The organism is Knoellia sp. p5-6-4, from assembly GCF_029222705.1.
In the GTDB taxonomy this organism is placed as follows: Bacteria; Actinomycetota; Actinomycetes; order Actinomycetales; family Dermatophilaceae; genus Pedococcus_A.
Map to the genome: position 1 here is coordinate 846,845 of NZ_JARGZF010000001.1, position 56,118 is coordinate 902,962.

The 56,118-nt window shown below is 69.3% G+C and carries 53 protein-coding genes (2 of these 53 only partly in view); 26 read left to right on the top strand and 27 right to left on the bottom strand.

The window, feature by feature from the left end; translation table 11 throughout:
• The 5 genes in view from P2F65_RS04045 to P2F65_RS04065 are tightly spaced (at most 3 nt apart) and all read left to right on the top strand, a layout consistent with a single transcriptional unit that may run on beyond the window.
• Nucleotides 1–1,632, top strand: partial view of a nucleoside-diphosphate sugar epimerase/dehydratase gene (locus P2F65_RS04045; protein WP_275804412.1) — the 3' portion only. 138 nt of this gene lie to the left of the window's left edge; 1,632 of the gene's 1,770 nt are visible here — the last part of the coding sequence; the start codon falls outside the window, past its left edge; the stop codon is at nt 1,630–1,632.
• Nucleotides 1,632–2,771 carry an aminotransferase class I/II-fold pyridoxal phosphate-dependent enzyme gene (locus P2F65_RS04050; RefSeq protein WP_275804414.1) on the top strand — a complete coding sequence of 380 codons (1,140 nt, stop codon included), beginning with the start codon at nt 1,632–1,634 and terminating at the stop codon, nt 2,769–2,771. Before P2F65_RS04045 ends, P2F65_RS04050 begins: the two co-directional genes overlap by 1 nt.
• Nucleotides 2,772–2,774: 3 nt before the next feature.
• Nucleotides 2,775–3,398 (top strand): sugar transferase, encoded by a 624-nt coding sequence (locus P2F65_RS04055; RefSeq protein ID WP_275804416.1) that lies wholly within the window; start codon nt 2,775–2,777, stop codon nt 3,396–3,398.
• The gene (locus P2F65_RS04060) at nt 3,395–4,033 is read left to right on the top strand and encodes an acetyltransferase (RefSeq protein WP_275804418.1); all 639 of its coding nucleotides are present in this window, start codon (nt 3,395–3,397) and stop codon (nt 4,031–4,033) included. Before P2F65_RS04055 ends, P2F65_RS04060 begins: the two co-directional genes overlap by 4 nt.
• A complete protein-coding gene (locus P2F65_RS04065; protein ID WP_275804420.1) occupies nt 4,030–5,223 on the top strand; it encodes a glycosyltransferase in 1,194 nt (397 codons plus the stop codon). The genes P2F65_RS04060 and P2F65_RS04065 overlap by 4 nt, the downstream gene beginning before the upstream one ends.
• Before the next feature lie 460 nt (nt 5,224–5,683).
• Here P2F65_RS04065 and P2F65_RS04070 read toward each other — a convergent pair whose 3' ends face one another.
• Entirely contained in the window at nt 5,684–5,845 is a 162-nt protein-coding gene (locus tag P2F65_RS04070) for a hypothetical protein (RefSeq protein ID WP_275804422.1), read from the bottom strand.
• 1,845 nt (nt 5,846–7,690) lie between these two features.
• Here P2F65_RS04070 and P2F65_RS04075 point away from each other — a divergent pair.
• Both P2F65_RS04075 and P2F65_RS04080 read left to right on the top strand, forming a co-directional pair.
• On the top strand, nt 7,691–8,821 hold the full coding sequence (locus P2F65_RS04075; protein ID WP_275804424.1) for an EpsG family protein: 1,131 nt from the start codon (nt 7,691–7,693) through the stop codon (nt 8,819–8,821).
• A gap of 10 nt (nt 8,822–8,831) precedes the next feature.
• Nucleotides 8,832–10,100 (top strand): polysaccharide pyruvyl transferase family protein, encoded by a 1,269-nt coding sequence (locus P2F65_RS04080; protein ID WP_275804426.1) that lies wholly within the window; start codon nt 8,832–8,834, stop codon nt 10,098–10,100.
• A 33-nt stretch (nt 10,101–10,133) separates the two neighbouring features.
• On the opposite strand, the gene P2F65_RS04085 is transcribed toward P2F65_RS04080, so the two are convergent.
• Nucleotides 10,134–11,288, bottom strand: coding sequence for an NADP-dependent malic enzyme (locus P2F65_RS04085; RefSeq protein WP_275804427.1), 1,155 nt, complete (start codon nt 11,286–11,288; stop codon nt 10,134–10,136).
• 305 nt (nt 11,289–11,593) lie between these two features.
• Between P2F65_RS04085 and P2F65_RS04090 the strand changes: the two genes are divergently transcribed.
• From P2F65_RS04090 to sodN, 5 genes are all read left to right on the top strand, one after another.
• Nucleotides 11,594–12,499: an ABC transporter substrate-binding protein gene (locus tag P2F65_RS04090; RefSeq protein ID WP_275804429.1), complete on the top strand. Its 906-nt coding sequence runs from the start codon at nt 11,594–11,596 to the stop codon at nt 12,497–12,499.
• Entirely contained in the window at nt 12,499–13,458 is a 960-nt protein-coding gene (locus tag P2F65_RS04095; protein WP_275804431.1) for an amino acid ABC transporter permease, read from the top strand. Before P2F65_RS04090 ends, P2F65_RS04095 begins: the two co-directional genes overlap by 1 nt.
• A gap of 59 nt (nt 13,459–13,517) precedes the next feature.
• Entirely contained in the window at nt 13,518–14,288 is a 771-nt protein-coding gene (locus P2F65_RS04100; RefSeq protein ID WP_275807273.1) for an amino acid ABC transporter ATP-binding protein, read from the top strand.
• A 110-nt stretch (nt 14,289–14,398) separates the two neighbouring features.
• The gene (locus tag P2F65_RS04105; RefSeq protein WP_275804432.1) at nt 14,399–14,830 is read left to right on the top strand and encodes a S26 family signal peptidase; all 432 of its coding nucleotides are present in this window, start codon (nt 14,399–14,401) and stop codon (nt 14,828–14,830) included.
• A gap of 45 nt (nt 14,831–14,875) precedes the next feature.
• Entirely contained in the window at nt 14,876–15,274 is a 399-nt protein-coding gene (gene sodN / locus P2F65_RS04110) for a superoxide dismutase, Ni (RefSeq protein ID WP_275804434.1), read from the top strand.
• 82 nt (nt 15,275–15,356) lie between these two features.
• On the opposite strand, the gene P2F65_RS04115 is transcribed toward sodN, so the two are convergent.
• Nucleotides 15,357–15,749, bottom strand: a complete 393-nt coding sequence (locus P2F65_RS04115) for a hypothetical protein (RefSeq protein ID WP_275804436.1) — start codon at nt 15,747–15,749, stop codon at nt 15,357–15,359.
• Between the two features lie 250 nt (nt 15,750–15,999).
• Between P2F65_RS04115 and P2F65_RS04120 the strand changes: the two genes are divergently transcribed.
• Nucleotides 16,000–16,311: a DUF3311 domain-containing protein gene (locus P2F65_RS04120; RefSeq protein ID WP_275804437.1), complete on the top strand. Its 312-nt coding sequence runs from the start codon at nt 16,000–16,002 to the stop codon at nt 16,309–16,311.
• Nucleotides 16,308–17,978 (top strand): sodium:solute symporter, encoded by a 1,671-nt coding sequence (locus P2F65_RS04125; protein ID WP_275804439.1) that lies wholly within the window; start codon nt 16,308–16,310, stop codon nt 17,976–17,978. The genes P2F65_RS04120 and P2F65_RS04125 overlap by 4 nt, the downstream gene beginning before the upstream one ends.
• Nucleotides 17,979–18,074: 96 nt before the next feature.
• Here P2F65_RS04125 and P2F65_RS04130 read toward each other — a convergent pair whose 3' ends face one another.
• The 6 genes from P2F65_RS04130 to P2F65_RS04155 all read right to left on the bottom strand — a co-directional run bounded on the left by P2F65_RS04130 (nt 18,075) and on the right by P2F65_RS04155 (nt 25,912).
• The gene (locus P2F65_RS04130) at nt 18,075–18,656 is read right to left on the bottom strand and encodes a hypothetical protein (protein ID WP_275804441.1); all 582 of its coding nucleotides are present in this window, start codon (nt 18,654–18,656) and stop codon (nt 18,075–18,077) included.
• Between the two features lie 138 nt (nt 18,657–18,794).
• Nucleotides 18,795–21,065, bottom strand: coding sequence for a chromosome segregation ATPase (locus P2F65_RS04135; RefSeq protein WP_275804443.1), 2,271 nt, complete (start codon nt 21,063–21,065; stop codon nt 18,795–18,797).
• Nucleotides 21,066–21,268: 203 nt separating this feature from the next.
• The gene (locus tag P2F65_RS04140) at nt 21,269–22,594 is read right to left on the bottom strand and encodes an HD domain-containing phosphohydrolase (RefSeq protein ID WP_275804445.1); all 1,326 of its coding nucleotides are present in this window, start codon (nt 22,592–22,594) and stop codon (nt 21,269–21,271) included.
• A complete protein-coding gene (locus P2F65_RS04145; protein WP_275804447.1) occupies nt 22,591–24,039 on the bottom strand; it encodes an HD-GYP domain-containing protein in 1,449 nt (482 codons plus the stop codon). The genes P2F65_RS04140 and P2F65_RS04145 overlap by 4 nt, the downstream gene beginning before the upstream one ends.
• Nucleotides 24,040–25,028: 989 nt before the next feature.
• Nucleotides 25,029–25,292, bottom strand: a complete 264-nt coding sequence (gene rsrA, locus P2F65_RS04150) for a mycothiol system anti-sigma-R factor (RefSeq protein ID WP_275804449.1) — start codon at nt 25,290–25,292, stop codon at nt 25,029–25,031.
• Nucleotides 25,289–25,912: a sigma-70 family RNA polymerase sigma factor gene (locus P2F65_RS04155; RefSeq protein ID WP_275804451.1), complete on the bottom strand. Its 624-nt coding sequence runs from the start codon at nt 25,910–25,912 to the stop codon at nt 25,289–25,291. Before P2F65_RS04155 ends, rsrA begins: the two co-directional genes overlap by 4 nt.
• A gap of 174 nt (nt 25,913–26,086) precedes the next feature.
• Between P2F65_RS04155 and P2F65_RS04160 the strand changes: the two genes are divergently transcribed.
• Nucleotides 26,087–26,635 carry a ferritin gene (locus tag P2F65_RS04160; protein ID WP_275804453.1) on the top strand — a complete coding sequence of 183 codons (549 nt, stop codon included), beginning with the start codon at nt 26,087–26,089 and terminating at the stop codon, nt 26,633–26,635.
• A gap of 35 nt (nt 26,636–26,670) precedes the next feature.
• Here the strand turns inward: P2F65_RS04160 and P2F65_RS04165 are convergent, their stop codons facing one another.
• Both P2F65_RS04165 and P2F65_RS04170 read right to left on the bottom strand, forming a co-directional pair.
• A complete protein-coding gene (locus P2F65_RS04165) occupies nt 26,671–27,309 on the bottom strand; it encodes an alpha/beta family hydrolase (RefSeq protein WP_275804455.1) in 639 nt (212 codons plus the stop codon).
• Nucleotides 27,306–28,211 (bottom strand): SOS response-associated peptidase, encoded by a 906-nt coding sequence (locus tag P2F65_RS04170; protein ID WP_275804457.1) that lies wholly within the window; start codon nt 28,209–28,211, stop codon nt 27,306–27,308. Before P2F65_RS04170 ends, P2F65_RS04165 begins: the two co-directional genes overlap by 4 nt.
• 76 nt (nt 28,212–28,287) lie before the next feature.
• On the opposite strand from P2F65_RS04170, the gene P2F65_RS04175 reads away from it, so the two are divergent.
• From P2F65_RS04175 to P2F65_RS04195, 5 genes are all read left to right on the top strand, one after another.
• Nucleotides 28,288–28,830: a DoxX family protein gene (locus P2F65_RS04175; protein ID WP_275804459.1), complete on the top strand. Its 543-nt coding sequence runs from the start codon at nt 28,288–28,290 to the stop codon at nt 28,828–28,830.
• A complete protein-coding gene (gene aroA, locus P2F65_RS04180) occupies nt 28,817–30,145 on the top strand; it encodes a 3-phosphoshikimate 1-carboxyvinyltransferase (protein WP_275804461.1) in 1,329 nt (442 codons plus the stop codon). The genes P2F65_RS04175 and aroA overlap by 14 nt, the downstream gene beginning before the upstream one ends.
• A 30-nt stretch (nt 30,146–30,175) precedes the next feature.
• Nucleotides 30,176–31,231: a ribosome small subunit-dependent GTPase A gene (gene rsgA, locus P2F65_RS04185; protein ID WP_275804463.1), complete on the top strand. Its 1,056-nt coding sequence runs from the start codon at nt 30,176–30,178 to the stop codon at nt 31,229–31,231.
• An 83-nt stretch (nt 31,232–31,314) separates the two neighbouring features.
• The gene (gene lhgO, locus P2F65_RS04190) at nt 31,315–32,514 is read left to right on the top strand and encodes an L-2-hydroxyglutarate oxidase (protein WP_275804465.1); all 1,200 of its coding nucleotides are present in this window, start codon (nt 31,315–31,317) and stop codon (nt 32,512–32,514) included.
• Nucleotides 32,511–33,542, top strand: a complete 1,032-nt coding sequence (locus P2F65_RS04195) for a metallophosphoesterase (RefSeq protein WP_275804466.1) — start codon at nt 32,511–32,513, stop codon at nt 33,540–33,542. Before lhgO ends, P2F65_RS04195 begins: the two co-directional genes overlap by 4 nt.
• On the opposite strand, the gene P2F65_RS04200 is transcribed toward P2F65_RS04195, so the two are convergent.
• On the bottom strand, nt 33,470–34,093 hold the full coding sequence (locus tag P2F65_RS04200) for a hypothetical protein (RefSeq protein ID WP_275804468.1): 624 nt from the start codon (nt 34,091–34,093) through the stop codon (nt 33,470–33,472). The two genes, P2F65_RS04195 and P2F65_RS04200, sit on opposite strands and share 73 nt — an antisense overlap.
• 155 nt (nt 34,094–34,248) lie before the next feature.
• Here P2F65_RS04200 and P2F65_RS04205 point away from each other — a divergent pair, with 155 nt between their 5' ends.
• Nucleotides 34,249–34,803: a sigma-70 family RNA polymerase sigma factor gene (locus P2F65_RS04205; protein WP_275804470.1), complete on the top strand. Its 555-nt coding sequence runs from the start codon at nt 34,249–34,251 to the stop codon at nt 34,801–34,803.
• Nucleotides 34,800–35,414, top strand: coding sequence for a hypothetical protein (locus P2F65_RS04210; RefSeq protein ID WP_275804472.1), 615 nt, complete (start codon nt 34,800–34,802; stop codon nt 35,412–35,414). Before P2F65_RS04205 ends, P2F65_RS04210 begins: the two co-directional genes overlap by 4 nt.
• Nucleotides 35,415–35,518: 104 nt before the next feature.
• On the opposite strand, the gene P2F65_RS04215 is transcribed toward P2F65_RS04210, so the two are convergent.
• The 6 genes from P2F65_RS04215 to P2F65_RS04240 form a co-directional block, all read right to left on the bottom strand.
• A complete protein-coding gene (locus P2F65_RS04215; RefSeq protein WP_275804474.1) occupies nt 35,519–36,586 on the bottom strand; it encodes a dipeptide ABC transporter ATP-binding protein in 1,068 nt (355 codons plus the stop codon).
• On the bottom strand, nt 36,579–37,643 hold the full coding sequence (locus P2F65_RS04220) for an ABC transporter ATP-binding protein (RefSeq protein ID WP_275804476.1): 1,065 nt from the start codon (nt 37,641–37,643) through the stop codon (nt 36,579–36,581). The genes P2F65_RS04215 and P2F65_RS04220 overlap by 8 nt, the downstream gene beginning before the upstream one ends.
• 26 nt (nt 37,644–37,669) lie before the next feature.
• Nucleotides 37,670–38,599 carry an ABC transporter permease gene (locus P2F65_RS04225; RefSeq protein ID WP_275804478.1) on the bottom strand — a complete coding sequence of 310 codons (930 nt, stop codon included), beginning with the start codon at nt 38,597–38,599 and terminating at the stop codon, nt 37,670–37,672.
• Nucleotides 38,592–39,518, bottom strand: a complete 927-nt coding sequence (locus P2F65_RS04230; RefSeq protein ID WP_275804480.1) for an ABC transporter permease — start codon at nt 39,516–39,518, stop codon at nt 38,592–38,594. Before P2F65_RS04230 ends, P2F65_RS04225 begins: the two co-directional genes overlap by 8 nt.
• Nucleotides 39,519–39,838: 320 nt before the next feature.
• Nucleotides 39,839–41,488, bottom strand: coding sequence for an ABC transporter substrate-binding protein (locus tag P2F65_RS04235; protein WP_275804482.1), 1,650 nt, complete (start codon nt 41,486–41,488; stop codon nt 39,839–39,841).
• Between the two features lie 234 nt (nt 41,489–41,722).
• Entirely contained in the window at nt 41,723–42,178 is a 456-nt protein-coding gene (locus P2F65_RS04240; protein ID WP_275804484.1) for a DUF2231 domain-containing protein, read from the bottom strand.
• Nucleotides 42,179–42,346: 168 nt separating this feature from the next.
• Here P2F65_RS04240 and hisN point away from each other — a divergent pair, with 168 nt between their 5' ends.
• Nucleotides 42,347–43,132, top strand: coding sequence for a histidinol-phosphatase (hisN, locus tag P2F65_RS04245; protein WP_275804486.1), 786 nt, complete (start codon nt 42,347–42,349; stop codon nt 43,130–43,132).
• A gap of 41 nt (nt 43,133–43,173) precedes the next feature.
• Here hisN and P2F65_RS04250 read toward each other — a convergent pair whose 3' ends face one another.
• The 5 genes from P2F65_RS04250 to P2F65_RS04270 form a co-directional block, all read right to left on the bottom strand.
• Nucleotides 43,174–44,523, bottom strand: a complete 1,350-nt coding sequence (locus tag P2F65_RS04250; protein ID WP_275804488.1) for a pitrilysin family protein — start codon at nt 44,521–44,523, stop codon at nt 43,174–43,176.
• Complete coding sequence (locus P2F65_RS04255) at nt 44,520–45,803, bottom strand: pitrilysin family protein (RefSeq protein ID WP_275804490.1); 1,284 nt, start codon at nt 45,801–45,803, stop codon at nt 44,520–44,522. Before P2F65_RS04255 ends, P2F65_RS04250 begins: the two co-directional genes overlap by 4 nt.
• Nucleotides 45,804–45,961: 158 nt before the next feature.
• Nucleotides 45,962–47,383: an NAD(P)/FAD-dependent oxidoreductase gene (locus P2F65_RS04260; protein WP_275804491.1), complete on the bottom strand. Its 1,422-nt coding sequence runs from the start codon at nt 47,381–47,383 to the stop codon at nt 45,962–45,964.
• A 192-nt stretch (nt 47,384–47,575) separates the two neighbouring features.
• Nucleotides 47,576–48,919 (bottom strand): lytic transglycosylase domain-containing protein, encoded by a 1,344-nt coding sequence (locus P2F65_RS04265; RefSeq protein ID WP_275804493.1) that lies wholly within the window; start codon nt 48,917–48,919, stop codon nt 47,576–47,578.
• 268 nt (nt 48,920–49,187) lie between these two features.
• A complete protein-coding gene (locus tag P2F65_RS04270; protein ID WP_275804495.1) occupies nt 49,188–49,877 on the bottom strand; it encodes a response regulator transcription factor in 690 nt (229 codons plus the stop codon).
• Between the two features lie 113 nt (nt 49,878–49,990).
• Here P2F65_RS04270 and P2F65_RS04275 point away from each other — a divergent pair, with 113 nt between their 5' ends.
• The gene (locus P2F65_RS04275; protein WP_275804497.1) at nt 49,991–50,407 is read left to right on the top strand and encodes a pyridoxamine 5'-phosphate oxidase family protein; all 417 of its coding nucleotides are present in this window, start codon (nt 49,991–49,993) and stop codon (nt 50,405–50,407) included.
• Between the two features lie 86 nt (nt 50,408–50,493).
• On the top strand, nt 50,494–52,209 hold the full coding sequence (locus P2F65_RS04280; RefSeq protein ID WP_275804499.1) for a GAF domain-containing sensor histidine kinase: 1,716 nt from the start codon (nt 50,494–50,496) through the stop codon (nt 52,207–52,209).
• Nucleotides 52,210–52,263: 54 nt separating this feature from the next.
• Here P2F65_RS04280 and P2F65_RS04285 read toward each other — a convergent pair whose 3' ends face one another.
• Both P2F65_RS04285 and P2F65_RS04290 read right to left on the bottom strand, forming a co-directional pair.
• Nucleotides 52,264–52,683, bottom strand: a complete 420-nt coding sequence (locus tag P2F65_RS04285) for an HIT family protein (protein WP_275804501.1) — start codon at nt 52,681–52,683, stop codon at nt 52,264–52,266.
• 49 nt (nt 52,684–52,732) lie between these two features.
• A complete protein-coding gene (locus tag P2F65_RS04290; RefSeq protein ID WP_275804503.1) occupies nt 52,733–53,062 on the bottom strand; it encodes a hypothetical protein in 330 nt (109 codons plus the stop codon).
• Between the two features lie 271 nt (nt 53,063–53,333).
• Here P2F65_RS04290 and P2F65_RS04295 point away from each other — a divergent pair, with 271 nt between their 5' ends.
• Nucleotides 53,334–54,710 carry an MBL fold metallo-hydrolase gene (locus tag P2F65_RS04295; RefSeq protein WP_275804505.1) on the top strand — a complete coding sequence of 459 codons (1,377 nt, stop codon included), beginning with the start codon at nt 53,334–53,336 and terminating at the stop codon, nt 54,708–54,710.
• Here P2F65_RS04295 and P2F65_RS04300 read toward each other — a convergent pair.
• A complete protein-coding gene (locus tag P2F65_RS04300; protein WP_275804507.1) occupies nt 54,707–55,711 on the bottom strand; it encodes a zinc-dependent alcohol dehydrogenase family protein in 1,005 nt (334 codons plus the stop codon). The two genes, P2F65_RS04295 and P2F65_RS04300, sit on opposite strands and share 4 nt — an antisense overlap.
• Nucleotides 55,712–55,748: 37 nt before the next feature.
• Nucleotides 55,749–56,118, bottom strand: partial view of an Hsp20/alpha crystallin family protein gene (locus P2F65_RS04305; RefSeq protein WP_275804509.1) — the 3' portion only. Its footprint extends 83 nt past the window's final position; 370 of the gene's 453 nt are visible here — the last part of the coding sequence; its start codon lies beyond the right edge, outside the window; its stop codon occupies nt 55,749–55,751.

Consider the following 56,118-nt stretch of genomic DNA (forward strand, 5'->3'; position numbering starts at 1 on the left):
CTTGTCGGCCCGTACGCCGTCGGCCACGAGCGCGGCTCCTTCGAGGAGACCCGCGACGTCGCCCGCACCGTCGCCATCACCGGCCTGGTGCTGGTCGCCGTGGTTTTCGAGCCGCACTACTTCAACGTCGCGCGCAGCATCCCCTTCACGGCCACCGTGCTGGCCATGGTCGGCATGTTCGCCGTCCGGTTCCTCATCCGCTCCTTCCGCGCGCACCGGGAGGAGGCCCGTGGTGAGGAGAAGAAGGTCATCGTCTTCGGCGCCGGCGAGGCCGGCAGCCGGCTAACCCGGAGCCTCATCCGCGACGTCGACAGCGGCTACCACCCCGTCGCCCTGCTCGACGACAGCAAGACCAAGGGGCGCTACCGCGTCGAGGGCGTCAAGGTGCGCGGCACCCGCCACGACATGGCCCGGGTCGCCGAGAAGTACGGCGCCCAGACCCTCGTCATCGCCCTGCCCTTCGCCGAGGCCGGCACCATTCGCGAGATCACCGAGCTGGCTAACGACGCCGGGCTTGACGTCATGGTGCTGCCGAAGATCGGCGAGATCATCGGCGGCCGGCCCACGGCTGGCGACCTGCGCAACGTCAACGTCGCCGACCTGCTCGGGCGTCGCCCCGTCGAGCTCGACATGGCCGCCATCGCCGACCAGATCGCCGGCAAGAAGGTGCTGGTCACCGGGGCCGGCGGCTCGATCGGCTCCGAGCTGTGCCGCCAGATCGCCCGCTTCGGCCCCGACAAGCTCTACCTGCTCGACCGCGACGAGTCGGGCCTGCAGGCCACCCAGATGAGCCTCGACGGCCACGGCCTGCTCGACAGCGACCAGATCATCCTGGCCAACATCCGCGACGTCGAGACGATGGAGCACGTGTTCTCGACGACCAAGCCCGACATCGTCTTCCACGCGGCGGCACTCAAGCACCTCCCCTTGCTCGAGGCCTACCCGTTGGAGGCCTGGAAGACCAACGTGCTCGGCACGCTCAACGTGCTCACCGCTGCGGCGAACGTGGGCGTGGGCACCTTCGTCAACATCTCGACCGACAAGGCCGCCAACCCCACCTGCGTGTTGGGTTACAGCAAGCGCATCGCCGAGCGGCTCACCGCCGACTTCGCCGACCGCTTCCCGGGCCGATACGTCTCGGTGCGCTTCGGCAACGTGCTCGGCTCGCGAGGCTCGGTGGTGCACGCGTTCACCGCCCAGATCGAGCGCGGCGGTCCCATCACGGTCACCCACCCCGATGTCGAGCGCTACTTCATGCTCATCCCCGAGGCCTGCCAGCTCGTGCTCCAGGCGGCCACCATCGGCTCCGACGGTGAGGTCATGGTGCTCGAGATGGGCGAGCAGGTGAAGATCGTCGATGTCGCGCACACGCTGATCCGCATGTCGGGCCGCAAGGACATCGAGATCATCTACACCGGCCTGCGTCCCGGCGAGAAACTCGGCGAGGAGCTCTTCTCTCCCCACGAGGAGCGCAAGCAGACCTCCCACGAGCTCGTGCACAGCGTCGACGTGCCCAGCATCGACTCCGACTGGGTGCGCCACGAGTCCATCCGAACGCACGGCGGCGCGGCCAACTGGATGCGCAACGAGGCCACCACCGATCTACTCGAGGACGCGAGGACCAGCGCGTAGTGTCACGGATCTTCCTTTCCAAAGCCGACATCACCGAGGTCGAGGAACGCTTCGTCCTCGACGCCATGCGCTCCGGCTGGGTGGCGCCGCTCGGCCCCCACGTGGACGCGTTCGAGGCGGAGATCGCAGAGCGAATCGGCGTCGCCGGCGCTTTGGCCCTTTCCTCCGGCACTGCCGCCCTCCACTTGGCTCTTCTGCACGTCGGCGCGAAGCCAGGCACCGTCGTCGTGCTGCCGACCATGACCTTCGCGGCGTCCGCCAACGCGGTGGTCTACACCGGCGCAGAGCCAGTGTTCGTCGACGCGCAGGAGTCGGACGGCAACGTCGACCCCCAGCTGCTCATCGAGGCCGTCGACACCCTGCGGTCTGAGGGCAAGCAGATCGCTGCCGTCATGACCGTGGACCTCTTCGGCCGGTGTGTCGACTACCCCGCCATCGTGGAGGCTCTGGCGGCACGCGAGATCCCCCTCATCGAGGACGCTGCCGAGGCCCTGGGCGCAGCGCACGGCGAGAAAGCAGCTGGCTCCTTCGGCGCCGCTGCAGCGCTCTCCTTCAATGGCAACAAGATCATGACCACCTCGGGCGGCGGCATGCTGCTCAGCGACGACCTGGACCTCCTCGAGCGAGCGCGCTACCTGTCTACCCAGGCCCGCCAGCCAGTGCCGTGGTACGAGCACACCGACATCGGCTACAACTACCGGATGTCCAACGTGCTGGCCGCACTCGGCCGCGGTCAGCTTAGCCGGCTGGATCGGATGATCAGCCGACGCCGGGAGATCCGAAGGGCATACCTCGATGGCCTGTCAGACATTGACGGGTTGAGCTTCCTGGGCCACCAAGCGGCCCGCAATGACTCCCAGGACAACTGTTGGCTGACGGGCATCGTGCTCGACCCGCTCGTCAACCCCGTGTCGGCGGATTCCCTCATCAAAGGTCTGGGCGAGGAGGACATCGAGGCCCGTCACCTCTGGAAGCCCATGCACTCGCAGCCAGTCTTCTCCGACGCGCGCTCCTTTATAAACGGCACCTCGGAGGGCCTCTTCGCCAACGGAGTCACTCTGCCAAGCGGATCGATCTTGAGCGACGAAGACGTAACACGCGTCATTGGTGCAACGCGCGCCGCTCTAGGAGTGGACTGACTCATGGGTTCATACCGTGGCAAGAGAGCACTCGACCTTGCCCTGACAGTCCCCGCATTCCTCGTGTCGCTGCCAGTCCAAGCGATGGTTGCGTTGCTGATTCGGGTCAGACTTGGCAGGCCAGTCCTCTTCCGCCAGACGCGGCCCGGACTACACGGCCAGCCCTTTGAAATGGTCAAGTTCCGAACGATGCTGCCGTTCGATGCGGCGAATGGGAAGACAGACGACGCCTCACGAATGACGGGTCTGGGATCCTTCCTGCGCTCGACGAGCCTGGACGAACTGCCCACCCTCTGGCATATCGTCCGAGGCGACATGTCCTTGGTCGGTCCTCGCCCATTGCTCATGCAATATCTTGTCCACTACTCCCCCGAGCAGGCCCGGCGCCACGACGTCCGACCGGGACTCACAGGTCTGGCGCAGGTCTCAGGCCGCAACGCCCTGACGTGGGAACAGAAATTCGCACTCGACACCGACTACGTGGAGCGCGCTTCCTTGAGGCTTGACCTGCGGATCATCGGACGCACGGTCTCTTCGGTGCTGCGCCGTGACGGAATCAGCGCGTCAGGCTCGGCCACGATGCCTGAGTTCACGGGGAGTAACACCCAACGGACCGGCGAATCATGAGCAATCCCATCGTCATCGTCGGAGTCGGTGGGTTCGGCCGCGAGGTCCACGACATCATCGACGCCATCAACCGCTGTGCACAAAGGTGGAAGTTGCTGGGCTACCTCGACGACTCACCCACCGAGGAGGACGTTCGCTTGGTCGAGCGTCGAGGTTCGCGACTTCTCGGCGGTTTTGAATGGCTGGAGGCGAACGCCGAAACCGTCCAATACGTGGTGGGCATCGGCTCTAGTGCAGTACGCAGGGCAATGGATCGGCGAGCTACAGCCTCCGGCGCAAAGGCGGCGACCCTTGTGCATCCACAGGCAACCCTGGGCTCGGATATACGAATCGGACCCGGCTCGGTCATCTGCGCAGGGGCACGGTTGACGACCAACATCGCCCTAGGACGACATGTACACATAGATCAAAACGCCACGGTAGGGCACGATTCCTTGCTAGGGGACTTTGTCCGTTTGAATCCCATGGCCTGCGTTTCTGGGAACGTAACGCTCGACACCGCTTCCCTCATCGGCGCAAATGCAACGGTGTTGCAGGGGCTTCGTGTCGGGCGAAATGCCACCGTCGGCGCCGGTTCGGTCGTCACCCGCTCAGTCCTTGCGGATCGGATCGTCAAAGGAGTTCCGGCCCGATGAGAAATCGGCGACTCCGCCATCGAAACGTCGTCGTCTTCGGCGTTACGGCAGCCATTTCTGCGCGCCTCTTTCTGGACGGGCATCTTGCTTCTGCCCGGACATCAGGAAGAGAAGTTCACCTCGTAGTCGGCGAATCCGGAGCAGAGAAGTTCGCAGCGTCTCAAGGAGCACAGCCACACGTCGTCAACATGAGGCGCGAACCGCACGTCTGGGCCGATCTTGTAGCGCTCATTCAACTCCTCGCACTCCTATCAACGATCAAGCCGTCTACCGTGGTGTTCGGCACTCCCAAAATGGGACTTCTAGGCATTTTGGCAAGCCGATTCGCTGGAGTGCCGAACCGCGTCTACGTTCTGCATGGACTGCGATCTGAAGGAGCGCGAGGCCCCTTGGCCGCCGTGCTTTACCTGCTGGAGTTGTTGACGCACTGCAACGCGACGCAGGTCATTACGGTGAGTCACAGTCTTCGGCGTCAGGCCCTCCAACGCAAGCTTGCCCCCCCGCAGAAAGTGGTTACGGTGGGTGCTGGCTCCGCAAACGGAATTGACATCGCCAGGTTCACACCGCCACAAGCCCATGAGCGCAGCCGGGCACGGAACAAATTCAACATTCCGCAAGGCGCCAAGGTGATCGCGTATGTGGGGCGACTCAACGCCGACAAGGGCTTAGGCATGATGGTCCAAACCTACGCTCAGCTAAGGTCATCCGATACTGACGCATGGCTGTTGCTCGTAGGAGCGGTTGAAGCCACGACTGACGCCGAAAGGTCTGCCGTGGCGGTCTTAGATTCCTTTCCTCAGGTCGTGCGACTACCGCACATTGAGGACGTCCTTTCCGTCTACCACTGCGCCGACTTGCTCTGGCTGTTCACCAAGAGAGAGGGGCTTCCCACGGTAGTACTCGAAGCTGCAGCAACCGGCATTCCTACCATAGCGACGATCGCCACCGGAACCACCGATGCCGTCAGCCACGGGCACACCGGAATACTCGTGGAACAAGACGAGGTCTCTGTGGCCGCCCACATGACCCGCAGACTCCTGCATGATCAGCAATTGAACACCCAATTGGGTGAGGCAGCCAGGTTGCGTGTCGTCCGGCACTTCAATCGCGACCTTGTGACAGCGCAATGGAGTCGCCATCTGTACGAGGCTAACGCCTTGTCCTCCATGGCCGCGCAATCCCAAAACTGAGCGGACGAGGCTGGATCGATATGCGGAGAAGTTTCTCCGAGCGTCCGCGTCCCTCTCGCTCGCGGAACGCCATCAAGCGTTCCCAGAGCGGAGCGAGATTGGTCCCGCGGGGCGTGCTCGGCTTCACCCCCGCCCACCTACGGTTGGGATACAGACCCTCGCGCGCCGTCTCGAGCCTGATAAGGCCACCTGACTGGAACCGGGTTCACGGTTCTTGGGCCACCGTCGGAGGCAATCCGACCAGCCGAACCCGCGCGACGCCACAGCCAAGGAGGCACCCTCCGGCTAGTCCTCGGGGCAGAGGCGATTGGAACTCAAAAGTGCGCCCGCTCCCCGCCACTTCGCAAACCAACAGCTCAAAGTGAGGTTTCCACCGATGATCAGATCCTCTGCGAGCCCAAGTTGGGGAGACGCGACTCTCCCAAAGGTCAGCGTGGTCCTGCCAACGATTGCTGTCGATTCATGGCTGGACGCGGCTGTCGCGTCCGTGCTTGACCAGGAAGGCGTTGATGTCGAACTCATTGTGGTCCACGATGGGGTGCCGGTCGATCCGCAGCGGAACTGGACGCGCGACCACCGCGTTGTGTGCCTCAGTCTTGGGCAGCGGTCGGGACTTGCACACGCGCTCAACCTCGGCATTGAGCGAGCCCGCCACCCATTGGTCGCGCGACTCGATGCCGACGACATAGCACTATCGGGAAGATTATCAAGCCAAGCCCGGTTCTTGAGCGAGCACCCAGACACTGTTGTGCTGGGGAGCTTCGCAAAGAGGATCAACGAGTGTGGAAAGGTCACCGGGTCGCTGGGTGAAAGTCTTGGAGGGGATGCTCGGAACGCTCTACTCTCGAGAAACGTCCTCATTCACTCCTCAGTTCTCTTCCGAGCTGACCCTTTCCACAAAGTTGGCCGGTACGACCAGTCTATGCGCCAGATGGAGGACTACGACCTTTGGCTCCGCATGAGCTTGGAGGGAGAGATCAGGATCATGCCTGAGCCGTTAGTTGCATACCGAGTACACTCGAATCAGATGAGTCGCAAAGCGAGCCCTTTCAGCAACTATTCAATGCAGGTGCTTCGGGCGCGACGGCGGCTAGCCCGGCACATGGGAGCGAATGCCGTCGCCCAATGGCAACGCGATGGCATTTGGTGGGTGGCGCAGGCCGTTAGATATTGGGGGTTCCGGAAGCCGCGGTATGTGGGCTAAACCAGTGGCCGCCGCCAACTCACCTGCGTTATGGCTCATTAGCGCTCGTGGCGTTCGTACCGGCGTGCAGTTGTGTCTGGTCATCGCGTTTGCCAGAGGCAGCGGACCCAAAGCTGCAGGGGACTACGCCCTTGCCCTTGCTGCCACGGCGCCCGTCTTCGTGTTGGCCGACTTGGCCCTTCGAACTTTATACATTACACACATTCCCAGGATCCCATTCGCGCGTCTTCTACGCGTTCGCATCAGCGCCGCAGCGCTGGCGTTAGCGATGTGCGGAGTCGGTGCATCCCTCGTGATTCACGTTGATACGCGCCTGGTCTGGGCGGTCGCGACAATGAAGGCGTTGGACATGTTCGTCGAACTCGCGTTCGGTCCAGCACAACTCGCGCACAAGCTCCGCACTGTCTGCATCGCGAACATGACTACGAATTTTGTTGGAGTTGGGATTGCCCTCGGGCTAGCCGCGACAGGGGCAACTCCCGCCGTCGCCTTGTGGGGGCTGGTCTTGACCGGAGGGTTGGGAATGGCCTCCCTTGTGCTTCCGCAGGCTTGGCGAGCGGCAAAGGAACATGAGCGCGAGTGGTCATTACGTACACACTCCGAGCCCACTTTGTCCAACATCCTCCAAGCGGGACTCTCCGTTGGTCTGGCCTCGGGGATCTTGTCCTTCACAGCTGCGGTACCCCAGTTTTTTCTGGCCCGAGAATTCACGACTGTCGAGTCAGGGCGATACGCACTCTTGACGTATGCATTCTTGAGCGCCGAACTGATTTTGAACGGAGTCACCCACTCGTGGCTCCCTACCGCGGTGGAGACAAGAGCGAGCGCTGGCAACCGATCACTCATTAGAGCAACCAGGAGGATCATCCTTCGCTCTACCCCTACCTTCGTCGCCGCTTCGCTGGGGCTCTCATTGGCTGCCAACGCGCTCCTTCCGGTGATAGCGGGACACACCTACCGCATCAGCACAGGGGAAACGGTGGTCCTGGGTATCGGGCTAGCCCTACTCTCACCCATGTTTTTTGGTAGCACCGCCCTGCTGGCCCAAAATCGATACGGCGTTGGCTTTATTGTCAGCATCGCATCGGCTGCTGCTTCCTTAGCCGCTTGCGCACTTCTTGTCCCGCACTGGGGAACGCTTGGGGCCCTGTTGGCAACCACACTCGTCATCGCTCTTCGGGCAGTCACCTACACTCTTTCGTTCGGGTTGAATGAGCGAAGGAGCCACGACGGATCGTCAACTCTGAAGGCACGGGATGCAGGTTGAGGTTCACCATCGCATTATTCATCGCCCTGATTCTCGTGGCGCACGCCTTGACGGCCCTCAGTTTGGTATCAAGGCCGAATCTCCTCGTCCACGCATTGCCGACCAACGTTCTCACGTTTGCGATTCTCACGACTCTCATTGTGATGTTCGCCGCTTATGGGAACAGCACCGTCTGGGACAGGGCCTTCTACACCTACGACGTCATCCGGGTTCACGATGTTTCCCTGCCACAACTATTCGATGAGCGCCAGTTCTCCACAGGCGCTGGGGACGAGTCTCCTTACCTACTCTTTATCTGGATGGTGTCGCAAATTGGCACTTCCACGCGCACCTTCTACCTCTCCGTGGTCGCCGTATGTCTCTCCGTGTACCTTTACGCACTGAAGCGGAAGTTTCATCTTCTAGAGATCAACTACATTTTGCTCCTAACGATTTCGTTCAGCGTATTTACGTCCTACACTAGCCTTGTCGCTCGTCAAGGCATCTCGATGTCTCTGATCTTCGCAGGGGTCGCGACATACGCGTTTGGAGCTCGTCGCTCCATTGTCTCTATTGGGCTTCTGACCCTAGGCACGCTCGTGCACTGGTCTGCCTTGCCTTTCACCCTCGCCGCAATCGCGGCACGTTGGACTCAGTTAACCCTCAAGCGCACCCTCTCAATATGGGGCGCTTCGGTCATGGCCTTTCTTTTCCAAGCACAAACCTCATTGCTGGGACCATTGGTCAAATTTGTGCCGAAATTCGACGAATACACATCAGCCTCTCTCTCCGGTGTTTACGCGAGCGGCACCAACCGCATCGACTTCCTCGCCCTCAGCGCGCTCTACCTTGCAGCCGCACTGGCCTTCCGTCAGTGGCTTCTGCTTCCAGCTTGGTACGATTTGATTCTCAAAACGTACGTGTTGATGAATTCACTATTTCTTCTGTTTGGCTTCGTCTATTACTCAGACCGACTGGTTGCCTACTCTTGGTTCCTGGCGCCGGTCCTATTGTCTGCTCCGGCATTCGCTCAACCGTCAGCGAAGCGAATTCCCTTCGGATTACTGATTCTGGGAGGATCATTGGTTATGGGATTCACAATTGGCCCGTGGGCTGAAATTGCAAAGATCGTGTCCCACCATTCGTGAAAGCAGTGTAGTGAGCAACCAAAGGGAATCCTCTCAGGAGCATTGGGTAGTCCTCGGAAGTGCCAATGGCAGCACCAACCTTGGCGACGAGAGCATGTGGGAGGCCACCGTCCAAGAGTTGCGTAGAGTCCGAGGGCCGGTGCACGTCTATACGGATGGGCATCCAGCCTTCGATGCGCCAATGTCCAATGTGACCGTTCTCCCATATCTACACTCCATTCTTCGCCGCGGCAGCGGCTTGGTGCCGGCCTTGGCCGAGAGAGCCATCAGTTACCCTGGCCGCAATACCTACGCTCTCCGACGCGCAGCGAAGTTGGCCACAGATTGGTCGACTGAACGCCTTGCCGCGCAATGGCGCGCGGCTATCGCAAATTCGGTTGGAGTGATTGTGAGCGGTGCTGGAGCAGTCACAGATGACTACGCTGCGCACGGTGTAGCCGCGTGGTCCCTAATAGCGAGATGGGCGCAGGAAATGGCTAAGCCCGTGGGTTTCTTGGGGCAGGGTGTAGGGCCACTCAGCAGTCCTCGGGTGCGAGCTGAGGCCAAGGTCATGCTCGAAATCGCCTCAGCGATCAATGTTCGTGAAGCCGGCTCGGTCGAAGTCATCAGGGGCCTGGGTGTTCGCAAGGCTGTCTCGCTGTCTCCGGACTGGGCCATACTCAACGAGCCCGAGGTTCACGACAGGGAAGTCGCGAGCGAGTTGGCTCATCAACTCTTTGACGGCAAGCCGTTCTTTGCCCTGTCCTGGCATCGCCGACACAACACCAGTCGCAGGGATATCGCACAATTGTCCAAGTTCGGTGAGTTGTTTGTGCGTCGGGCCCTTGATGATCGTATGGGGGTAGCGTTTCTACCAAATATGATTGCTACGGGTTACTCGGACGACCGCGCGACCTTCGACCTCGTTGCATCGACTTGGGGGAGCGCCGCACGTGAAGCCGTAAAGGTGATCCGCACCCCCATAGGCTCACGGGCAAGTCGCGCCTTCTTGGGATTGGCCATTGGAGTGGTCGCCACCCGGTATCATCCGCTCGTACTCTCACTTGCCGAACAAACGCCATGCGTAGGCATCTCGTACGACGAATATTACGACCAGAAGCTACGCGGGGCGTCAGCATTGTTCGGACTGTCTCAGAATGTCTTGCCACTGGCGAGCGTTGAGGCTGACGATGTCCTTCGTTGCCTGGAAGCGAGTCACCCCCTGGAGGTCACCTCGGAACTGGATGGCAACCGGTTGGCACTCGCCGACTTCGTATCAGTTTGCACGGAGCGCGGATGAGAGGACGCGCGAGCGGGACTCATCAGGCATTCGTCAGGTGGGCCGAACTGAACGGGCAACAGCTGCAGTTACATCGCAGTCGAATGCGCTGGGGACGATCTCCACGGCAGTCGGATCCTCCACTAGGTCGGCAATGGCGCGTGCAGCGGCCAGCTTCATCGCCTCCGTGACCTGTGGCGCTCCCGAGTCGAGCGCCCCGCGGAAAATCCCGGGAAAGGCCAGCACGTTGTTGATCTGGTTCGGGAAGTCCGAGCGCCCCGTCGCCACCACTGCGGCATACTTCCGCGCCACGTCGGGGTGCACCTCCGGGTCGGGGTTGGCGAGCGCGAAGATGATCGAGTCGGGCGCCATCCGGGCGATGTCGGCCTCGGGCACCTGACCACCCGAGACGCCCACGAAGACATCCGCCCCCACGAGGGCGTCGGCCAGTGAGCCAAAGAGACCGCGCGGGTTGGTGGTCGCCGCCAGGCGGTGCTTGTGCTCCACCAGGTCGGTGCGGGCCGGCGAGATGATCCCCCGCGAGTCGCAGACCACGATGTCGGCCACCCCGGCCCGGGCCAGCAGCTTGGCCACGGCCACGCCGGCCGCCCCGGCCCCCGACACGACCACCTTCAGGGACTCCAGTGAACGCCCCACCACCTTGGCGGCATTGATGAGCCCGGCCAGCACCACGATCGCGGTGCCGTGCTGGTCGTCGTGGAAGACGGGGATGTCGAGTCGCTCCTGGAGACGGCGCTCGATCTCGAAGCAGCGCGGCGCCGAGATGTCCTCGAGGTTGATCCCGCCATACGACGGCGCGATGCGCGCGATCGCCTCGACCAGCTCGTCGACGGTGCCGGTCTCCATGCAGACGGGCACGGCGTCCACCCCGGCGAAGTGCTTGAAGAGCACCGCCTTGCCCTCCATCACCGGCAGGGCGGCCAGCGGGCCGATGTCACCAAGGCCCAGCACGGCGGTGCCGTCGGTGACGACGGCGACCGTGTTGCGTTTCGCCGTGTAGCGGGCGGCCAGCGACGGGTCAGCAGCGATCGCCCGGGAGACGTCCGCGACGCCCGGCGTGTAGAGCAGCGACAGGTCGGCCCGGTCGCGCAGCGGCTGCGTGGCGTGTACCCCGAGCTTGCCGCCCTCGTGCGCCCGGAACACCGGGTCGGTGGGGTCGAACAGCGGGTACGACGGATGCGCAGTCATTGCGGAAACACCTCAAGGGGAAAGGCCGCATAGGGGCCGAAGAAAGGGAATTGCGTGGGGCTCACAGCAGCACCTACGACACGGATAGCCGGGGGTGTGGCCACTCAAACGCAGATCGAAAAACAGCGCGGGGGTTGCCCGCATCACCCACTGTGGCACACATCGGGCAGACACGACCACGGGTGTTACGCGAGTGTGACGCGTGACGCAGGTGAAGGTGGCAGGATGCGAGTTATCCACAAGGCGGTGGCCGGTGGCCGTCCTCCGGTCCCCGCCGCACGGCATACCCGGAAGGATCGTCCTCGATGACCTCACGCACCCGTCCCGCCGTCATGCTCCTGGCGGGTCTGGCCTCGGCAGGCCTTGCCCTGAGCGCCTGTGGCTCCGACTCGCTCTCCACGGGCGGCGGCGCCACCTCCCAGCCGGTCACCTCAGCGAGCGCCCAGGAGGACCTCGCCGCCAAGGTCCCCGAGAAGATCAAGTCCAAGGGCACCATCGCCATCGGGGTCGACGCCTCCTACGCCCCCAACGAGTTCCTTGCCGGCGACGGCAAGACCGTGCAGGGCTTCGACGTCGACCTCTTCAACGCGGTCGCCCAGAAGTTCGGCCTCAAGACCCAGTGGGTGCCGGCCAACTTCGACTCGATCATCGTCGGCGTGCAGTCCGGCAAGTACGACATCGGCGTCTCGAGCTTCACCATCAACGACAAGCGCAAAGAGCAGGTCAACATGGTGAGCTACTTCAACGCCGGCACCCAGTGGGCGGCCGCCCCGGGCAACCCCAAGAAGGTCGACCCGCAGAAGCCGTGTGGCCTGAAGGTCGCCGTGCAGAAGGGCACCGTGCAGCAGGAGGAGGACCTGCCGGCCAAGGTCAAGGCCTGCGAGGCCGAGGGCAAGCCGCTCGAGGTGCTGCCGTTCACCGGCCAGGACCAGGCCACCTCGGCGGTCGCCACCGGCAAGGCCGACGCCATGCTGGCCGACTCCCCCATCGTCGCCTACGCCGTGAAGCAGTCGGGCGGCAAGATCGAGGCCGTCGGCGACATCTACGACGCCGCTCCCTACGGCTACGTCGTCGCCAAGGACCAGAAGGAGTTCGCCGAGGCGATCACCGAGGCCCTCAAGGCGCTCGACGAGTCCGGCGACTACAAGAAGGCGCTGGGCAACTGGGGCGTGGAGGCGGGCGCCATCAGCGACTTCGCCGTCAACCCCTGATGAGCGAGCACATCACGACAGCGGAGCGCCCGGGACGGATCGACGCCGTCCCGGTGCGCCACCCGCTGCGGTGGGTGGCGGTGGCCGTCATCGCCGTGCTCATCGCCATGTTCGTCAACATGGTGCTGACCAACGAGGCGTTCAACTGGTCGTTCGTGTTCGAGGCGATGCAGCAGAACGCGGTCCTGGAAGGCCTCTGGAAGGGCACCATCCTCGTCACCGTGCTGGCCATGCTGATCGGCATCTCCGGGGGCATCATCCTCGCGGTGATGCGCCTGTCGCCCAACCCGGTGCTGTCCTACAGCGCCTGGGTGTTCACCTGGTTCTTCCGCTCGGTGCCCCGCCTGGTGCTGCTGACCACCATGGGTGCCCTGGGCATCCTGTTCCAGGGCGGGATCTCCTTCGGCGTGCCGTTCGACACCGAGATCATGAACCTGCTCGGCATCGACAGCGACCTGCGCTTCCTCACCCTCGACGCCAACCAGGTCTTCGTCGGCATCGCCGGCGGTGCCATCGGCCTGGGCCTCAGCGAGGCGGCCTACATGGCTGAGATCGCGCGCGCGGGCATCCTCTCGGTCGACGAGGGCCAGCGGGAGGCCGCCGAGGCGATCGGCATGAGCAGCAGCCAGACCATGCGCCGCATCGTGCTCCCCCAGGCGATGCGCGTCATCGTGCCGCCGACCGGCAACGAGACGATCGCCATGGTGAAGGACACCTCGCTGCTCATCGGCCTGCCGCTGATCACCGAGCTCTTCTTCCAGCTCCAGTCGATCGGCTCGCGGACCTACCAGGTGTTCCCATCGTTCGTCGCGGCCATCCTCTTCTACCTGGTCATCACCAGCGCTTTCATGGTCGGGCAGTACTTCCTGGAGAAGCGGTTCGGCCGCGGCTTCGGGCAGCCGTCCGGTGAAGGCGACGGCCGGGTCGCCCGCCTGCTCGGAAGGGGCGCAGCACATTGAGCACCGCACCTGAGACCGCTGAGACCCCCCGCCAGGAGCCGCACCGGGAAACCGAGGCGCTGGTCCACGCAGTCAACGTCACCAAGGCCTTCGGCCGCAACGAGGTGCTCAAGGGCATCGACATGGACGTGCGCAAGGGCGAGGTCGTCTGCCTGCTCGGACCCTCCGGGTCGGGCAAGACGACCTTCTTGCGCTGCATCAACCAGCTCGAGAACATCGACGGCGGCCGCATCTGGGTCGACGGTCACCTCATGGGCTACGCCGACAAGGGCGGCCGGCTCCACCGGCTGCACGACAAGGACATCGCCGCCCAGCGCCGCGACATCGGCATGGTGTTCCAGCGGTTCAACCTCTTCCCCCACCTGACCGCCATCGAGAACGTCATGGAGGGCCCGGTCCAGGTCAAGCGGCGGAACAAGAGCGACGCCAGGGCGCGCGCCCTCGACCTGCTCGAGCAGGTGGGGCTGGCCGACAAGGAGAAGGCCTACCCAGCCCAGCTCTCCGGTGGTCAGCAGCAGCGCGTGGCCATCGCCCGGGCGCTGGCGATGGACCCCAAGCTGATGCTCTTCGACGAGCCCACCTCGGCGCTCGACCCCGAGCTCGTCGGCGAGGTGCTCGACGTCATGCGGCAGCTGGCCAAGGAGGGCATGACGATGATCGTCGTCACCCACGAGATGGCCTTCGCCCACGACGTGGCCGACCGGGTCGTCTTCATGGACGGCGGCGTGGTCGTCGAGGAGGGCCCGCCGAGCGAGTGCATCGACAACCCGCAGCACGAGCGCACACGCAAGTTCCTGCAGCGCATGCGGCAGGAGCCGCGCAGCGTCTGACCCTGCGCTCGTTCGTATGCCGTGCGCGTCCGCCGACGGGCGCGCACGGCATACGCGGGGGCATGATGGGCACACGGTGGGGCCGTGACGTCAGGAGGTCTGGGGACGCGATGATCGCTCTGGGGTTGGTGAAGGTGACCGGGCGCTCGATGGAGCCGACGCTGCACACCGGCGACCGCATGGTCGTGCTCAACGGCGCGCCGCCCAAGCTCGGCCGCCTGGCGATCGTGCGGCTGCCGCCCGACGACCACGGGGCGCCCCGGCCGCTCGCGATCAAGCGCGTGACCATGCGCGACCCCGACGACCCCAGTCGCTACTGGGTCGAGGCCGACAACCAGGGCGCCGAGGGCGTCGTCGACTCGTGGACCCTCGGGCAGTCCCTCCCGCGCGAGCACATCCGGGCCCGGGTGCTGTTCCGCATCCCCCAAAGCCTCTCGCTCGCCGAGGGGGTGCGCCTCCGCCACCTGCTGGGAGCGGCCTACCTGCTCAGGGCGTTCGCCAGGTTGTGGGGGCGCCGTGCGGGGTCTTCCGGGCGGGGGTAGGTTTGCGGGTGCACGTGATCGTCCGACTTTGCAGAAGGGATTCGCATGCTCTCCCGTTTCTTCACCACCGTTGAGGTCAGCGCCCACTGCGACCTTCCGTGTGGCGTGTACGACCCCGCCCAGGCCCGCATCGAGGCCGAGTCCATCGCCAAGATCTGCGAGAAGGTCGCGGACAACAACGACGCAGACTTCCGGATGCGCGCGGCGATCATCAAGGAGCAGCGCTCCGAGCTGGTCAAGCACCACCTGTGGGTGCTGTGGACCGACTACTTCAAGCCCCCGCACTTCGAGAAGTACCCCGAGCTGCACACCCTCTTCAACGAGGCCACCAAGCTCGCCGGCGCCTCGGGCACCAAGGGCTCGTTCGACGCCGACGCCGCCCAGCAGCTGCTCGGCAAGATCGACGAGATCGACCGCATCTTCAAGGAGACCAAGGCCGCCTGAGCCTTCCTCTCCACGAGAAGCGCCCGTCCCACTCCCGGGGCGGGCGCTTCCGCATGGTCGGGCGCTTTCGCATGCCAGGGCTTCAGCGCCCCGGCGGGCCGAGATACATGGTGACCAGCCGGCACCAGTTCCGTCCGCACCACTGAGTGGTCACGTGACGCCAGGGCTGGGCCTGGCCTTGTGCCGTGGTGAGCCAGAGCCCCGAGGGCGCCCACTCCAGGCCGTCGGTGCTGAAGAACCAGACGCAGTCCGAGCGCTTCGGCTGCTTGGGGCAGACCTGCGGACCGGCGAGCTGGACCGCGACCCAGGACGGCCACAGCTCTGCGCTGGGGAAGACCCGCGTGTAGGTCAATGGTGCGCTCTCGCCGAAGGCGGTGCTCGCCTGACCCTCGAGGGCCCTGGCCTCACCACCGAGGTGGCAGCCCCCGCACAGACAGGCACCCGCTCCGAACGCCACCACTGCGCTGGCCACCATGGCCACCACCGCCGTGCCTTGAAGATGAAGGCCCCCGCCGGCACCAGTCAAACGCTAAGCACCGCGGCCGGTACATCCCTCAACCTAACCAAAGCCTCCGCAAGAGGAGGAGCCCACGAGGCGTGGCCAGCGGCGGGCAGGTATCCCATTTGTTACCTATGCGGGGGGCTGCATATCCCCATTCCCAGCGGTAACTGAATACGGTGAGAGACGGTCTGCGACCGCAGGCGACCGCTCACCTGGAGGTTCAATGGTGAATCCCGAGTTCGACGACGTCGACCACGACACCGTCCCACCCGCCAACAAGGGCATGCTCGCCGTCGCGGGCGTGCTGCTGGCGCTGCCCATGATCGCGCTGGCCTGGGTCGGCAGCTACGCGAAGGTCGAGCCCAAGCTCGGCGGCTTCCCGTTCTTCATCTGGTACCAGTTCCTGTGGGTGTTCCTGTGCTCGGCCATGACCTACGGCGCCTACAAGCTGGTGCTCAAGGCCCGGCCGCACCGCCCCCTGCCCGGCCACCGCGACGACGAGACCCGCCGACGTGACGAGGAGGACGGCCGATGACCGCCCTGCTGCCCGCCGCGACCAACACCGGCGTCAACTACGTCGCCCTCGCGGTGCTCATCGCGCTCTTCCTGCTCGTCACCGTGATGGGCTTCTGGGCCACCCGCTGGCGCGCCGCCACCTCGATGGAGTCGCTCGACGAGTGGGGCCTCGGCGGCCGCAAGTTCGGCACCTGGGTGACCTGGTTCCTCCTCGGCGGTGACCTCTACACGGCATACACCTTCGTCGCCGTGCCGGCGGCGATGTTCGCCCTCGGGTCGGTCGCCGGGTTCTTCGCGGTCCCCTACACGATCGTGCTCTACCCGATCATCTTCATCTTCATGTCGCGCCTGTGGTCGGTCAGCCACCGCCACGGCTACGTCACCCCGGCCGACTTCGTGCGCGGCCGCTACGGCTCGCGCGGGCTCTCGCTCGCCGTGTCGGTCACCGGCCTGCTCGCGACGATGCCCTACATCGCGCTCCAGCTCGTCGGCATCCAGGCCGTGCTCGAGGTGACCGGCGTCGGCGGTGAGTCGCTGCTGGCCAAGGACCTGCCGCTGTTCATCGCGTTCGCCCTGCTGGCGGCCTACACCTACAGCTCGGGCCTGCGCGCCCCGGCGGTCATTGCGTTCGTCAAGGACACGCTGATCTACCTCGTCATCATCGTCGCCGTCATCTACCTGCCGTCGAGGTTCGGCGGCTGGGAGGCGATCTTCGGTGCCGCCGAGGAGAAGATGGCCGCCACCAACCCGGCCACCGGCAAGCCCAACGGCGCGTTCATCCCCAACAGCCAGCAGTACTGGGCCTACGCCACGCTCGCGTTCGGCTCGGCCATGGCGCTGTTCATGTACCCGCACTCGATCACGGCGACGCTCTCCAGCGGCAGCCGCAACACCATCCGCCGCAACGCCTCGATCCTGCCGGCGTACTCCTTCGTGCTCGGCCTGTTGGCCCTGCTCGGCTGGGTCGCCATCGCCGCGGGCACCAAGCCGATCGGCCTCGACGGCAAGCCCAACGCGCAGCTGGTCATCCCCCAGCTGTTCGAGGACGCCTTCCCGTCGTGGTTCGCCGGCGTCGCCTTCGCGGCCATCGCCATCGGCGCCCTGGTGCCGGCGGCCATCATGTCGATCGCGGCCGCCAACACCTTCACCCGCAACATCTACAAGGAGTTCCTCAAGCCCGACGCCACGCACAAGCAGGAGGCCCAGATCTCCAAGCTGGTCTCCCTGCTGGTCAAGGCCTTCGCCCTGATCTTCGTGCTGACGCTCGACAAGCAGAACGCCATCAACTTCCAGCTCCTCGGCGGCATCTGGATCCTGCAGACCTTCCCCGCGATCGTCTTCGGGCTCTACACCCGCTGGTTCCACCGCTGGGCGCTCGTCGCCGGCTGGGCCGTGGGCATGGTCTACGGCACCATCACCGCCTACAACGTGATCAACCCGGTGACGGGCAACCACTTCGGCGGCTCGCTGGCAGCCATCCCGATGATCGGCGACATGGGCTACATCGCCCTGACCGCCTTCGCCATCAACGTCATCATCGCGGCCGTCCTGACGTTCATCTTCAACGCGATGAACGTCGACCGCGGCACCGACGAGACCATCATGGGCGACTACTTCGCCGACGCCGGCGACCCCCGCGTCGAGAAGCTCGACACGCCCATCCACCTGCAGACCGGCAACCCGTAACGGGAACCCGGCCGCACGGCATACGGCAACGGGGGCTCGCACCTTTGGGTGCGGGCCCCCGTTCTCATGCCCAGCCGGTATGCCGCGTGGCCCGCCTCACCGGGCCAGAGCCTCCTTGGCCGCCTTGACCCTCCCCTCCGCGCGCAGCCGAGCCTCGGCGTCTCGGCGTTGCTGCATCGCAGCCTGCTGCTGCAGGGCGACCCGGTCGGGCAGACCGCGCAGCGAGTCCTTCTTCTCCTTCGCCCCCTGGAAGCGGGCGACGACGTCGTGCGCTGCGCCCTGGTCGACGACGGGCATCTCGACGAGGTCGATGAGGCTGCCCTTGAGCTCCCCGTAGCGGCTGCTCAGCTCGCGCGCCTGGCCCGCGAGCTCGCCGTAGCTCATCACCCGAGGGACCAGCGCGCACACGGCCGCGATGAGCGCCGCGACCGACACCAGCGCCTTGGCGCCGGCACCGGACTCGCTGTCGATCACAGGCCAGATCGCCAGACCGGTCATCGCCGCGATGACTCCCGAGAGCAGTGCCCAGAAGTCAGCCGCCTTCTGCTTGCGGTCCGCGTAACGCGGCAGCTCCTCCACCCAGAAGTCCGTGCTCCTCAGACACACCTGGAGCCGATGCCGCGACACCGGCACCATCGCGGTCTGCGTGCCCGCGCTCGACGTGGTGTCGACGTTCATGGACCTCCACCTCCCCTGCTGGCGGAGCGCACCCCTGCTGTGGTTGCCGTTGACCCCGCCTGCGCTCATTCACCTGCAGTTGGTGACGTGGAGCAAGAGTCGAGGGTCCTGCCTGCGGGGCAACTTTCCGCCGTGCCCTCAGGCCACGCAGCCGCCGAGCGCGATGGTGTCGTCGATCGACTTGATCTGCTGCTGCACGGCACCGAGCTGCTGTTGCAGCGTGGCCAGCGTCGCCTTCTGCGTGGCGATCGCCTCCTTGTTGGCCTTCTTCTGGGCCTCCAGGCTGCGCAGCGTCACCTGCGCCTCGGTCACCTGCTTGTCGAGCGTGCTCAGCTCGCCCTGCAGCGACTTCAGCTGGGCCTCGGCGGCTGAGATCTCGTCGTTGAGCGCGGTGAGCTGGGCCAGCAGTGGGGCGACCCGTGCCTGGAGGGACAGGATCTCGTTCTCCGTCGCGGCGATTCGGCCGTTGAGGTCCTCCAGCTGCGCGACGAGCGTGTCCATCTGCGCGGTGAGCGAGGCGATCTCGCCCTGCTTGGCGGCCACCGCCGCGTCGCCCTGGGCGACGGCGGACTCCAGGGCCGGCAGCTGCGCCTGGAGGTCGGCGATCTCGCGCTCCTTGGCGGCGACCGCGTCGTTCGCGGCAGCCAGGGCCGCCTCGGCCCGGGCAAGCTCGGCCCTGCGCGTCTCGAGGACGGTCCGCTGGTCGGCGACCGCCTGGCGGGCGGCCTCGAGCCCCTCGGTCAGGCCAGGCAGCGCGGCCTCGAGCTCGTCGACGACCTGCTGCTGGGCGGCGACCTCCGCGTTGGCGGCAGCCAGCGCTTCCTGCAGCGCCGGCAGCTCGCCCCTGAGGGTGGCGAGCTCGCCCTGCTTGGCCGTCACGGCGGCGTTGGCCGACGTGACCGCCTCCTGCAGCGCCGGGAGCTGACCCTGGAGCGTGGCGACCTCCCCCTGCTTGGCGGCCACGGCCGAGCGAGCGGCGTCGAGGCTCGCCTGCAGCGGGGCGGCCTGCTTCTGAAGGGCGCTGCTCTCCTGCTGCTTGCTGAGCAGCAGGGCGTTGAGGGCGTTGACCTGGGACTGGAGCGTGGCGAGGTCGCCCTGGAGACCGGAGATGAGGGTGTTCTTGTCGGCGATCTGGGTACGCACCCCCGCAAGTTCAGTCTCCTTCGTAGCACGAAGGGCAATCAGGTCACGCTTCAACCGCGAGTTTCCATTGATGTCATCGATCTGCGCAGTCAGCGCGGCGATCTCGGACTCGAGCGTGTTCTTCCGCGCGGCCAGCGTCGCGAGCTCACCCTGGGCCGTCGTCAGCTGTGCCTGCTTCGTCGCGATCTGCCCGTTCAAGGTCGCGATCTGGGCGGTGAGGGTCGCGATCTGGCTGTTCAGCAAGGTGGTGGCGGCCTGGTTGGCGGCCACGGCCTCGGCGGCCTCCCGCTCCTTGGCCTGGAGCGTCACGAGCTCGGCCTGAGCAGCGGAGATCTGAGCGTTCTTGGCCGCGAGCGCGTCGGCAGCGTCGTCAGCCGCCTCCTGCAGCGTCGCGAGCTCGCCCTCGGCCGTGGCGATCTCGGCGTTCTTGGCCTCGACCGCGTCGGCAGCGGCGGCCGCCTCGTCCTGGAGGTCGGCCAGCACACCCCTGGCGGCGGCGACCTTGGCCCGCTGGGCCTCGAGCTCGGCTTCGGCGACTGCCTCGATGCCCTCGAGGCGCTGCAGCTCGGTCTCGGCATCGGCGACGGCTTGCTCGGCGCCCGCGACGGCGGCGGCCGCGTCCTGGGCCACCTGGGCCAGCCGCACTAGGTCGCTTTGCGCGTCGGTGACCTGACCCTGCTTCGCGGTCAGGGCGTCGGCTGCCGCGGCTGCGGCCGACCGCAGCCCCACCAGCTCTGACTCGGCCCGGCCGATCTCGGCCGCCGTGGCCTCGACCTGCGTGGCGACCTGCTCCTGCTGCTGCTTCAGCTCGGCCGCCTGGGCCTGGGCAGCGGTGAGCTCGGACTGCAGCGGCGCGAGCCGGTCCTGCACCTCGACCTTGCTCTCCTCGAGCGCCGCCAGGGCGTCCTGCGCCGAGGTGATCGCGGCGGCCGTGGCTGCGTGGTCGGCGGTCAGCCTGGCGAGGTCCGCCTCGGCTGCGGCGAGCTGCTCGTCGAGGGCGAGGGCCTGCGCGTCGATCTCGGCGATGGCGCCGGTGAGGCCGGCGATCTCCGCGCTCAGGGAGTCGGCCTGCGCCTGCAGCGCGGCGCGCTCGGACTGCAGCGCAGCGATCGCAACGGCGTTCCGGCGGGCCGCGGCCCGGAGCAGGTTCTCCTGCACCACGCCGCGGTGGGCGAGCTGGTTCACCACACCGTTGCAGATGCCGGGCGAGGACTGGGCCTGTGCCGGCGCGGCGACGGCCAGGAGCGAGAAGGCCACAGCGGGCACGACGGCCGCCCGCGTGAGCCTCTTGGTGAACGACGAACCTGCGACGGCATGGTTTGGCAAAGGAACCCCCCAAAGACGTACCGGATTTCCTCCGGCCCCCGTCAACTATCCGTAAGGATGGCGGCGGATCCCATCAGCCGTTCAGCCGACCAGAGGCCGAGGGCCGCAGGCAGCCCGCAAGGTTGCGGCGAGGGCGCGCTGGCTCAGGCCGGGGTGAGCGGGCTGGTGCGCGCGTTGCGGCGCTCGAGCACGCGCGACAGGGCGTCGACCACCCGCGGGTCGTACTCGTAGCCCAGCCCGAGGTGGATCCGCTCCATCGCGCGCTCCTCGTCGGGGCCGGCGTACCGCCCACCCGAGAGGTCGTCGAAGGCGTTGACCACCTTGATGATGCGGCTCGGCATCGGCAGGTCCTGGCCGAACTCGCGCACCTGCCGGTAGGGCGTGGTCTGCGCCTCGAGGATGTGGGCGACGTTGTCGAGCACGCCGGTGCGCCGCACGATCTCGGCGCCGTCGCGGGCGATGCGCTGCTGGTCCGCCGGCGCCGCGAGGATCGTCGACCCGCCGGGAATCGGGTCGCGCAGGGCGACCTGGCCGAGGTCGTGCAGCAGCGCGGCATACTCCAGCTCGGTGACCTCGCGCGGCGTCATGCCGAGGTCGCGGCCGATCGCCACGGCCAGCTCGGTGACCCGCGACGCGTGCTCCTCGCGGGTGTAGCCCGCCCGCTCGGTGAGGCACGACAGCGCCCCGATCGTCTGCCGGTAGGTCTCACGGATCGCGCCGTAGCGCCGAACCGCGAACTGGGTCAGCAGCAGCGGGAAGAGGAACAGCGGCAGGGCGAGGTAGTCGAGCGCCACCTCGGCGAGCGCGATGAGCGCCCCGGTGGTCACCAGCGCGGTGGTGAGGCCGACCGCCTCGCGGTACTCGTTGACGATGGTGCGCAGCAGCGGCGAGTGCTCCTGCTGCGAGCGGATCGCGCCCTCGAGGCCCAGGCTCACCAGCACCGCCACAAGCGAGACCAGCAGCATCACCACGGCGATCAGCCACCGCCGGTCGGCCCACGCGCCCTGCCACTCCAGCAGCGTCCTGCCCTCGAACGGCACCCGCCGGTAGAGCACCGACGCCACCGACAGGCCGACGATGCGGGCGGCCACCTCGGGCAGGCCGATGGGCTGGCGGCGCACCGCGTGCACGAGCACCCCGATGCCCATGGCGAAGGCGGTCGCGACCACCACCACCGACGACGGGACGAACAGCTGGTCCTCGCTCGGCACCAGCGAGGTCATGGTGAGCGCCAGGGCGGCGGCGGTCGACAGCGGGGCCGTCTCGCGACGCCCCAGGATGGTCAGGCGGGCGACCTCGCCGATCGTGATCGCCACCATGAAGAGCACGAGCATGCCGGCGGCGTCGGGGATCTGCAGGAGCTCGACGTCGTCGAGGCTCCACCACACCGACGCCGCGACGATGAGGGCGGCAAGGCCGATCGTCGCCTTGGCGGCGTCGATCCGCGGGGCGTGGGGGCGGCGCCTCACGGCTGCGCCTCGACGGGCCGGTGCTGCTCGGCCGTGCGCGCCAGCCTGGCTCGCAGGTCGGCGCGCTCGGCGTAGTCGTCCGAGCACTCGGGGTCGTCGTGGTCGCGGTTGGCCCCGGCGGCGGTCAGCAGCTCGGCCGACCGCTCGGTCACCGACCAGGTATGCCGCGCGAGGGCACGCGCGAGGGCGGAGACGACGTGGGGGTCGAGGTGGGTGCCCGCGCGGCGGTGCAGCTCCTGCATCGCCTCCACGGGCGTCAGCGCCGGGCGGTAGGAGCGCGCGGTGGTCAGCGCGTCGAAGGCGTCGGCGACGGCGATGATGCGGGCGGCGAGGGGGATGTCCTCCCCCGCGAGCCCGAAGGGGTAGCCACGGCCGTCGTAGCGCTCGTGGTGGTGCGCGATGGCCGCGAGCGAGTCCTTGACGAACTCGATGTCGCCGAGCATGTCGACCGCGTGGATCGGGTGCTCGGCCATGACCTGCTGCTCGGCGTCGTTGCGCTCGCGTGGGAGCCGCAGCACGCGCGAGGGGATGGCGAGCGTGCCGAGGTCGTGCAGCATGCCGGCGGTGCGCACCTCCTGCGCCTCGCGGAAGCCGAGGCCCAGGGCGTCGGCCATCCACTCGCACAGCTGGGCCACGCGGGCGCTGTGGCCGACGCTCGCCGGGTCCTTGGCCTCGACGGAGGCGACGAGGGCGTCGAGGGTGCGCTCGTGCGCGCGCACCTCGTCGCCGTACTGGCGGAACGCCCACTGGGCGACGGCCAGGGGCGCCAGCACGAGCACGGCGCTGAACCAGCCCACCCCCGCCGGGACCCAGAGCACCACGAACAGGAAGCCGATGATGCCGTAGCCGATGTAGGCCGGGCCCGTGGTGCTCAGCAGCTTGACGATCTGGGCGCGCATCGGGATGCCGTTGTAGACGCGCATGATGCCGGCCAGCAGCACCGCATTGACGAGGCACTGGGCGACGTCGGCAGCGATCAGGGGCAGCCCGACCCAGGTGACGATGTCGATCGCCCCGTCGAGGCCGGAGAAGTCGCTCTGGCCGCCTGCCGCGAGGTAAACCAGCCCGCCGACCGAGCCGATGACGCTGCCGAGCGCCACGTTGAAGGTGCGGACGATGAGCGGGGCCTGTCGCGGCAGCAGCACAGTGGACGCGCCGCCGACCAGCCCTGCCCCCACCGGTCCGACGATCACCGCGGAGGCAAGGAGGATGACGCTGGTCAGGGAGATCTGGACGCGTGACCCGATGTTCGAGTCGCGCATGACCCAGCTGACCACTCCCAGCGCTCCGAGCACCAGCAGCGCGGGCCAGTCATCGGGCCCGCCTGTCAGCGCCCAGCCGACAGTGAGCAGTGCCGCCGCCAGGCAGGCCGCGAACACGACGAAAGCCTGCGCCAAGGCACTGATGCCCCGCGCAGGCTTCTCGCCCGAAGTCCCCGCCGTCATGAGGTCAATCTAGACGGCCATCGGGGCAAACTCTGTATATCGGGCTTAGCCGCCCCAACCCCAGATGGTCTGGATGCGCGGGCCGGCAGCGGTGGTGGGGTCGATGTCGATGAGAGCCTTCATGGCGGAGTCTCCTTTTGCGTCCTGCGGAAGCTAACAGCGTGTGCGTCGGCGAGCAGGGCAACTCGGGCACCTGCAGGGGGGTGGGGCACCTCAGCACGACTAATGATGCCCCGCTCTGCACCTTTTTCACGAATACAGAACCTTTCTTGACCAAATCTTGAAGAAATGGCGCCGATTAAGACCTCGGGGGCTCCTGTGCGACAATGGCGGGCGATCGAGGCGCCCGCACGCGCCGAAGCCACCACCAACGGAGTGACCCATGAGCAAGCGCGCCCGCAAGCGCCGCTCGCGCAAGGGCAACGCGGCCAACCACGGCCGCAAGCCCAACGCCTGAGCAGCCACCAGACGCCGAACGGGGCGCCGGAGCGAGTCCACGGACGTGCACCGGCGCCCCGTTCACGTGTGGGCACCCGGTCCCCCAGCCCTCACCCGGCCGCACGGAATACCGCAGGCCCACGGCCCGTGGGAGGGTCGCGCGGCGCGCATCCCCACCGTCCACACGCGCGTGGTCCGGGCGCCCACGGGGGTCCGGGCCCCGGCACGGTGGGACGCATGGAGGACGGCGCAGACGCGGAGGACAAGGGGGACGACCCCTTTTTAGGCGACCTCGACTACGCGCTCCACCTCGCCCGGGCACGCCGGCGGATGAGCCAGCGCGAGTTCGCCGCGCTCGTGGGCCTCAGCAAGTCACGGCTGGCGCGGCTGGAGCAGGGCGATGGGCTCGGGGCGGTCCGAGAGCTCCAGCGGGTGCTCACAGCGGCAGGCTTCCACCTAGCGGTCGTCGACGCCGAGGCCGACGCCTGGGACCCGGTCTACGACACCTGGCAGTTCCGCGACCGGGGGCCGGCACGAGTGGTGGGGCTGACTCAGTCGGAGGTCTGCAGCCGGATCGTCGTGATCCGGGCCATGATCTGCGTGCGCAGGGCCACCGGGGCCTCCTCGCACTGGCACGACCGCTTGACCAGGGCCTTGAGGGCCTTGTCGAGGTTGTACTGCTCGAAGCACGGAGCACACTCGTGCAGGTGCTGGGCGATCTTCTTGGTGTCGTCCCGCGTCATCTCGCCGTCGAGGTACTCGTACACCCGGTGCAAGGTCTCCGAGCAGTCCGTGTGGTCAGCGTGCTCGCTCATGACTCCGCTCCCTGCTTCACGAAGCCGCGCTCAGCGGCATAGTCGTTCAGGAGCTCGCGCAGCTGGCGGCGGCCGCGGTGCAGCCGCGACATCACCGTCCCGATGGGGGTGTCCATGATCTCCGCGATCTCCTTGTAGGCGAACCCTTCGACATCCGCGAGGTAGACCGCCAGGCGGAAGTCCTCGGGCAGCTCCTGCAGCGCGCGCTTGACCTCGGTGTCCGGCAGCCGGTCGAGGGCCTCGGTCTCCGCCGAGCGCAGCCCGCTGGAGGTGTGCGACTCGGCGCGGGCGAGCTGGTAGTCCTCGACCTCCGCGGCGTCGGACTGCTGGGGCTCACGCTGCTTCTTGCGGTACGTGTTGATGTAGGTGTTGGTGAGGATGCGGTACATCCAGGCCTTGAAGTTGGTGCCCGGCTTGTACTGGTGGAAGGCGGCGTAGGCCTTCGCGTAGGTCTCCTGGACCAGGTCCTCGGCATCGGCGGGGTTGCGCGTGGTGCGCAGCGCGGCGGAGTAGAGCTGGTCCAGCAGGGGCATGGCCTCGCGCTCGAAGCGGGCGTGCCGCTCCTCGGGCGTCTCGCGAGCCACGTCGACGGTTGCGTCAGATGCAGGGGTCTCGGTCATCGCGCTCCAGCCTAGACCGGCTGCGGTGCGGGGGCTCACTTCGGACGGTACGTCGAGCACGAGCACAGGTGGGACTCCCTTCGGCAGAACATCTGTGGTGGTCAACGGCACCCCCGCTCGGCTCATTCCCAGCCGGTCCGCACGGCCCTCGGGGCCGCCGGTAGATTTGCCGCCATGTCGACCCCCAGCACCACCGATGCCGCCTTCGTCGACCTGCTCACCGAGCAGGTGCGGCACGAGTTCACCGCGAGCCAGCAGTACCTCGCGATGGCGGTCTGGTTCGACGACCACGACCTCCCCCGCCTGGCGGCGCACTTCTACTCGCAGTCGGTCGAGGAGCGCAACCACGCGATGATGATGGTGCAGTACCAGCTCGACCGCGGCTGGCCCGTCGCCATCCCCGGCGTCGACGAGGTGCGCAACGCCTTCGAGAAGCCGGTCGAGCCCATCGCCCTCGCGCTGGAGCAGGAGAAGAGCGTCACCGGCCAGTGCGAGCGCCTCTTCCGCGCGGCCCGCTCCGAGGGCGACGTGCTCTCCGAGCAGTTCATGCTGTGGTTCCTCAAGGAGCAGGTCGAGGAGGTCGCCGCGATGAGCACGCTGCTCGCGATCGCCGAGCGTGCCGGCCACGACTGGTTCCAGATCGAGGACCACCTCGCCCGCGAGAAGGTCGGCGACGGCGGCGAGGATGCGTCAGCGCCTGCCGCGGCCGGCGGCGCCCTCTAGCCCGCGGGCGCTACGACACTGATCGCAGAACGCGATCAGTGTCGTAGCGCGCCCACGAACCCCCGCACCGCCTCCACGACGTCGGCCGGCGCCTTGCCGAAGCTGTGCGTCCCCTTCGCTGCCGAGACGTATGCCGCGTCCGGCACCACCTCGCGGACCTCGTCGGGGGTGCCGAACGGGTCGCGCTCGCCCTGCACCACATGCACCGGCAGGCCTGCGCGGATCGGGGTGAGCAGCTCCTCGGCCCGCGACGACTCCGGCTTGCCCGGCGGGTGCAGGGGGAACGACAGGCAGAGCACGGCGTCGGCGCCCACCTGCTCGGCGGTGCGGCAGGCCACCCGGGCCCCGGCCGAGCGCCCGCCCACGACCAGCGGCCTCGGCAGGGCGCCGCGCCCGGCCGTCAGCGCGGCGAGCACCGGCACCCAGGCGGCGTCGAGTGTCGGCGGTGGTTTGGCGACCTTCTTGCCTGCCAGGCGCCACGGCTGGTCGACGAGCACGACGGCCCACCCGTCGGCCGTCAGCGCCTCGGTGACCGCGACGAGGTCGCCCGACCAGCCGTGCCCGCCGGCGCCGTGGCCGAGCACCAGCGTGCCGACGGCCCGGGCCGGCCGGTGGACCGTGGCCCGGGCCGTCCCCGGTGGGGTGTCGACCTCGACCACCCGGGTCGGCTTCACGCCGGGTTCCTGCCTTGCTCCGTCTCCTGCGGTGAGACCGTCTCGTCGGACCCGCCGATGATCTCCCCGGTCATCGGGTCGACCACGCCCTCGAGCTCGGACTCGGGCACCGGGTCGAGCAGGTGTGCGCCGTTGTTGCCGGTCGCGTTGACCGCGGTCGAGATCGGGTAGGCCTCGAAGCGGCCCGGCCGGTGGAACGACAGCAGCCGCTTGACCTCGTCGAGGTCCTGCATCGTCGGGTCGAGCCAGGTGGCCCAGTCCTCCGGCTCGAGGATGAGCGGCTGCCGGTCGTGGATGCGGTCTAGCCCGGGCTCGGCGTCGGTCGTGATGATCGTGAAGGTGGTCAGCCAGGCGTCGGGGTCGCCGTTGTCCTTCACCGACTTGTCGCGCCAGAACTCGTAGAGCCCCGCCATCGCCACGGGGTGCCCGTCGGCCCGGTGGGTGAAGAACGGCTGCTTGCGCGGCTTGCCCTTGGCGTCCGTGACCGTCGGCGACTTCTGCCACTCGTACCAGCCGGCCGCCGGCACCAGGCACCGGCGCGTGGCGGCCGCCTTGGCGAACGAGCCCTTCTCCAGCACCGACTCGGCCCGCGCGTTGATCATGCGCATGCCGACCTTGGTGTCCTTCGCCCAGCTCGGCACCAGGCCCCACGTGAGCAGCCGCAGCTGGCGCACGGGAGGTGCGCCCTCGGCATACCGCTCCTTGGCCTCGTCCTTGGGCACGCGGCTGAGCACGACGGGCGCCTGCTTGGTGGGCGCCATGTTGTAGTCGGGCGTGCCGGGCGGCGGCGACTGCGGGCGCGCCATCACGCTGCGGGCCGGCTCGGCGGTGCGGTCCTGCTCGGCCTCGAACTCCTCGACGAGCTCACCCGGGTTGGCCGTGGCCGCGTAGCGTCCGCACATGGTGGACAGGCTACGCAGGGCAGCCGGACCCCCACTACGGTAGGAATGTCGTGACACCAGCCAACAAGGAGTGCTCATGAGCCTGATCCGCCGCGTGGCCCGACCGATGATCGCCGCGAGCTTCATCGCCAGCGGGCTCGACCAGCTGCGCCACCCCGCCAGGTCGGCCTCCAAGGTGGCGCCGCTCGCGGACCAGGCCGCTCCCGCCCTGCACCTGCCCAACGACCCCGAGCTGCTCGTGCGCGCCAACGGTGCCGCCCAGATCGGCGGCGGCGCGATGCTGGCGATGGGCCGCATGCCGCGCACGTCCGCGATGGTGCTCGCGGCGAGCATGGTGCCCTCGACCTACGTGAGCCACCCCTTCTGGGCCGAAAAGGACTCCACCCAGCGCGCCCACGAGCGCCGCGCCTTCATGAAGAGCCTCGCCGTGCTCGGCGGGCTGCTCCTCGCGACCGTCGACACCGAAGGCCGACCCGGCGTCGCCTACCGCATGCACATGATCAGCAACCGGGCCGAGCGCGCGGCGAAGACCACGCGCCGCGAGGCCCGGCACGCCTCGAAGGCCGCCAAGCGCGAAGCCAGGCTGCGCGCCCGCCAGGCACACGATGCCCTCACCTGACTGGCCCGCGCCGGTGGCTGGTGAGCGGATCGAGGCGCTCGTCACCCTTCCCGGCAGCAAGTCCCTGACCAACCGCTTCCTCGTCCTCGCCGCCCTCGCGGGCGGCACCTCCCGGCTGCGGCGGCCGCTGCGCTCGCGCGACACCCTGCTCATGGCCGAGGCGCTGCGCTCCCTCGGTGCAGGCATCGACGACGGCACCACCGACTCCACCGGAAGCGCCGACTGGATCGTCACCCCGGCCAGCCTGCGCGGCGGCGGACGCGTCGACTGCGGCCTGGCCGGCACGGTGATGCGCTTCCTGCCCCCGGTGGCGGCGCTCTGCGACGGACCGGTCGAGTTCGACGGCGACGAGCAGGCCCGGGTGCGCCCGATGGGCCCGGTGCTCGACGCGCTGCGCGGCCTGGGCGCCCGCATCGACGACGGCGGCCGCGGCAGGCTGCCCTTCACCGTGCACGGCACGGGCCGTATGCCGGGCGGCGAGGTCACGCTCGACGCCTCCGCCTCCTCGCAGTTCGTCTCCGCGCTGCTCCTCGCCGGGCCCCGCTACGACGGCGGCGTCACGGTGCGACACGTGGGCCCGCCGGTGCCGTCCGAGCCCCACATCGAGATGACGGTGGAGACGCTGCGCGACGCCGGCGCCATCGTCGACGACTCGGAGCCCGACCTGTGGCGAGTCGAGCCCTCGGAGATCAACGCCCTCGACGTGCAGGTCGAGCCCGACCTGTCGAACGCCGCGCCGTTCCTCGCCGCCGCCCTCGTCACGGGGGGCCGGGTCAGCGTGCCCGGCTGGCCGCAGCACACGACGCAGGCGGGCGACGCGATCCGCGACATCCTCGACGCCATGGGCGCCGACGTGACGCTGACCCGTGAGGGCCTGACCGTCACCGGCACCGGCGAGGTCTCCGGCGTCGACGTCGACCTGCACGACGCGAGCGAGCTGACCCCCGTGGTGGCGGCGGTCGCGGCGCTGGCCGACTCCCCCACCGTCATCCGCGGCGTCGCCCACATCCGCGGGCACGAGACCGACCGGCTGGCGGCGCTGTCGCGCGAGCTCGGAGCGCTGGGCTCGGAGGTCAACGAGACCGACGACGGCCTGCTCCTGCGGCCCCGTCCCCTGACCGGCGGGCGCTTCCGCACCTACGCCGACCACCGGATGGTCATGGCCGCAGCGGTGCTGGGCCTGCGGGTGCCAGGGGTCGTCGTCGAGGACGTCGGCACCGTCGCCAAGACGCTGCCGACCTTCGTCGACCTCTGGGAGGGGATGCTCGGCGGCCCCGGCCGCGCCTCGGCCGCCCCGGACGCAGCCTCCGCATGAGCCCGGTCCCGGTCGCATGAGCAGGGCCGCATGAGCCCCCGCCGCGCCTCGGACTACGACGAGAGCGACGTCCGGATCCGCCCCAGCCGGCGCGGCTCCCGCCCCCGGTCGAAGGACCGTCCCACCCACGAGGACGCCATCCCCGGCTTCGTGACCGCCGTCGACCGTGGCCGCTACACCGTGCTCGTCGGCGAGGGGGTGGGCGGCCGCAAGATGCCGGAGCGGGTGGTCACCGCGATGAAGGCCCGCGAGCTCGGCCGCAAGGGCATCGTCGTCGGCGACGAGGTCGAGCTCGTGGGAGACACCTCCGGCGGCCCGGACTCGTTGGCGCGCATCGTGAAGCTGTCGCCGCGGCGGTCGGTGCTGCGGCGCACCGCGGACGACACCGACCCGGTCGAGCGCGTCATCGTCGCCAACCCCGACCAGCTGGTCATCGTCTCTGCGCTGGCCAACCCGGAGCCGAGGCCCCGACTCATCGACCGCTGTCTCGTGGCCGCCTACGCCGCCGACCTCGACCCGCTGCTGGTGCTGACCAAGGCCGACCTGCAGGACCCGTCGGACTTCCTGGCCAACTACGCCCCACTCAACGTGCCCTACATCGTCACATCCACCGCCGGCGACGGCTTCGACGGCCTGGAGGCGTTGCAGGACAAGCTGATCGGGCGGGTCAGCGTCTTCGTCGGCCACTCAGGCGTCGGCAAGTCCACCCTCGTCAACGGCCTCGTCCCCGACGCCCAGCGCGCCATCGGCAACGTCAACATCGTGACCGGGCGCGGGCGGCACACCTCGAGCTCGGCGGTGGCGCTGCGACTGCCCGGTGACCAGGGCTGGGTCATCGACACCCCGGGCGTGCGCTCCTTCGGGCTCGCCCACGTCGACCTGCACCGGATCATCGAGCACTTCCCGGACCTCGAGCCCGGCACCGAGAAGTGCCCCCGTTCGTGCTCGCACGACGAGGAGGAGTGCGCGCTCGACGAGTGGGTCGCCTCCGGGCACGCGGGTCCGGCCGGCGCCTCCCGCCTGGAGTCGCTGCGCCGGCTGCTGCGGGCCCGTTCCGGCGAGGGCGACTCCGGGCCGGGGTATTGACGCGGGGCATGGCGCTCGGCAATACCCCGAACCGGCCGAGGGAGAGCGGCTAGCCTGAGGTCAGCGGCTGGGGAGGTCACGCGATGGAGCGCGAGTACGTCGTCATCGGGGGCGGGATCGTCGGGCTCTCGACCGCACTCCACCTGCTGCAGCGCCGGCCCGGGGCCGGCGTGGTCGTCCTCGAGAAGGAGCCGGCGCTCGCCACCCACCAGACCGGGCACAACTCCGGGGTGATCCACGCCGGCATCTACTACGCGCCCGGCTCGCTGAAGGCCCGTCTCTGCCGGGCCGGCGAGAAGGCGACCAAGGAGTTCTGCCGGGCACACGGCATACCCGAACTGACCATCGGCAAGCTCGTCGTCGCCACCTCCGACGTCGAGGTGGCGCGGCTGCACGACCTGCGCGTGCGGGCCGGCGAGAACGGCATCGACGTCGAGCCCGTCAGCGGGTCGCGGCTGCGCGAGCTGGAGCCCTACGTCAGGGGCCTCGAGGCGCTGCTCGTCCACAGCACCGGCATCGTCGACTACCGCGAGGTCAGCCGGGCGATGGCCGAGGAGATCCGGCTCGCCGGCGGCGAGGTGCGCACCGGCATCGAGGTCAGCGGCATCCGCGAGGACGACGAGGGCGTGCAGGTGCTCACCGAGCACGGGGTGCTCACCGCCCGGCACCTCATCGCCTGCGCCGGGCTCCAGGCCGACCGCGTCGCGCGGATGGGCGGCCTCGACACCGACTTCCGCATCGTGCCGTTCCGCGGCGAGTACTACGAGCTGCCGCCGTCGCGGGCCGGGCTGGTCCAGCACCTGATCTACCCGGTGCCCGACCCCGACCTGCCCTTCCTCGGCGTGCACCTCAGTCCCACGATCGACGGCCGCATCACGGTCGGGCCGAACGCCGTGCTCGGCCTGGCCCGCGAGGGCTACCGCAAGAGCCAGGTCTCGCTGCGCGACGTCGCCGACTACGCGCGCTTCCCCGGCATGTGGAAGGTGGCGCGCGCCAACCTCCGCACCGGAGCCGTCGAGGTGCGCGACTCGCTCTCCCGCCGCGGCTACCTCGCCGAGTGCCGGCGCTACTGCCCCGACCTCACCCTCGACGACCTCCGGCCGCACGAGGCCGGCATCCGCGCCCAGGCGGTGATGCACGACGGCACCCTGGTGCACGACTTCCTGCTGCGCGAGAGCCGCCGGCAGCTGCACGTGGCCAACGCACCCTCCCCCGCGGCGACGTCGGCCCTTCCCATCGGCGAGATGATCGCCGAGCGCGTGGTGGGGGCACGAGCGTGGTGACGGCGACACCCGCGGCTGCCGTCGCGGGACTGCTGCTCCTGCTCGCGACGGGGTGCACGGGGACCACGGCACCCGCGGGAGGCCGCCCCGGTGACGCCACGAGCACCCCGGCGACGGGTGCCCCGACCGGCACCGGGGGCGGCGGCACCGGCACGGCGGGCGGCGGCACCGGCACCGTGGGCGGAGGCGCCGGCGCTGACGGCGGCAAACCCGCCCGGTCCGCCACCGTCATCTCCGTCGGCGACATCGCCCAGTGCGGCAACCGGGGTGACGACGTCACCGCCGACATCACGGCCAAGCTGCTGAGTAGCTCGAAGGACGCCGCCGTGCTCACCCTGGGCGACCATGCCTACCCCGACGGCTCCACCGAGGACTTCAGGACCTGCTACGACCCCAGCTGGGGTCGGCTCACCCCCCGGGTGCGGCCTGCCCCAGGCAACCACGACTACGACACCCGCGACGCCGCCGGCTACTTCGCCTACTTCGGCAAGGCCGCCGGCGAACGCGGCAAGGGCTGGTACTCCTTCAACCTGGGCAGCTGGCACCTCGTGGCGCTGAACTCCAACTGCGACGAGGTCGGCGGCTGCGACGCCGGCTCCGCGCAGGGTCGCTGGCTGCGCGACGACCTGGCCCGCAACCGCAGCCGGTGCACCCTCGCCTACTGGCACCACCCGCGATTCAGCTCGGGCTGGCACGGGTCGAGCCGCCGCACCGCCGACTTCTGGGACGCCCTCGCCAAAGCGGGCGCCGACGTCGTGCTCAGCGGCCACGACCACGACTACGAGCGGTTCGCGCCCCAGCGGCCGGACGGTGGAGCGGCCCGCGACGGCATACGGCAGTTCGTGGTCGGCACCGGCGGCGCCGAGAGCCGCGCCTTCGCCGACCGCGCCCCCAACAGCGAGCGGCGCATCACCGGCGTCCACGCAGTGCTGCGGCTGCAGCTCACCGACGGTGGCTACGAGTGGGCGCTCGTCGGCGCCGACGGCGCCAGCAGGCCACTCGACGCCGGCAGGGGCACCTGCTCCTGAGCCCCGGCCGCCCGCGGCGCCCAGCGGCGCCACAGCACCGACGAGCCCGCAGCCAGCGCCACCGACAGGATCGTGAAGCCGACCACGCCGCGCACCTGCAGGTGGGTCGGCATGGCCAGCATGGTCTCCTCGTCCAGCCTCGTCACCCACCAGAGCACCACGGCCGGCACGACGATGGCCAGGGCGCCCAGCACACGAAGCGCAAGGTGGCGACGGCTGAACGCCAGTCCCCCGATGGCGAACGCCGGCACGAAGGGCACGCCCGGCCCGGCGAGCAGCATCAGCCCCGGGAGGACGGCCAGCAGCCACCAGCGCCTGGCGCCGACAGCCTGAGCGGCCGCCACCATGCCGAGCCCCGTGCCGAGCAGTCCCGCGAGGCCGACGATGAACGCGGTGCCCGCCCAGCTGAAGCTCGGGTCGGTGCTCACCAGGCGCATGAACACCCGGGCACCGATGCCCCACAGCACCCCGAGGCCGGCACCGGCGAGCGCGCCCCTCAACACCGGGTGGCGGCTTCCGCCGGGGGCGAGTGATTCCTGCAAACGGCTCATGGTCGAGTCCTTGCTCGTAAGAAGATGTCTGACACTGCAACCGACGGGGCACCGGAGGCGGCGGGCGACAGCCGAAACCTCTTTTTGTTTCTGGGTTTCCGGTGTCACCCACCTCGCCGCCTGCGTCGTCTGTCGAGGTGATGGAGGCTGTGGGCGTGCTCGCTCGGGGGGCACAGCAGGACGGGTCCGCGCAGGGCGTGGACCCGCTCGTCGTCACGCTCTTCACCACGGAGGCTGCTCGTCTGGTGTCCCTCGCCCGCTTCTTCGTCGACGACCGCACCGCCGCCGAGGACCTCGTCCAGGAGGCCTTCATCCGGCTCGCCCGCAGCTCGCACCGCATCCAGGACGAGACGCGCGCCGCGGCATACCTGCGCTCGATCGTCATCAACCTCGCCCGCGACCACAACCGCCGCGGGCTGGTCTCCCTGCGCCACCGGCCGCCCGCCGTCGCGGACGAGCCCTCGGCCGAGGAGCAGGCCACCGGGCGCGAGTCGCGCCGCGAGGTCGTGGCGGCGCTGCGGGGCCTGCCGAAGCGGCAGCGCGACTGCGTGGCTCTGCGCTACTACCTCGAGCTGCCCGTCCCCGAGATCGCCGAGACGCTCGGGCTGTCGGTCAACTCGGTCAAGACCCACCTGCAGCGGGGCCTGCGCAGCATGGCCGTCGCCCTCCAGGAGAAACACGTGCCGCCGCAGATGGGAGAGACGCGATGAGCTCGCTCGAGGACCGCCTGCACGACGCGCTGACCGGTGACGACCCCGGTCGCGCGCTCTCCCCCGACCTGTTCGCCCGAGTCGTCGGCAGCATCGACGACGACCGTCGCCGACGGCGCCGCATTCGCCGCACCGCCACCGCCTGGGGGGTCGGCCTCGCGCTGGCCACCGCCGGCGTCATCACCCTGCAGAGAGAAGGAATCGGCATGCCCTGGTGGGTTCTCGAGATCGCGACGACCCTCGGCCTGGTCGCCATCGCCCTGTGGCTCGGCCCGTTCATCAAGCGCTTCGGACGGGCCTACGCCGCCGACGTCTTCCACGACAACCCGCTCACCGGCAAGAGCTACATCGTGCTCACCGACGTCGTCTACTACCTGATCTTCGCGGCCTACATCCTCTTCACGGTGCGCCTCGAGCCCGACAACTCGTGGTCGCACACCAACCTGGTCACCACCGCCACGGCCGGGCAGCTGAAGTTCGAGGTCGAGCGCATCGGCGGCATCCTGCTCATCATCGGCGTGCTGCACGGCCTCAACATCGTGCTCATGCCCGTGCTCGGCCGGCTGTTCTCCCTCAACCGCCGCCTCCCCGACAAGGTGGGCCGGCTCTGAGCGCCCGCCGCCCGGCATACCCACCACCACGAACGACACCGCGCCGCCCCCTCGTGAGGGAGCGGCGCGGTGTCGTGTGTATGCCGGGTGGTCCCGGCCGTGCCTCAGATCGAGTCGGCGGTGGTGGCGTAGCCACCGGCCGGCGTCTGCACCTGCGAGACGTCGATCGTCTCGATGATCTCCCGCGGGGCGGCGAAGTGGCACGCGGAGGGGTGCTCGCCCGCGCCGTCCGGCCGGTTGACCAGCTCGGGGACGTCGACCTTGCACCTCTCCTGCGCCTTGAAGCACCGGGTGTGGAAGCGGCAGCCCGACGGCGGGTTCGCCGGCGAGGGCACGTCACCCTGCAGGACGATCTGCTCGCGCTTGTTGCGCAGCGTCGGGTCGGGCACCGGCACCGCCGACAGCAGGGCCTGCGTGTAGGGGTGCGTCGGGCGCGAGTACACCTGGTCCTCGTCGCCGATCTCCGCCATCTTGCCGAGGTACATCACACCGACCCGGTCGGAGATGTGCCGCACCACCGACAGGTCGTGGGCGATGAAGACGTAGGACAGGCCGAGCTCGTCCTGCAGCTTCTCCATCAGGTTGACGACCTGGGCCTGCACCGACACGTCGAGCGCCGAGACCGGCTCGTCGCAGATCAGCACCTTCGGGTTCAGCGCGATGCCACGGGCGATGCCGATGCGCTGGCGCTGTCCACCGGAGAACTGGTGCGGGTAACGGTTGATGTGCTCGGGGTTGAGGCCCACGAGGTCGAGCAGCTCCTGCACCCGCTTGCGACGGCCCTGCTTCGGCACCACGTCGGGGTGGATGTCGAAGGGCTCCCCGATGATGTCGCCGACCGTCTTGCGCGGGTTCAGCGACGTGTAGGGGTCCTGGAACACGATCTGGATGTCGCGACGCAGCTTGCGCATGGCGCGGCCACGCTGGCTGTAGACGTCGACCCCGTCGAAGATGAGCGAGCCCGAGGTGGGCTCCTCCAGGCGCATCAGCAGGCGGCCGAGGGTGGACTTGCCACAGCCGGACTCGCCCACGATGCCCAGCGTCTCGCCCTTGTAGAGCTCGAAGCTGACGCCGTCGACGGCCTTGACGTGCCCGACCGTCCGACGCAGCACGCCACCCTTGATCGGGTAGTGCTTGACCAGGTCGGTCGCGGTCAGAATGGCCTCAGCCATTGAGGACCTCCTCGGAGAAGTGGCAGGCCGCCTCGCGGCCGGGCAGGACCTCCCGCAGCTCCGGCCGGTCCTGGGTGCAGACCGGCTGGGCGTAGCGGCAGCGCGGGTTGAACGCGCAGCCCGGCGGGATCCGCATCAGGTTCGGCGGGAGACCACCGATCGCCGCGAGGTTCTGGCCCTTGAGGTCCAGGCGCGGGATCGACTCGAGCAGGCCCTTGGTGTACGGGTGGGCCGGCTGGCGGTAGAGGTCGTAGACGTCGGAGCGCTCGACGATCCGGCCGGCGTACATGACCGCGATCTTGTCGGCGACGTCGGCGACCACGCCGAGGTCGTGCGTGATGAGGATGAGCCCCATCTGGCGCTCCTCCTGCAGCTCCTGCAGGAGGGCCATGATCTGCGCCTGCACGGTCACGTCGAGCGCCGTGGTCGGCTCGTCGGCGATGAGCACCGCCGGGTCGAGCGCGATGGACATCGCGATCATGATGCGCTGGCGCATGCCGCCCGAGAACTGGTGCGGGTAGGCCTTGACCCGCTCCTTGGCCGCCGGGATCTGCACCCGCTGCATGAGCTTGATCGCACGCTCGAGGGCGTCGGACTTGTTCATGCCGCGGTGCTGGCGGAACATCTCGGCGATCTGCCAGCCGACCGGGAACACCGGGTTCAGCGACGACAGCGCGTCCTGGAAGACCATCGAGATCTCGGGGCCGCGGGTCTTGCGACGCTGCTCGTCGGGCATGGTGAGCAGGTCCTGGCCGCAGTAGCGCACCTGGCCGCCGGTGATGCGGGCCGGGGGCATGTCGAGGATGCCCATGATGGCCTGGGCCGTCACCGACTTGCCCGAGCCGGACTCACCGAGGATGGCCAGGGTCTCGCCCTGGTAGAGGTCGAACGAGACACCGTTGATGGCCTTGGCCACCCCGTCGTCGGTGTGGAACTCCACGAAGAGGTCGTCGACCTCGAGCAGCAGACCGTCCTTCGGCTTGTAGGCCGAGTCCGCGGTCGCCTGCCGGCGCGCTTCGCCGCGGGTGGCGGCGGTGCTGGATTCAGTGGTTGTCATGTGCGTCTTTCTCCCGACTCTCGGACTCAGCGCGTCTTCGGGTCGAAGGCGTCACGCACGGCGTCGCCGAGCATGATGAAGGCCAGGACCGTGAGGCTCAGGAAGAGGCTCGGGAACAGCAGGATGTGGGGGGTGGTCCGCAGCGCGACCAGGGCGTCGGAGATGGAGACGCCCCACGAGATCGCCGGCGGGGTCAGGCCGATGCCGAGGAACGACAGGGTCGCCTCCAGCGCGATGTAGACACCGAGGTTGATCGTCGCCACGACGATGAGCGGAGCCATCGCGTTGGGGAGGATGTGCGAGCGGATGATCCTGATCGGGCTCGCACCCAGCGCGCGGGCAGCCTGGACGTAGTCGTTGGGCTTGACCTGCAGCACGCTCGATCGCATGAGGCGCGTGAGGCCCGGCCAGCCCAGGATCGTCAGCGCCAGCACCACCTTGAAGACCACCACGAGGTAAGCCGAGTTGGCGTCGTTGGGGAACGTCGACATGAACAGGATGCCGCCGAGCAGCAGCGGGACGGCCAGGAAGACGTCCGTGATCCGGGAGATCAGCGTGTCGCCCCACCCGCTGGAGAAGCCGGCGATGACGCCCAGGAGACCGCCGAGGATGACCGTGCCGATCGTGGTGAACACGCCGACCAGGATCGAGGCGCGGGCGCCGTAGATGGTGCGCGCGTAGATGTCGTAGCCCTGGATGTCGCGGCCGAACCACGCCTCGGAGTTCGGGCGCATGCGGGCGTCCTTCAGGACCGCCTCGGTGGGGTCGGTGGAGGTGAACAGCTGGGGCACCGCGGCCATGACCACGAAGAGCGTGATGAGCACGACGGACACCCAGAAGATCGGGTTCTTCTTCAGCTGGCGCCAGGCGTCGGAGGTGAGGGAGCGTGCGCCGCCCTCGGTGGCATCCGCGACGTGGGTCTCCTGGCCTACGGCGATCGTGGTGGCCTCAGTCATGGCTGATCCTCGGGTCGAGCACGCCGTACAGGAGGTCGACGAGCAGGTTGGCGAAGAGATAGACGACGACCAGCGCGGTCACCGTGCCGACGACGGCCACGCCGTCACGGGCTCCGATGCTGCGGAAGAGGTAGCCGCCGACGCCCTGGATGTTGAAGATGCGCTCGGTGACGATGGCGCCGCCGAGGAGGGCGCCGATGTCGACACCGAGGTAGGTGACGACGGGGATCAGCGAGTTGCGCAGCGTGTGCAGGCCGACCGCGCGGCGCCTGGTGAGGCCCTTGGCAATGGCGGTGCGCACGTAGTCGGCGCGCAGGTTCTCGACCATGTTGGTGCGGGTCAGGCGGGCGATGTAGGCGACCGACGCGGAGCCGAGCACCAGGGAGGGCAGCAGGAGCTCGTAGAACGTGGCCTGAGGCGAGACGGTGACCGGGAAGAGGCCGAGCCGGACGCCGAGGAACATCTGCAGCGTCGCGCCGATGACGAAGATGGGGATGGAGATGACGAAGAGCGTGCTCACCAGGACGAGGTTGTCGATGAACCTGCCCTTGCGGATGCCCGCCAGCACGCCCGCGAAGATGCCGATGACGGCCTCCCACGCGATGGCCATGAGGGCCAGCTTGCCGGTCGTGACGTACCGCTTGGAGAGCTCCTCCTTCACGGGGATGCCGTAGAAGTTGGTGCCCAGGTCACCCTGGGCGAGCTTGCCCAGGTACTTCCCGTACTGCACGAGCAGCGGGTCGTTCAGGTTGTGCTCCTCGCGGAACTTCGCGACGTAGGCATCGGAGCACGGACGCTCACCGCACTTGCCTGCCGTGGGGTCGCCGGGGAGGGCGAACACCATGGCGAAAATCAGGAACGTAGCGCCAAGAATCACGGGGATCATCTGGAGCAGTCGCCGCACGATGTACTTGCCCACGTCACCTCCTAATAAATCTGACGCACCGGTGCAGGGGTGGGACCGGGTGCGTGGTCGTGGGAACCATCCGCCTTCAGCGACCGGGTGCCCGTGGGCCCCGTGACTATCTCGACCTAGACAACATAGTCCGCTTGGCGGGGGTCAGCGTAGGACAGGATAAGCCCTCCGCCGAGCAGGTCGTTCACCTGCTGTTGGGCAGGTCGTCCACCTGCCGTCGAGCAGGTGTGTCCACCTGCTGATGAGCAGGCCATCGGCCTGCCAGCTGCTGGAGCTGGCAGGCCGATGACTTCACTGCTGTCACCTGTGTCCAGGTGTTTGCCTCACTTGACGGAGACGGACGACCAGTCGATGGTGCCGAAGGCCGTGATCTTCACGCCGGTGACCTTGTCGGACCAGCCCATGGTGGCGGTGGAGTACCACATCGGGATGGCCGGGAAGTCGTTGGCGAGGAGAGCCTCGGCCTCCTGGTACTTCTTGTTGGCCTCTGCCGGGTCGGTGGCGGCAGCAGCCTCGACGAGCAGCTTGTCGAAGGCCGGGTTGCTGTAGTCACCGTCGTTGGAGGACGCGCCGGTCTTGAAGATCGGAGCCAGGAAGTTCTCGATCGACGGGTAGTCCATCTGCCAGCCGGTGCGGAACATGCCCTTCAGCTTGCGCTCGCCGATCTGCGTGCGGAAGGTTGAGAAGTCCACGACCGGGGTGGCGACACAGTCGACACCGAGGGCGCTCTTGATGGAGTTGCAGGTCGCCTCGGTCCAGCCCTTGTGGGAAGCGTCGGCGTTGTAGGACAGCGTGATCTTGCCACCCTTGAAGCCGCCGGCCTCAGCAAGCTTGGCCTTGGCCTTGGCCGGGTCGAACTTGCAGAACTCGCCACACTGGTCGGCCTTGTAGCCGTCCACGACCGGGGAGACCCAGCCGGTGGCGGGCTTGCGGGTGTTGTTGAAGATCTGCTTGATGATGGTGTCGCGGTCGATCGCCATGGAGATCGCCTGACGCACCTTCGGGTCCGCGTAGTTCGGGTCGACCTTGGTCGGCGGGAAGGTGATCGTCTGGATGACGCCGACGGCCTTCTGCGCGTTGCGGTCAGGCAGGTCGGTCTTGTACTTGTCGTCGATCTGCGCGCTGGACGGGACCTCGTCGGTGATGTCCAGCTGGTTGGCGATGACGTCGTTGTAGGCGGCGTCAGCGTCCTGGTAGATCTTGAAGTTGATGCTGTCGACCTTGCCACCGAACTTGCCGGAGTACTCGGCGAACTTCGAGAGCTTGATCTCGGTGTTCTTGGTCCAGACGTCGACCTTGTAGGGGCCCGCGCCGATCGGCTTCTCGCCGTAGGCCTTCGGGTCCTTGAAGAAGGCGTCCGGGAGCGGGGCGAAGGCGGTGTAGCCCAGGCGGACCGGGAGGTTGGAGACCTTCTCGGTGGTCTTGATGGTGAAGGTGTGGTCGTCGACGACCTTCAGACCGGTGAGCTTGTCAGCCTTCGGCTTGGCCTTGCACTCCTCGTCGGAGCACTGCATGTCACCGAAGCCCTCGATGGGCTCCATGAAGTAGCCGGAGGACTGGGCGTTCGGGCCGTAGGCGCCGTAGTTCCAGGCGTCCACGAAGTTCTTGGCCTTGACCTCGGTGCCGTCGTGGAACTTGTAGCCCTTGACCAGCTTGACGGTGAAGTTCTGGTTGTCCTCGGTGGTGATCGACTCCGCGATGTCGTTCTCGGGAGCAGCGGTCTCCGGGTTGTAGTGGACCAGCTTCGCGGTCGAGGCGTCCAGGACGTTGCCACCACAGGTCTCGGTGGTGTTGGTGGGAACCAGCGGGTTCTCGGGGTTGCAGCCCCGGACCGTGATGGCTCCGCCGGTCTTGCTACCGGCAGCACCGGTGTTGGCCGCTTCGCCCGACTCGCCACCGCCACACGCTGCGGCAAGCAGCGCGGCGGCAGAGATGCCAGCGAACGTGGCCACCGTGCGAGTAGTTCCTCGCATGGATGTCCTCCTACGTAAGGTCAGCCCGTTCAGGTCGAACGGTGGGTCCGGACGCGCACCGGGTGGAGCGCAGCCCTGTAACGCTCAAGGCGTCGTTGTGTGGACCCCATGAAAGAGCAGACGCAGCCCAAATGCGACAACCCCGACGAAGCCGAAATCGAAACGTGACCGACTTGTTGGCCAATCGCTGCCGAACCTGCGCCGTGGCGTCGCGACGTGCGCAAAAAGAGTGGGCTAGCCCCCGGTCTGCTGCACGATGCCGCTCCAGACAGCCTCGCTGCCGGAATGACCGGTGCGGACCGCCCAGTAGAGCGCCGCGGCCGCGACGACCAGGGTCAGCACCGCAGGAAGCCGCTCCGGCACCGCGACGTCCCGCGTGCGCAGGGCCTGCACGAGCACGGACGCGAAGAGCAGGGCCAGGGCGAAGAAGGGCAGGACGTCGGCGACCTCCGCGTGCTCCTGCGCGACCTGCCCGCCCATCCGCTGCTGCAGCGCCTGGCCGCTCTCCTTGGCCACGAAGGTCAGGGCTGCCGTCCCCGCGTTGGCGACGACCACGGCCCAGCCGACGACCCGGCTCACCCGCGGCAGGAACGCCCACACCGTCGTCACCACCGTCATCAACGGCAGCAGCACCACGACACCGTGCACGACGAGCGCGTGCACCGGCAGACCGAAGACCGTGTCGAACACCGCGGCCGCCTTCCCTCTCGGTGGTTCCCTGCGCAGACGCTAGCCCGCACGGAGCGCCGGCGGCCACGCCCGACACCTGTGAGTTCGCTGGGAGCCGGCCACCCGGCATACGCCCGCGTGTCGGGGCAGGTGCACCACCCCCGCCCCGGGACGGGCTAGTTTGGCAGCGTGGCCACCTATGACGATGACCTCCGCCTGGCGCACGTGCTGGCCGACGCGGTGGAGCGGATCACCATGTCGCGCTTCCGTGCCGAGGACCTGACGGTCGAGTCCAAGCCCGACCTCACGCTCGTCAGCGACGCCGACAAGGCTGCGGAGGAGCTCGTCCGGATGCAGCTCAAGCGCACCCGTCCACGCGACGCCGTCGAGGGCGAGGAGTTCGAGACCACCGGTCACGGACCCCGCCGCTGGGTCATCGACCCCATCGACGGCACCCACAACTTCGTGCGCGGGCTGCCGGTGTGGGCGACGCTGATCTCGTTGGTGGACAACGAGATGCCGGTGCTCGGCCTGGTCGCGGCCCCGGCGCTCGGCCGCCGCTGGTGGGCCGCGAACGGGTCGGGCGCCTGGTCGGGCCGCAGCCTCGCCGCCGCCAAGCGCGTGCACGTCTCGAAGGTCTCGCGCGTCGAGGACGCCTCGCTGTCCTACTCGAGCCTCAAGGGCTGGCGCGACGTCGGCCGGCACGAGGAGTTCCTGGCGCTGACCGACGACTGCTGGCGCACCCGGGCCTACGGCGACTTCTGGTCCTACATGCTCGTCGCCGAGGGCGCGGTCGACATCGCCGCAGAGCCCGAGCTCGCGGTCTACGACATGGCCGCACTGGTGCCGATCGTCACCGAGGCCGGCGGCCGCTTCACCTCGCTCGCCGGCAAGCCGGGCCCGTGGGGCGGCAACGCCGTGGCCACCAACGGCCTGCTCCACGACGAGGTGCTGGCGCGCATCGGCACCGCGTAGCCGGTTCTGCCGGTTCGAGGTGAAAACGCCGGTGTTTTCCCTCAGTTGGGGACGACCGTGACCTCTCCCCTGCCCAGTTCCTTCAGCTGGTCGGCATACAGGCCGGCGTCGCCCACCACCACCACGGTCCACTGCCCGTCGACCCAGCGGCGGTAGGCCTCGACGAGCGCATCGCCGTCGAGCGCCTGCATGGCGAGCAGGTTGTCGGTGGTGAACTGCGTGGTCAGGCCGTCGAGCGCCATCGTCGCGGCCTCGTCGGCCACGGCGTCGGCGGTGGCGTAGCGACCCGGTGCGGTCTTGCTGATGAAGTCGATGCCCGCGCGGACCTCGGCCTCGTTGAAGCCCTCTCGGCCCGACTCCAGGATCTCGAGCAGCAGCTTCACCGACTCCACGGTCGAGTCGGCGCGCACCGAGCCGTTGGTGAGGAAGAGCCCGCCGCGGCGCCGGGGCCGGAAGCTGGAGCGGATGCCGTAGGTGAAGCCCTTCTCCTCGCGCAGCACCGCGTCGACGCGCGCGTTCGGGGAGCCGCCCACGACGAAGGCCAGGACGGGGTATGCCGCCCAGCCGCCTTCCGCGCGGCGGTCCGGGCCCGCGCAGCCCACCGAGAGCTCGCTCTGCACCGAGCCGGGGCGGTCGACGAGCACGATGCGTGCGGCGTCGGTCGCGCGGGCCGGCGGCTCGGCGCTCGGCGCCGCGACCTCCTGGCCGTCGGTGCGCCACTGCCCCAGCGACTCGTCTGCCAGGGCCGCGACGTCGAGGTCCGACAGGTCGCCGGCGACCACGACGGTCAGCCCCTGCGGCCCGATGAACCGGCGGTGGAAGTCGACGAAGTCGTCGCGGGTCAGCGACGCGACCGTCTCGTGGCTGCCGGCGCCCGGCCGGGAGGCGCGCTCACCGCTGTCGAAGAAGGTGGCGATGAACTCGCGGGCGGCCCGGTGCGGGGCCATCGCCCGCTCCTGCTCGATCTCGGCCAGACGCGTCTTGACGTGCCGGCTCACCTCGGCCTCGGGGAAGACCGGCTCGCCCAGCGCCTGCTGGAGCAGGTCGAGCGCCTCGCCGAGCCGCCGCTTGGGCACGTCGAGGTCGACGCTGAGGCCGCTGTCGCTCATCCCGGCGCCCAGGGCGATTCCCTTGCGCTCGAGCAGCTGGGCGAACTCCTCGGAGGTGTGCCGCTTCGTCCCCTCGTCGAGCAGCCGCGCGGTGAGCGCCGCGACGCCCTCGCGCTCGCGCGGCTCGACGGTGAGCGGCAGCGGCAGCACCGTGCGCACCGAGACGACGTACTGGCCTGGTATGTCGTAGGCCAGCAGCGAGATGCCGTTGGACAGGGTGTGCCGCTGCGGCTCGGGGAATGCCCACGGCTGGGGCGGGACGACCTCGGGTCGGGCGCTCACGCGGCCTCCTCCTCCACGGCGACGAGGTGCGCCACGACGGCTCGGTTGTGGGGGCGCAGCCACGTCTGGGCCATCGCCTGGACCTGCTCGGCGGTGACGGCGGTCAGCCGGTCGAGGTAGGTGTTGATGAACTGCGGGTCGTCGTGCAGCAGGGTGTGCTGGCTGATCGCGTCGGCCCGCTCCTCCTGGCTGGCGAGGGCGTGCAGCCACGAGCGCTCGGCCTGGGCCAGCGCCGACTCCATCTCGACCTCGGTGGGCCCCTCCTGCGCGAACCGCTCGAGCTCCTCGAGCGCCCGGGCCTCCACGGTGTCGGGGTCCTGGCCGTCGGCGATGTCGAGCACGATGAAGCCGAGCGAGACCCCGTCGACGAACCCCATGCTGTGGGCCTGCACCGCGTTGGCCACCTGCTCGCGGCGCACGAGGCGCTGCACCAGCCTCGATGTGGTCAGCCCGCCGATGACGTCGAGGGCCAGCGAGGCGGCGAAGAACTCCTCGGTGTTGTCGACCGGCAGGCGGAAGGCCATGTGCAGCCGGTCGTTGGGCACCTCGTCACGCCGCTCGAACCGCACCGGCTCGGTGATGGGGCCGAGCTGGTCGTGGTTGCCCCGCTGCGGCTCGGCCGAGGCCGGCAGCCCGCCGAAGTACTTCTCGGCGGCCGCGAAGCCCTCCTCCGGCGTCAGGTCGCCGACCAGGGTCAGCACCGTGTTGTTGGGGCCGTAGTAGCGGCGGAAGAAGGCGTGCACGTCCTCGAGGCTGGCGGCGTCGAGGTCCTCCATCGACCCGATCGTCGGGTGGTGGTAGGGGTGCTCGGGCGGGAAGACCGTGGCGTAGGTGTCGATCAGCGCGTTGCCGTAGGGCACGTTGTCGTAGCGCTGCCGCTTCTCCTCCTTGACCACGTCGCGCTGGTTGTCGAGGTTGGCCTGGTTGACGGCGTCGAGCAGGTAGCCGTGCCGGTCGGCCTCCATCCAGAGGGCGAGCTCGAAGGCGCCCTTGGGGACCGTCTCGAAGTAGTTGGTGCGGTCGAACCAGGTCGTCGCGTTGAGCCGGCCGCCCTCGGCCATGAGCCGGGTGAAGTGCTCGCCGCTGGCGACGTTGCGCGACCCCTGGAACATCAGGTGCTCGAAGAGGTGCGCGAACCCGGTGCGGCCCGGCGCCTCGTGCCGCGACCCCACGTTGACCCAGAGGTTGACGGTCACGTTGGGCACGCTCGTGTCGGGTGAGACGACCACCCTGAGGCCGTTGGCCAGGGTCTTCTCGTGGATCGGGTAGTCCAGCGCCATGGCGACACCCTAGGTGACACGTGCGCCCCAGACGCCACCACCGCGGCGCACTCAGCAAAGGCTGCTGCCGCAGAGGCATGCAGCAACCTGCCCTGACGGCAGCAACCGCTGCTAGCAGAAGTTGCTGCAGGGGGTGGGGTGGTGGGGGGAGGCGGGGGTCAGGAGGAGCGGTAGGCGCGCTCGCGGGCCTCGGCCACCGACAGGTGCTCGGGCTTCCTGTCCCCGGGCACCCTGGGCAGCGACGGGGAGTAATCCTCGCCGAGGTCGGCGATCGCGTTGCGGGCGAAGACCTGCTGCTCGGTGACCGTGCGCTCGGCGCGGCCGCGCCCGAGGAAGCTGACGGCCCAGTGCAGCAGCGTGGTCAGGCGGTGCTTGAACCCGATGATGTAGACCAGGTGGACGGCCAGCCAGAGCAGCCAGGCGACGAAGCCGCCGAAGCGGAGCTTGCCGATGCTCGCCACGGCGCTGAACCGCGAGATGGTCGCCATGGAGCCCTTGTCCTTGTACTCGAACGGGCCCTTGGGCGGCTGGCCGGCGAGCCGGCGCTTGACCTGCTCGGCGGCATACCGGGCGCCCTGGATCGCCACCTGGGCCACGCCCGGGTAGCCCTTGAGCGCGGCCATGTCGCCCACCACGAACACCTCGGGGTGGCCCGGCAGCGTCAGGTCGTCGTTGACCTTCACGCGCCCGGCCCGGTCGACCTCGGCCCCGGACTGCTCGGCCAGCATCGCCCCGAGCTCGGAGGCCTGCACGCCGGCGGCCCACACCTTGGTGACCGACTCGATGCGGCGGCGCTGGCCGCTGCCGTCCTCCACCTCGATGCCGGTCGAGTCGACGCCGACGACCTTGGCGCCGAGCTGGACCTCGACCCCGAGCTGCTGGAGCTTGCGGGTGGCCTTGGCGCCGAGGTCCTCGCCGAACGCCGACAGCACCTGGGGTGCGGCGTCGAGCAGGACGATCCGCGCCCGGCTGGGGTCGATCCGGCGGAAGTCGCGCTTGAGGGTGCGGTGCGCCAGCTCGGCGATCTGCCCCGCCATCTCGACACCGGTCGGCCCGGCGCCGACGACGACGAAGGTCATCAGCCGCTCGATCTCCTTGGGGGTGCTGGCCAGCTCGGCGGTCTCGAAGGCGCCGAAGATGCGGCCGCGCAGCTCGAGGGCGTCGTCGATGCTCTTCATGCCGGGGGCGTAGCGAGCGAAGTGGTCGTTGCCGAAGTAGGACTGCCCCGCGCCGGCTGCGACGAGGAGGGTGTCGTAGGGGGTCACGGTGTCTCGGTCGAGCACCCGCGAGGTGACCGTCTTCGCCTCGAGGTCGATGTGGGTGACGGTGCCGAGGATGACCCGGGCGTTCCTCTGCCGGGCGAGCACCTCACGGGTGGCCGGCGCGATCTCGCCCTCGGACAGGATGCCGGTGGCCACCTGGTAGAGCAGCGGCTGGAACAGGTGGTGGGTGGTCTTGGCGACCAGCGTGATGTCGACGTCGGCCCGCTTCAGCGCCTGCGTCCCGAACAGGCCCCCGAAACCGGACCCGATGACGACCACCCGGTGGCGCGGGGTGGCTGATGACTCCTGCGACGGCATACGGTCACTCTCCTCTTCACGCGAAAGGACGGCCACCCCACCAGGGGTGCCGTCCTCGCTGACGCCATGGGTGCACTCGCGTCAACAACGCTAGGGCAGCCCGTATGCCGTGTCCGCCCGCGCGTGCGCGCGGTGCGACGCGCGTCACGTCGCCGGGGGTGGGGGGCGGCCGGCGTTCTCACAGCGTGGACGTCACCGCGTCGACGTGGTGGCGCCCTCGGTGGCGGTCGTGGTCGTCGTCACGGTCGTCGTGACGGTCACGGTGACCGTCGTCGTGGTCGTCCTCGGGCGCCTGGTGGTCGGGCAGCCCGACTCGGTGGGCTCGTCCGGCGAGGTCTCGCTCGTCGTCGTGCTCGTCGCCGGGGTGAGCGAGGTGGTGGTGCGCGGCGTGGTGGTGGCTGGTGGCGCCGTGGTCGTCGGCTGCGGTGCCTCCCTCCCGGTCTCCGTGCTCGCCTCCGTCTCGGTGTCCGTCTCGGTCTCCGTGTCGGTCTCCGTGTCGGTCTCGGTGTCGGTGGCCGTCGGGTCGGCGGCGTCGTCCGTGGTGCAGGCCGGCGTGGCCGACGTCGACCCGGTGGGCGTGGTGGTGGGTGCTTCGGTGGTGCTCGTGGCGGTCGCGCTGGGCGTCGTGGTCACCGGCTGCGGGACGGCGGTCGTCGCGGTCGACGGCTCTGCGGACGCGGTGGTGGGCGCCGAGGTGGCCGCGACGCCCCTCTCGAGGGCGGGCAGCAGGCTGGCCCGGCCGCCCGAGGCGACCCGGAAGCCGACGGCGCCGACCGCCTCGAGGCCCTCGGCCTCGAAGTACTCCTGCCACTCCACCACCGCGACGACGTAGTCGATCGACTGGTTGTAGGACCAGATCGCGGCGTGGAGGTCGTCGGCCTTGGACAGGTCGCGGCCGTAACGGCAGAGGTAGCCCGCTGCGGAGTGGGCGGCGTCGTAGACGTTCTGCGGGTCGGCATCGCCGTCGCCGTCGCCGTCGACGCCGGCCCAGGCCCAGGTGCTCGGGATGAACTGCATCGGCCCCACCGCACGGTCCCACTCGCTGTGGCCGTCGTAGTGGCCGCCGTCGCTGTCGCGGATGACGGCGAACGGGCCGCCGTCGAGGAGGGGACCGTAGATGCCCGGTCGGACGCGGTGGTCGCTGCCGATCTGGCGCCCACCCGCCGAGCCGGACTCGACCTGCCCGATCGCCGCGAGCAGGGCGACCGGCAGGCTGCACGAGGCGGGGGCGGCCGCGGCGGCGGAGCGGTAGGCCGCCACCAGGGCGCCGGAGCGGTCGAGGTCGCTCTCCGTGACCGGGTGGGCGGACCTCGTGGCGGGGCGCGGGATGGGGCGCGTCGAGAGCGTGACCCGCTCCACCCGCGTCGGCGTGGTGGACGGCGGCGGAGCGGTCGGCCCGAGGTCGTCGAACCGGTCGTAGGACGGAAGGGAGTAGGGCGTGCTCGGGGCCGTGCGGAGCTCCGGCGCCGCGCGCGGCCCGCTTCCGGCAAACGCCACGAGCCCGGCGAGCATCACTGCCGTCAGCCGAAGATGCAAGACAGGTCCCCCTTCCCCGGCCATCGTGACCCGGCCGCCTCGACGAAGACCACCCCCGGTGGGCGAAATGGTCAGGAAGGGCCAAACATCACCCGCGGAGGGCTAGGCGAGGCGTCGCAGGGGCTACGCCATCTGTCCGAGGCGGCCGGCCATGAATGCTGGGACTGCCTCGGGGGCCCTGCCCTGAAAGGCGAAGTCCCAGCTCTCGCGCCTCACGCGGTGGTGAGGCGCGAGAGCTGGACTTCGCGCTACGGGCTGACCGGTTCGGCTACGACTCCTTCTCGCGCAGCCGGGAGGCGAACACCGCAGCCTGCGTGCGGCGCTCCATGCCGAGCTTGGCGAGGATGCTCGAGACGTAGTTCTTCACCGTCTTCTCGGCCAGGAACATCTCCTTGCCGATCTGCCGGTTGGTCAGTCCGTCGGCGATGTGCATGAGCACCCGGCGCTCCTGCTCGGTGAGGCCGGAGAGGGCCGAGTCCTCCTCGTGGCCGCCGCGCAGGCGCTCGAGCACCCGCGCGGTGACCTGCGGGTCGAGCAGCGACTGGCCCTGGGCGACCCGCAGGATGGCGTCGATGAGCTCGTTGCCCCGGATCTGCTTCAGCACGTATCCCGCCGCGCCGGCCATGATCGCGTGGAAGAGCGCCTCGTCGTCGTCGTAGGAGGTGAGGATGAGGCAGGCGATGGAGGGGTCGACCGAACGCACGTCGCGGCACACGTCGATGCCGCTGCCGTCGGGCAGCCGGCCGTCGAGCACGGCCACGTCGGGGCGCAGCGCGGGGATGCGACGGGTGGCCTCCTCGGCCAGTCCGGACTCGCCGACGACCTCGATGCGCCCGTCGTTCTCGAGCAGCTCGCGCAGCCCGCGCCGCACGATCTCGTGGTCGTCGAGCAGGTAGACGCGGACCTTGCGGTCGGGTGCCGGCTCAGCCGGCGGTGCCGCGGTGGGCTGGTTCTCCATGCCGGACATTCTCGCCCCAGCGCCGCGCTGGTGCACAGGCGCCTCGCCGGATCGGGCGCAAAGGGACCATTGGCCCTCCCCCGGCCCGCTGCAGCCCACTGATACTCGGACGCGTGGAACGAATCCAGGCCCTGAGCACCGAGGAGTGCCTGCACCTGCTGTCGACGGCAAGTGTGGGCCGGATTGCCGTGACCCGTGATGCGCTCCCTGTCATCCTGCCCGTCAACTACGCCCTCGACGGCGGGTCCATCCTGATCCGCACGACCGACGGCGCGATCCTGCGGGCCGCCCGGGCGGGCGGCGCGGTCGTCGCGTTCGAGGTCGACAACCTCGACGAGAGCACGATGACGGGCTGGTCGGTGCTGATCACGGGCACGCTGCGCGAGGTCACCGCCGTCAGTGCCGTGCTGCGCGCCGAACAGCTGCCCCTGGCGCCGTGGGCCGGCGGCGAGCGCCGTCACTTCGTGCGCATCACCCCCGGCATCCTCTCCGGCCGGCGGATCCTCAAGGAGGAGGTCGCGGCCTCCTAGCCCCTTGCCGGGCCGGTGGCGCGGGCCACCGCGCCGACCTGCGGCGAGTGCCGGACGGCCGGTCCCGCCCCTCCTAGACTTGGGGCATGGAGCGGCAGCAGGGCAGGCACGAGTTCGTCCCGTCGCTGTCCGGAATCGACCTCGACGACCTCCTCGGCGAGCTCCGTGAGCGCGCCGGTGCCGTGCGCGAGGCACACGAGCGCCTGAGCGGCCTCCTCGGCGCTGTCGTCGCCGTCTCGAGCGAGCTCGACCTCGCCGCGGTGCTCCAGCGGATCATCACCACCGCCTGCTCGCTCGTCGGCGCGCGCTACGGAGCCCTCGGCGTGCTTGGGCCGGAGCGTGACGAGCTCGTGCAGTTCATCACCCACGGCCTCGACGACGAGACCCGCGCCGCCATCGGCGACATCCCCCACGGCCACGGCGTGCTCGGCCTGCTCATCAAGGAGCCGAAGGCCCTGCGCCTGCACGAGATCTCCGAGCACCCCAAGTCGGTGGGCTTTCCCGCGAACCACCCGCCGATGCACAGCTTCCTCGGCGTGCCGCTGCTCGTGCGCGACGAGGTCTTCGGCAACCTCTACCTCTCCGACAAGGAGAGCGGCGAGGACTTCTCCGCCGCCGACGAGGAGGTCGTGACGGCGCTGGCCGCGGCCGCCGGTGTCGCCGTCGAGAACGCCCGCCTCTACGAGCAGAGCCGCAACCGCGAGGCCTGGCTGCGAGCCGCCGCCGAGTGCACCCGCACGCTGACCAGCGACTCGCAGGTGCGCACGGGCTACGACCAGGTGGTGTCGTCGGCGCACGCCGCCTCGGGTGCGCCGGTGGTCGTCATGCTGCGCCCGGCCGAGCCCGAGCTCGACCCTGCCGGGAGCCTGTATGCCGTGGCGCAGCGGGGCCTGCTCGAGGTCACCGAGACGCCGGCGAGCGTCGTGCCCGCGGGGATCGTGGAGCTGGTCGCCGCGGGGTCGGCCGCGCTGGTGGAGCCGCAGGAGGTGGCCGACCTGCTCGGCTGCAAGACGCCGCAGTCGGCCGCCGGCGCGCCGATGTGGGCCGGCGAGCGGCTGCAGGGCGTGGTGCTGTTCCTCTGGCCGGACGTCAACCCCTCCGTCCCGATCGACCTGCTGCAGGCGACCACCTTCGGGGAGCGGGTGGCCCTCGCGATGGCCGTCGCCGAGGCCCAGGCCGACCGCGAGCGCATCGCCGTGCTCGAGGACCGCGACCGCATCGCTCGCGACCTGCACGACCTGGTGATCCAGCGCCTCTTCGCCGTCGGCCTGTCGGTGCAGGGCGCCGCCCGCGACGTCGTGAAGCCCACGGTGGCCACCCGGCTCGAGCGGGTGGTCGACGACCTCGACGAGACGATCAAGGACGTGCGGCGCACGATCTACCAGCTGCACGCCGGACCGGCCGGCGCCGGCGGCCTGCGCTCGGAGATCGACGAGGTGCTCGAGCACGCCGAGGACGCACTCGGCTTCGCCCCCTCGCTGCGCACCGACGGCCCCCTCAGCGCGGTGCCCGACGAGGTGGGCGCCGACCTCATCGCCGTGCTGCGCGAGTCGCTGACCAACGCCGCCAAGCACGCCGACGCCACCGCCGTGCAGGTGGAGGTGCGGGTGGGCAGCGCCCTCGAGGCCTCGGTCACCGACAACGGCACCGGCATGCCGGCCAGCCTGTCGCGCCGCAGCGGCCTGTCCAACCTGCAGGCCCGGGCCGAGGCCCACGGCGGCAGCCTGACGATCTCGCCGGGGCCAGGTGGTGGCACCGAGGTCGTGTGGTGGGTGCCGCTGACCTCGACCGCCCGCGACTGACCGGTCGCTATCCCGGCCCGGGTCGTCTCACGCAGGTGACCCGGCCCGGCCGCCTCACGCAGGTGGGGCGAGTGCGGCCCTCAGCCGCGCGGCATACGCCTGGGCCTCGTCGCTGTCCGCGTATCTCGTCCGGGGCCAGAAGAACCCGCGCAGGCCGTCGCCCTTGGTGCGCGGCACGACGTGCACGTGCAGGTGCGGCACGCTCTGGCTGACGACGTTGTTCATCGCCACGAACGACCCCTGCGCGCCGAGCCCGTCGACCACAGCGGCGGCGACCCGCTGGGCCGCCCCCATCAGCACCGGCAGGAGCTTCGGCGAGACCTCGAGCAGCGTCGGCACGTGCGCGCGCGGCAGGAGCAGCACGTGCCCCTTGAAGACCGGGCGGGCGTCGAGGATGCCGAGCACCTCCGGCTCGTCGAGCACCACGTCGGCGTGCACCGATCCCTCGACGATGGCGCAGAAGACGCAGGTCACGTCGGCGAGCTTAGGCGGACCCGCCCCCGGACGCGCCCCGGCCGCCGGGTCAGCGGCGCAGGAGCCGGGCGTCCCCGCCGAGTCGCCAGCGCCGCCGGGTGCGCGGCAGCGGGTTGTGGCTGCCCAGGATCATCGACCACAGCTCACGCCCGGCCAGCACCCCGAGCGCGTCGCCCCCCGCCGAGGCCTCGGGCGCGTCGCGGCGGGAGGCCCGGGTGTACTCCGCCAGGGCCGCGGCGGTCTGCGGCCCGAAGTAGCCATCGGGCTCGGCGCCGACGTGGCGCTGCAGGAACCGCACGTCCTCACCGGCGTCGCCGAGCCGCAGCGCCCGGCTGCCGGGGGCCAGCCACTGGTAGTTGCCGTAACCCGCGCGCACCATGGGGGTCCTGCCCTTCGTCGTGTCGTGTGCCTCCACCGGCCGCGGCCGCCGAAGGGCAGCCGGGATCACGGCTCGGGAAGGGGGTGTCCGAGACACCGTCGCACGGGCCCCGCGCGGCCCAGATCCACTGTTTGTCCTAGGCAGCCCCGGCGTTTGCCACATCCGCGACGGCGCAGCACCCGAGCCGCCGCGGGCCCAACGGCCCTTAACCCCGCGGCAGCCCCGCGCGGACGCTGGTGGTGCGGCCCCAGCCCCGCGGACGGAGGAGACCATGCCCACCTCGCTGACGTTCCTGGGCGCAGCAGGCACGGTGACCGGGAGCAAGTTCCTCATCGAGCGCGGCCAGCGCCGGCTCATGGTCGACTGCGGGCTCTACCAGGGTGAGCGGGAGTGGCGCCGGCTGAACTGGAAGCCGCTCCCCGTGCCGCCGGACACGATCGACGACGTGGTGCTGACCCACTCGCACCTCGACCACTGCGGCTACCTGCCCGCCCTGGTGCGGCACGGGTTCTCGGGCCCCACCTGGGCGACCGATGGCACCATGGAGCTGGCGGCGATCATCCTGCGCGACAGCGCGCACCTGCAGGAGGAGGACGCCGAGTACGCCCGGCGGGGCGGCTACTCGCGCCACGACCCTCCCCTGCCGCTCTACACCGAGGCCGACGCCGAGGCGGCCATCAAGACGCTGCGGGCCCTGCCGTTCCACCAGGTCCGAGACCTCGGCGACGGCCCGCGGCTCTCGTTCCGCCGGGCCGGCCACATCCTCGGCTCCGCCACGCTGCTCGTGGAGGCGGACGACAGCAGCATCCTGTTCTCCGGAGACCTCGGCCGACCCGACCACCCGGTGCTGCTCCCGCGCGAGGCTCCCCCGGCCGCGCGGACCGTGGTGCTGGAGTCGACCTACGGCGATCGCGACCACCCCGAGCCGGCGGCGCAACCGCACGCGGCGTTCGCCGACGCCATCCGGCGCACCATCCGCCGGGGCGGGTCGGTGCTCATCCCGGCCTTCGCCGTCGACCGCACCGAGCTGGTGCTCGCGACCCTGGCCGACATGCTGGAGCGGGGGGTCATCCCGTCGGCACCGGTCCACGTCGACAGCCCGATGGCCCTCGCGGCGCTCCAGGTCTACCGGCGGTCCCGTTACGGCGCCGAGCTGAAGCCCGGCTCGGTGCCGGGGATCGAGCGGTGGCCGGGACTGCACCCCGCGCACAGCGCCGACGAGTCGCGGGCGCTGAACCACCCCAAGCGCCCCTCGATCATCATCTCGGCGTCGGGCATGGCCTCCGGCGGACGGGTCGTGCACCACCTGGCCTCCCTGCTGCCCGACGCCCGCAACACCGTGCTGCTCACCGGCTACCAGGCCGCCGGCACGCGCGGCCGCGCGCTCGCCGACGGGGCGCACGAGGTGAAGATCATGGGCCGGTACGTCCCCGTGCGCGCCGAGGTCGTCGTCGACGAGGAGTTCTCGGTGCACGCCGACTCCTCCGAACTGCTGGACTGGCTGCTCGAGCTGCCCGAGCCGCCCGAGACGGTCTACCTCGTGCACGGCGAGCTCGAGGCGGCCCGGACGCTCGCCGACCGGATCCGGCACGAGACCGGCTGGACCGTGGCGGTGCCGCGCCTCGGGGAGCGGGTGCTCGCCGACTAGGAGCTGACGCGCAGGACCGCGGCGCCGCGCAGGTCGCCGGCCGCCACGTGCCCGAGCGCCTCGTCGGCGCGTTCCAAGGGGTATGCCGTGGTGCTGGGCCGCAGGCCCAGCCGTGCCGCGAGGGCGAGGAACTCCTCGCCGTCGCGGCGGGTGTTGCTCGTGACCGAGCACAGCGACCGCTCCCGGAAGAGGTGCCGCTGGTAGTCGAGGGTCGGGATGTCGCTCATGTGGATGCCCGCCAGGGCCAGCGTGCCGCCGGCGTCCAGCGCCTCGAGCGCCAGCGGGACGAGGTCGCCCGCGGGCGCGAACATGATGGCCGAGTCGAGCGGCACCGGCGGCGCGTCCCGCGCTCCACCCACCGACGCGGCGCCCAGCTCGCGGGCCAGGGCCTGGGCGTCCTCACCGCGGGTGAGGACGTGGACCTCCACCCCCTGCGCGATCGCGACCTGGGCGGTCAGGTGGGCGCTCGCGCCGAAGCCGTAGATGCCGAGCGTGCCGCCGGCCGGCACCCTGGCCCGCAGCAGCGAGCGGTAGCCGATGATGCCGGCGCACAGCAGGGGTGCGGCCTGCTCGTCGCTGCAGGTCGACGGCAGCCGGTACGCGAAACCCTCTGGCACGACGGCGAACTCCGCGTAGCCGCCGTCATCGTCCCACCCGGTGTAGCGCGACTGCTCACAGAGGTTCTCGCGGCCGCTGCGGCACCACCGGCACGCCCCGCACGTGTGCCGCAGCCAGGCGATGCCGATGCGGTCGCCGGGGGCGAAGCGGTGGGCCCCGGGTCCGCTGCCCGCCACCTCGCCCACGACCTCGTGCCCCGGGACGGTGACGGGGCGGCGGGGGGCGAGGTCGCCCTCGGCCAGGTGCAGGTCGGTGCGGCAGACCCCGCAGACGCGCACGCGGACGAGCACCTCACCGGCGCCCGGTGTGGGCCGCTGCCTCTCCACCGGCCGCAGCGGATGCGTCGCGAGCGGGCCAGGGCGGCCGACCGCCCAGGCCCGCATCCCCTCACCCCTCACACCAGCCACCCCGACGGCCCGCTCACTTCACGGTGATGTGCGTGCTCTTGGCCTCGCTGGCCTTGGGCATCGTGATGGTCAGCACACCGTCGCTCAGGGCGGCGGTGACCTTCGCCTCGTCGATCGGGCAGGGCAGGAGCGCCTCGTAGCTGAACGTCCCGGTGACCCGGGTCGTGTGCCGCAGCACGCCTTCCTTCTCCCGGACGACCCGCTCGCCGCGCACGGTCAGCCGGCGGTCGGACAGCTCGATGTTGATGTCCTTCTTGTCGACGCCGGGCAGGTCCAGCTCGACGGTGAAGGCCTCGTCGGTCTCCTGCAGCTCTCCGCCCGGGGCGAAGTCCACACCGGACGGCAACCCCTGGAAGACGTCCTCCATGAGCTCGCGCATCCGG

Excerpts from the sequence above, each read along its gene's own strand:
- P2F65_RS04055 (WP_275804416.1), top strand. The coding sequence starts at position 2,775 with ATGGGTTCATACCGTGGCAAGAGAGCACTCGACCTTGCCCTGACAGTC.
- P2F65_RS04060 (WP_275804418.1), top strand. The coding sequence starts at position 3,395 with ATGAGCAATCCCATCGTCATCGTCGGAGTCGGTGGGTTCGGCCGCGAG.
- P2F65_RS04065 (WP_275804420.1), top strand. The coding sequence starts at position 4,030 with ATGAGAAATCGGCGACTCCGCCATCGAAACGTCGTCGTCTTCGGCGTT.
- P2F65_RS04085 (WP_275804427.1), bottom strand. The coding sequence starts at position 11,288 with ATGACTGCGCATCCGTCGTACCCGCTGTTCGACCCCACCGACCCGGTG.
- P2F65_RS04090 (WP_275804429.1), top strand. The coding sequence starts at position 11,594 with ATGACCTCACGCACCCGTCCCGCCGTCATGCTCCTGGCGGGTCTGGCC.
- P2F65_RS04095 (WP_275804431.1), top strand. The coding sequence starts at position 12,499 with ATGAGCGAGCACATCACGACAGCGGAGCGCCCGGGACGGATCGACGCC.
- P2F65_RS04105 (WP_275804432.1), top strand. The coding sequence starts at position 14,399 with ATGATCGCTCTGGGGTTGGTGAAGGTGACCGGGCGCTCGATGGAGCCG.
- sodN (WP_275804434.1), top strand. The coding sequence starts at position 14,876 with ATGCTCTCCCGTTTCTTCACCACCGTTGAGGTCAGCGCCCACTGCGAC.
- P2F65_RS04115 (WP_275804436.1), bottom strand. The coding sequence starts at position 15,749 with ATGGTGGCCAGCGCAGTGGTGGCGTTCGGAGCGGGTGCCTGTCTGTGC.
- P2F65_RS04120 (WP_275804437.1), top strand. The coding sequence starts at position 16,000 with ATGGTGAATCCCGAGTTCGACGACGTCGACCACGACACCGTCCCACCC.
- P2F65_RS04125 (WP_275804439.1), top strand. The coding sequence starts at position 16,308 with ATGACCGCCCTGCTGCCCGCCGCGACCAACACCGGCGTCAACTACGTC.
- P2F65_RS04130 (WP_275804441.1), bottom strand. The coding sequence starts at position 18,656 with ATGAACGTCGACACCACGTCGAGCGCGGGCACGCAGACCGCGATGGTG.
- P2F65_RS04145 (WP_275804447.1), bottom strand. The coding sequence starts at position 24,039 with ATGACGGCGGGGACTTCGGGCGAGAAGCCTGCGCGGGGCATCAGTGCC.
- rsrA (WP_275804449.1), bottom strand. The coding sequence starts at position 25,292 with ATGAGCGAGCACGCTGACCACACGGACTGCTCGGAGACCTTGCACCGG.
- P2F65_RS04155 (WP_275804451.1), bottom strand. The coding sequence starts at position 25,912 with ATGACCGAGACCCCTGCATCTGACGCAACCGTCGACGTGGCTCGCGAG.
- P2F65_RS04160 (WP_275804453.1), top strand. The coding sequence starts at position 26,087 with ATGTCGACCCCCAGCACCACCGATGCCGCCTTCGTCGACCTGCTCACC.
- P2F65_RS04170 (WP_275804457.1), bottom strand. The coding sequence starts at position 28,211 with ATGTGCGGACGCTACGCGGCCACGGCCAACCCGGGTGAGCTCGTCGAG.
- P2F65_RS04175 (WP_275804459.1), top strand. The coding sequence starts at position 28,288 with ATGAGCCTGATCCGCCGCGTGGCCCGACCGATGATCGCCGCGAGCTTC.
- aroA (WP_275804461.1), top strand. The coding sequence starts at position 28,817 with ATGCCCTCACCTGACTGGCCCGCGCCGGTGGCTGGTGAGCGGATCGAG.
- rsgA (WP_275804463.1), top strand. The coding sequence starts at position 30,176 with ATGAGCCCCCGCCGCGCCTCGGACTACGACGAGAGCGACGTCCGGATC.
- lhgO (WP_275804465.1), top strand. The coding sequence starts at position 31,315 with ATGGAGCGCGAGTACGTCGTCATCGGGGGCGGGATCGTCGGGCTCTCG.
- P2F65_RS04200 (WP_275804468.1), bottom strand. The coding sequence starts at position 34,093 with ATGAGCCGTTTGCAGGAATCACTCGCCCCCGGCGGAAGCCGCCACCCG.
- P2F65_RS04210 (WP_275804472.1), top strand. The coding sequence starts at position 34,800 with ATGAGCTCGCTCGAGGACCGCCTGCACGACGCGCTGACCGGTGACGAC.
- P2F65_RS04215 (WP_275804474.1), bottom strand. The coding sequence starts at position 36,586 with ATGGCTGAGGCCATTCTGACCGCGACCGACCTGGTCAAGCACTACCCG.
- P2F65_RS04220 (WP_275804476.1), bottom strand. The coding sequence starts at position 37,643 with ATGACAACCACTGAATCCAGCACCGCCGCCACCCGCGGCGAAGCGCGC.
- P2F65_RS04225 (WP_275804478.1), bottom strand. The coding sequence starts at position 38,599 with ATGACTGAGGCCACCACGATCGCCGTAGGCCAGGAGACCCACGTCGCG.
- P2F65_RS04235 (WP_275804482.1), bottom strand. The coding sequence starts at position 41,488 with ATGCGAGGAACTACTCGCACGGTGGCCACGTTCGCTGGCATCTCTGCC.
- P2F65_RS04255 (WP_275804490.1), bottom strand. The coding sequence starts at position 45,803 with ATGGCGCTGGACTACCCGATCCACGAGAAGACCCTGGCCAACGGCCTC.
- P2F65_RS04260 (WP_275804491.1), bottom strand. The coding sequence starts at position 47,383 with ATGCCGTCGCAGGAGTCATCAGCCACCCCGCGCCACCGGGTGGTCGTC.
- P2F65_RS04270 (WP_275804495.1), bottom strand. The coding sequence starts at position 49,877 with ATGGAGAACCAGCCCACCGCGGCACCGCCGGCTGAGCCGGCACCCGAC.
- P2F65_RS04280 (WP_275804499.1), top strand. The coding sequence starts at position 50,494 with ATGGAGCGGCAGCAGGGCAGGCACGAGTTCGTCCCGTCGCTGTCCGGA.
- P2F65_RS04290 (WP_275804503.1), bottom strand. The coding sequence starts at position 53,062 with ATGGTGCGCGCGGGTTACGGCAACTACCAGTGGCTGGCCCCCGGCAGC.
- P2F65_RS04295 (WP_275804505.1), top strand. The coding sequence starts at position 53,334 with ATGCCCACCTCGCTGACGTTCCTGGGCGCAGCAGGCACGGTGACCGGG.
- P2F65_RS04300 (WP_275804507.1), bottom strand. The coding sequence starts at position 55,711 with ATGCGGGCCTGGGCGGTCGGCCGCCCTGGCCCGCTCGCGACGCATCCG.